Genomic DNA, 56,387 nt, shown 5'->3' with positions numbered 1-56,387 from the left:
TGAGGGAGGCCAACTGGCCTGCTACCGAGGGCAGCTCCAGCCAAGGGGCCAGGAAGCCGGGGGTCTGTGAGCCCTGTCCAGGGCAGACGATTGCAAGCACGTATCCAGCTTTCCAAATATTGGCAAGATAAACGGTGTTTGCATGCACCAAGCTCGCCGGGTCGGTTTGTAGGAAGTCTACAACGGATTAGTTCTGGTTCCGCGTGGGCTGCCGTTCGGCAGGGGCCCTCGGCGGGGCCGCGAGCCGTCCGACAACCAGCGCCGCCTGCAGGACAAACGCCTCCCGCGGCAGGAGCGGATCCCAGCCCGTAACGTCACAAACACGCTTCAGGCGGTAACGGACCGTGTTGGCATGGACGAACAGTTCTCGTGCTGTTGCTTCCAAAGAATGGCCCAGTTCCAGGTAGGTACCCAGTGTCTCGACCAATCCGTTCGAAGCCGCGAGCAACGGCCGGTAGATATTCTTGATCAGTGAGCGGCGGGCGGCGTCGTCGCCGGAGATAACGCGCTCGGGAAGCAGGTCGTCGGCCGCAACCGGTCGTGGTGCTGAAGGCCAGGCCTTCGCTGCGGTGAGGCCGGCGAATGCCGATTGCGCCGACGCACTGGCATCGAGCAGGGTGCCCGCTTCCGGTCCATAGACGACGGGGCCGGGGGCAAACATTTCACACAGTTTCACAAATGCTGTGTCCCGGTCGTGCACACCGCCGAGGATCAGGATGAGGCGGTCTCCCTGGATTCCTACCAGCGCGTCCTCTGCATAACGGCCGGCGGTCCGGCGCAGTTCGCTGACATAGCTGGCGCTGGGCTCGGACGGGGAGTTGCCCACCATCACGGTAAACCGTTCCTGGGCCTTCCAGCCCAGCGCGGCAATCCGGGAGCGCAGGGCATCCGTGTTCTCTCCGCGCAGGATGGCGTCGACGATCAGGGCTTCCAGGCGCGTGTCCCAGGAGCCGCGCGATTCGGCAGCACGGGCGTAAACGTCCGCGGCTGCGAAGGCAACTTCACGTGAGTACCTCAGTACGGCCTCCCGGAGCGACGGCTGGTCAGCCTCAGGTGCAATGACGGGCACCTGGTCCTCCACTACTTCAACGACGATCCGGATCAGTTGCAGTGCTTTCTGCAGGCTGATGGATCGCGTGAGCTCTGTGGGGGCCGTCCCGAAGACATCCGAGAGAATCCACGACGGCGAGCTGGGCCTTTCGTACCACGTCACGAAAGCAGCGATACCGTTCTGGGCCACCAGGCCAAGCGCCGAGCGTTCATCCGAACTGAGCCGGCTGTACCAGGGGAGGGACGTCTCCAGCTTCCGCATGGTGGTGGTGGAAAGCAGGCCGACATTGGTCCGCAGCTTCTTAAGGGTTTCCTTCTTCTCCGGGGTCAGGCCACGGGAACCCGTTGCGGGCTTTGTGGAAGGAACGGTTTGCTCTGGCATCCATTGAGCATACGGTGCGGAGCTTCGAAGCTCCATTTTGTGCAAAGGCTACAACAGCGTTTGCCTTCCGTCACAACGGGAAATGCCGACGGCGGGGTCCCCACCCGGTGGTGGGGACCCCGCCGTCGTGCTCTAATGAGCGCTGTCCGGGACTAGGACTCGCCGCCCGCGCCTCCGGTGGTACCGGCGTTGACGTCGTGCAGGCGGTACTTCTCGATGGCCTGGGCCGGGGCCTGGCCGTCAACCTCGCCACGGCGGGCCAGCATCTCCAGGGCACGGACCACAATCGAGTGGGTGTCGTTCTTGAAGAACCGGCGTGCAGCGGCGCGGGTGTCCGAGAAGCCGAAGCCGTCAGCACCGAGGGTGGCGAATTCGTTCGGAACGAACTGGCGGATCTGATCCGGCACGGCCTTCATGTAGTCGGACACCGCAACAACCGGGCCGGTGGCTCCGGCCAGCTGCTGGGCAACAAACGGAACACGGGCAGGCTGACCCGGGTTCAGGAAGGCTTCCTCCTCGGCGGCGAGGCCGTCGCGGCGGAGTTCGTTCCATGACGTCACGGACCAGACATCTGCGGACACGCCCCAGTCCTCGGCAAGGATCCGTTGCGCCTCGATGGTCCACGGAACAGAGACGCCGGACGCCAGGAGCTGGGTGCGGGGGCCGTCGATCTTGGCAGGTGCCAGCAGGTAGATGCCCTTCAGGACGCCCTCGACATCCAGTTCCTCAGGCTCCGCCGGCTGGACAATGGGCTCGTTGTACACCGTGATGTAGTACATCAGGTTCTTGTCCGTGCTGTCTTCGCCGTACATCCGCTCCAGGCCGTCGCGAACAATGTGGCCCATCTCGTAGCCATAGGCGGGATCGTAGGTGACGACTGCCGGGTTGGTTGACGCCAGCAGCGGCGAGTGTCCGTCCGCGTGCTGGAGGCCTTCACCGGTAAGGGTGGTGCGTCCGGCCGTGGCGCCGATGATGAACCCGCGGGCCATCTGGTCACCAGCGGCCCAGAAGGCGTCGCCCGTCCGCTGGAATCCGAACATGGAGTAGAAGACGTAAATCGGGACCAGCGGTACGCCGTGGGTGGCGTAGGCAGTGCCTGCGGCGGTGAAAGCTGCCACAGCACCGGCCTCGTTGATACCGGGATGGATCAGTTGGCCCTGAGCGGACTCCTTGTAGGCAAGAACCAGGTCACGGTCCACGGACAGGTAGTTCTGGCCCTTCGGGTTGTAGATCTTCGCCGTTGGGAAGAACGCATCCATACCGAAGGTGCGGGCCTCATCCGGAATGATCGGCGCAATGTGCTGGCCAAAGTTCTTGTCCCGCATCAGGTCTTTGAGGAGCCTGACGAAAGCCATGGTGGTGGCAGCCTGCTGCTTGCCCGAGCCACGCTTGGCAACCTCGTAGGATTTGGCCTCCGGAAGGCTGATGGAATCGTGCTTGGACCGGCGCTCAGGAACAAAGCCACCCAAGGCAGCGCGGCGTTCCATCATGTACTTGATTTCCGGGGCATCCTGGCCCGGGTGGTAGTACGGCGGCTGGTAGAGGTCATTTTCCAGCTGCTCGTCGGTGATCGGAATCCGGAGGTGGTCCCGGAACTTCTTCAGGTCATCGAGCGTGAGCTTCTTCATCTGGTGGGTCGCGTTGCGTCCCTCGAAGTGCGGCCCTAGGCCATAGCCCTTGACGGTTTTGGCCAAAATGACAGTGGGCTTGCCCTTGAATTCGGTGGCTGCCTTGTACGCCGCGTAGACCTTGCGGTAGTCGTGGCCACCGCGCTTAAGGTTCCAGATCTGGTCGTCCGTCAGGTCCGAAACCATGTCCTTGGTTTCGGGGGACTTGCCAAAGAAGTGCTCCCGGACGAACCCACCGGACTCGGCCTTGTAGGTCTGGTAATCGCCGTCCGGGGTTTCGTTCATGATCTTCACCAGGGCGCCATTGGTGTCCTTGGTGAGAAGATCATCCCATTCGCGACCCCAGACCACCTTGATGACGTTCCAGCCTGCACCGCGGAAGAACGCTTCGAGTTCCTGCATGATCTTGCCGTTACCGCGAACCGGGCCGTCGAGGCGCTGGAGGTTGCAGTTGATGACGAAGTTCAGGTTGTCCAGGTTCTCATTCGCAGCAAGCTGGAGCAGGCCACGTGATTCAGGCTCGTCCATTTCGCCGTCGCCCAGAAACGCCCAGACCTGCTGGTCCGAGGTGTCCTTGAGCCCGCGGTTGTGAAGGTAACGGTTGGACTGTGCCTGGTAGATCGCATTCATGGGACCGATGCCCATGGAAACCGTCGGGAACTCCCAGAACTCCGGCATCAGGCGCGGGTGCGGGTACGAGGACAGGGCATGTCCCTCGCGGGACTTCTCCTGGCGGAACCCGTCGAGGTCCTCCTCGGTGAGGCGTCCTTCCATGAACGCGCGGGCATACATGCCGGGGGAGGCGTGGCCCTGGAAGAACACCTGGTCTCCGCCGCCCGGGTGGTCCTTGCCGCGGAAGAAGTGGTTGAAGCCAACTTCATACAAGGTGGCAGCGCCCGCGTAGGTAGAGATGTGGCCACCAACGCCGATGTTGGCCCGCTGGGCGCGGTGGACCATGACTGCTGCGTTCCAGCGCATGTACGCGCGGTAGCGGCGTTCGTAGTCCTCGTTGCCGGGGAACGGTGCTTCCTGGTCAACCGGAATGGTGTTCACGTAGTCCGTGGTGGTCACCATGGGTACGCCCACGCTTTGGGCTCCGGCGCGCTGCAACAGGCTGCGCATGATGTACTGGGCACGTTCTGTGCCCTGTTCCCTGATCAGTGAATCCAGGGACTCGACCCATTCGGCGGTCTCTTCCGGATCACGATCGGGCAGCTGGTTAGTCAACCCGCTGAGGATATGGGAGGTATCTTCTCCTGCAGCCACGTCCAACCTCTCTTTGCGCGCAGTCATCGGCGCACTTAGGCCGGGCAGGGTGGCTGCCAAGCGAAAACGCGACGTGTGCGACGTATCGGTTACAACAGCCCGGTCATGTGTGCCGGGCAGGGTCCTTGGACAGCTACTCCTGCATGTCATAGCGAAAGCTCACGACTGGGCGGTTGCCCCGCAGGAATTGCTGCCTCAGCCCACTCTAGCTCTGACGCAACCGCGATGCGTAGCCGGGGAACGGCGCCGGCAGGTAATTGTTGGTCATACTCTTATGTATGACGGAAAGCAGTTGACGGGAGCGGAAGGCGCCCCGCTGTGACGCAGAATGTGGCGGATCGCAGTGCGGGCAGCTTGAAGACCTGGCTCAAAGGGTGTTGGCTTGTGGTAATGGATATCACTCTGCAGCAAGACACGCACTTAGAAATACCGTCAAATACAACGCAAGATGTACAGCAGGAACCCGCAACGGGAATAAACAAGGCATTGGAGGAACACGTGAGCGAGGCCGACGCCGCCACTTCGGTAAATGTGGCGGAAAAATTGGGTTTCAAAAATGGGGATCTGATTCAGGAGTTCGGCTACGACGACGACGTCGATTTCGACTTGCGTGACGACATCGAGGACCTCACCGGTTCAGAGCTGCTCGACGAAGATGACCATGAAGTTGTTGACGCAGTCATTTTCTGGTGGCGGGATGGCGACGGCGACCTCGTGGACAACCTCGTTGATTCGTTGACCACGCTGACCGAAGGCGGCATCGTCTGGGTCCTCACTCCGAAGCAGGGGCGCGAGGGTTACGTCTCGCCGTCGGACATCCAGGACGCTGCACCTACCGCAGGTCTGCACCTCACCTCCTCTGTTGGGGTCTCCAAGGACTGGAGCGCGACACGGTTGGTGACCAGGAAGAACAAGTGAGCACGGCGGACACTCCCGTACCGCAGGCCGGGTCTGCTGCCCCGGACTTTGAGCTTTCCAACCAGCACGGTGAGCCCATCAGGCTCTCATCGTTGCGGGGACAGAACGTCGTCATTGTGTTTTACCCCTTTGCCTTCTCAGGCACCTGCACGGGTGAACTGGGTGAGATCCGGGACAACCTCCCGGACTTCACAGCCGCAAATGCCACGGTGCTCGCCGTTTCAGTAGACAGCAAGTTCACCTTGCGGGCCTACGCGGACAAGGAAGGCTACGACTTCGACCTGCTGGCCGACTTTTGGCCGCACGGCGCGGTGGCATCCCTTTACGGTGTCTTTGATCCGGTCAGCGGGGTGGCGGTACGGGGCACCTTCATCATTAATGCAAAGGGCATCATCCGGCATGTTGTGCTCAATCCCAGGGGCCGTGCGCGGGAACTGGAAGAGTACCGGCGGGCGCTAACAGAAATAACGACGGCGGCAGCGGGCGAATCCGCTCCCGTGCCGGTCGGATCGGTGCAGGGCTGACCCCATGGCGGAGCCGGGAGCAGGAACCGGACTGACGGGTTTTGCCCGATTGCCTGCGAAGGCGCCCGGCCCTGTTGATGCTGCTGTGCTGCCGGACCTGGTCGCGATCCGCAACCTGTTGGCGGGCAGGCGCTTCACGCTCCTGACGGGTGCCGGGCTCAGTACGGATTCCGGCATCCCTGATTATCGGGGCCCCGATTCAGCGCCGCGCTCGCCCATGACGTACCAGCAGTTCATAGGCGATCCGGCCAACCGGCAGCGGTACTGGGCCCGGAACCACATTGGCTGGTCCCACTTGCGCCATGCAGATCCCAACGAAGGACACCGGGCTGTGGCCACGATGGAGGAACGAGGGCTCCTGACCGGGCTCATTACCCAGAATGTGGACCGCCTCCATGAGGACGCAGGCAGCGTCAATGTGGTGGACCTGCATGGCCGCTTCGACCAGGTGGTCTGCCTTGCCTGCCAACGCAGGTACTCACGGCAGATGCTTGCCAATGTCCTTGAAGAGCTGAATCCGGACTTCCTGCAGGCGGCCCTGGAGGCAGGGCTTGTCGAGGCCGCACCGGATGCCGATGCCACCGTTGAAGACGAAGATCTGATCAGCACCTTTGTGGTTGCGATGTGTCCTGCCTGTGGTGGAACGCTCAAGCCCGACTTCGTCTTTTTCGGCGAGAACGTGCCGAAGGATCGCGTGGAGCTGTGTTACGCAATGGTTGATGAGGGGAGTGCTCTGCTGGTGGCGGGATCGTCTTTGACAGTGATGAGCGGGCTTCGGTTTGTCAGGCATGCGGCCAAAGACGGCAAACCCGTCGTGATCATCAACAGGGGTGCTACCCGGGGCGACGCCCTGGCCACCATGAGGCTTGCAGCCGGCGTGTCCGAAGCCCTGGCCTGGCTTGCAGGGGAATTGCCGGCGCCCTGAACTGCGCCGATTGGCGTTTGTCCAGCTACATCGGGTAGAGTAACTGTTCGTTGGTTGACGCGGCACGCCGCTCAAATCCACACATTTGGGTCTTTAGCTCAGCTGGTAGAGCGCCACGTTTACACCGTGGATGTCATCGGTTCGATCCCGGTAGGACCCACCACAGAAACAGCCCCCGAGCGCGGAAACACGCGCCGGGGGCTGTTTTGTTTCTTCGCTCGGTCCCTTGGGCTAACAAGCAGTGCTGTCTCACCAGACGCCGGCTCAACGTCCTCTTGGCCATGCTGCGCGACGGCACTTCCTACCAGCAACGCATCACTTCGACCGAATTGGTTTGCGATACTGGCAACCATCAGGAACTGGCACTGATCGCCAGTTTGCTTGGCTTGGACACATAGGATGCCTAAAACAGAAACGGAGCACCTATGCCACTCTCTTCGAGCTACGGCGTTCCCTACGAGGGCTACTCGCTCGAACCGACAACTGAAGGGTTGCGCCTTTTCGTTACCGGCCCCTGGAACGCCGAGATGGAATCGCTGCTTCAAGGTGGCCGTGTCCATGAGCTGGTGCTGAATAGTGCGCAAGGTTCTCTGAACCAAACTTGGATTTCTTGCGGCCCTGGCCCGTATCCCGATTGCTTATCCTTGCGCGATGGATCACAGACCTCTCAGCCATCAATCGTTTGGGAAACCACCTGACAAGCTTGAGCCTGCCGGCTGTACATCCCTCGGCTACCGGAACAATGGATCTCACCGAGCTTGCTTGCCTGACATCAGTCTCCGCTTCCTGGGCTCTTGTCCGGGACCAGAAGGAAGCCTTGGCGCCCATCACCGATCTCTATCTCGAGAGTTACAGCGAGAAGGACCTCGAGCCGTTGGCATCCGCGACGTCATTGGTTCGGCTTCGAATGAAGCAGTACCCGCAAATCCGGTCTCTGGACGGGCTGGCGACCTTCAACGGGCTTAGAAATCTCGGGATTTTCCTCGCATCCAAACTGGAAGATGTTTCGGCACTTCGTGAGGCACCTGCCGCACAGACGATTAGCGAACTGCATCTTGATAACTGCAAAAGGGTTGCAAGTTTCGAAGACGTGTCCCGTGTCAGAAATGTCCAGCGCCTCAGCCTGGCCAATAGCGGGGATTTCCCCTCACTAGCACCCTTGACCGGTATGCCCGAACTGCAAGAACTGTACCTCCACGAGTCGACGAGGATCATCGATGGTGATCTCACCCCGATCCTGACACTTCCGCAACTGCAGAAATTCACTATCGCCAATAGACGCCATTACACACCACAGCTGAGTGAGCTCAGAAGTCAACTCCGCCAATAAAGAGGGCAGGATGCGGGGGCTCACCTCGTCGGCACTAGAGCTTCCCTTCGCCGCCATGCCCAGTGGCCACCGTCGGTTCCGCTGTCCACAGCTGCAACAATCACGGGTAACCAAGGCATTGTCAGGGCCTTCCCCTACCCTGACGGCATGGAAAACGTGGTACTCAAAACTTCCCCTGACGGTACACCCCTGGCGGTCGTGCGCGGCGGGCAGGAATGGCTCGTCGACGCTGAGCCGGTCCGGTGGTACGAGCGGGTCAACTGGTGGGAGTCCGAGCGGCGAATGCCCCGGGGAGCCGGCCGGGTTGACATTGAAATCCTTCAAGTACAGGTGCGGCTGGGCCGGACCAGCGGTTCCGGGTTGGTCACCATGGAACTGGTCCGGAACGGTCAGGAGGGCGGCTGGCGCGTGCGGGGGGTGCCTGCGGCCGCTGCCTGACCGGGGCGACAGGGACGCCAGGTTAAAGTGGAGGGCCTTCCACCGCGACTATTGGGGGATGCCGCGGTGGAAGGCTTGAAATGAATATACAGTGAACAATCCGCAAACAAAAAATCCAATCGATGGCGGAGTTTTTATCCCCGGAAACCAGTAGCTCACCGGCTGCTGGGCCGCACGGGGATGAAGATTCTGGGCTGGTCAACCCACGTCTCTGACATCCGGGACATGGTGCGGCCCATGATCCTGGCCGAGGCTCCCCGGGCCGCAGCAGCGTCAGCGGCGCTGACGGCCTCGGCCAGGTCCACGTGCCACTGCAGGGCGGCTTCGTGCGGATGGTCCGGCATGAGGCCATGCATGGTGCGGCCGGTCAGAGTCTCCGCCACCTGGCCCATCAGGTTGGCGAACATTTCGTTCCCCGAACCGGAGAGCAACAGGGAGTGGAAGGCTATATCCAGCTCCAGGAACCGGGGCACGTCACCGGCGTGGCCGGCGTCGCGCATTGCATAGGCGACGTCCACCAGCTCCCTTCGGAGGGCAGCCGGTGCGTTGAGGGCGGCCAGTTCCGCGGCGGCTGGTTCGACAGCGGAACGCAATTCGGCCAACGAGCGCAACTGGGCGCCGCGGCCTTCACTGGCGAGCCGCCAGCGGATGACCTGCTGGTCAAAAGGGTTCCAGCTGCTGACCGGAAGCACCCTGATGCCCACGCGCTTGATGGTCTCCACCAGGCCCAGGGACTGCAACACCCGGACAGCCTCCCTGATGACAGACCGGGAAACCTGCAGTTCCTCTTCGAGCTGTTCGGCCAGCATCACGTGGCCGGCGGACAATTCCCCGTTGATGATGCGGGTGCCCAGGTTCTCAATGGCACGGTGGTGCAGGCTGGTTGACATGATCACAAGCCTAATGCGCAGCAAGCCCCCTCAGGGGTCTGCATCCCGGACTTTGAGGACCACCGGCATCCCACAGGATGGGCAGCGGTTTTCGGAGGTCCACTGAATATATATGCTTTATTACGAGCACACCACGTATTCACACCACGTACCCGCCTCACAGAAACTGAATTGGAGTTTAGATGTCTGCACACATCGGTGTCACCGGCCTCGCGGTAATGGGCGCCAACTTGGCCCGCAACCTGGCCCGGAACGGCTTTACCGTTGCCCTGCACAACCGCTCGGTCGAAAAGACCGACGTCCTGCTGGAAAAGTACGGCACTGAAGGCGACTTCATCCGCACCGAAACACTCCAGGAACTGGTGGACTCTCTGGAGAAGCCCCGCCGCGTCCTGATCATGGTCAAGGCCGGCAAGCCGGTTGACTCCGTCATCGAACAGCTTGAGCCCCTCCTGGAAGCGGGCGACATCATCATCGACGCCGGTAACTCCCACTATGAGGACACCCGCCGCCGGGAAGCCGCGCTGGCCAAGAAGGACCTGCACTTCGTGGGCATCGGTGTTTCCGGTGGCGAAGAAGGCGCCCTGAACGGCCCCTCCATCATGCCGGGCGGCTCCAAGGAGTCCTACGACGCCCTTGGCCCCTTGCTGGAAAAGATTGCGGCCCACGTCGACGGCCAGCCCTGCTGCGCCTGGATCGGCACCGACGGCGCCGGGCACTTCGTCAAGATGGTGCACAACGGCATCGAATACGCCGACATGCAGGTCATTGGTGAAGCCTTCGACCTGTTGCGCTCCGGTGCCGGGATCGAACCTGCAGAGCAGTCCAAAATCTTCGCTGAATGGAACAAGGGCGATCTCGCCTCCTTCCTGATCGAAATCTCCGCCGAAGTCCTCGGTCACGTCGACGCCCGCACCGGAAAGCCGTTCGTAGACGTCGTCGTCGATGCCGCGGGCCAGAAAGGCACCGGACGCTGGACCGTTATCTCCGCGCTGGAACTCGGCTCGCCGACGTCGGGCATCGCTGAATCCGTGTTCGCCCGCGCATTGTCCTCACAGACCGGGCAGCGCAAGCTGGCGCAGGAACTGCTGGCCGGCGAAGAAATCCCCGTCGAAATCCCGGACACCTTCGTCGAAGACGTCCGGCAGGCGCTGTACGCCTCCAAGCTGGTCTCCTACGCCCAGGGCCTGGACATGTTGACTTCCGCCGCCAAGGAATACGGCTGGGACCTCAAGCTGGATGAAATCGCCTCGCTGTGGCGCGGCGGCTGCATCATCCGCGCCGAGCTGCTCAAGGAAATCACCAAGGCCTACGCTGCAGAGGACAAGCCGGCCAACCTGCTGTTCGCCCCGGCGTTCACCAAGGCGATCGCCGAGGTCCTGCCCGCATGGCGCCGTGTGGTCTCCACGGCCGTCCAGCTGGGCATCCCGGTTCCGGTCTTCTCGTCTTCACTGGCCTACTACGATGGCCTGCGCCGTAAGCGACTGCCCGCCGCCGTGATCCAGGGCCAGCGCGACCTTTTCGGCGCCCACACCTACGGCCGGGTCGACGTCGAAGGCACCTTCCACACCCTTTGGGGTGAGGACAAGTCCGAGATTGAAGCTGTGGACACACACTGATTCCACTTCTGCCGGCACCAGGCCGGTGAAACAGGAGTGGCCGGCAACCTTAGGGCTGCCGGCCACTTCTGTAAGCAGGGTTTGTCTAATGTTCCATGTTTCAGGAATTTTCTGATGCCTGGATGACTTCTGATGCCTAAATGACGTAGTACTCTGCCGGATCGACGGCAGGCTTGGTCTCGCTGCGGGCATCGCGGTGCCGCCAGACGGCAGGAACGCCGGTAAGGATGGATTCCGGCGGAGCATCCTTTACGACGACGGCGTTGGCGCCCACCGCGCTGTCGGCGCCGATGGTGATGGGTCCCAGGACTTTGGCCCCGGCTCCGATGGTGACTCTGTCCCCGATGGTGGGATGCCGCTTCACGCGAGCCAGCGAACGACCGCCGAGCGTGACGCCGTGGTACATCATGACGTCCTCGCCGATTTCGGCTGTTTCACCGATCACCACGCCCATGCCGTGGTCGATGAAAAACCGGCGGCCGATCGTGGCGCCGGGATGGATCTCTATGCCGGTCAGGAAACGCCCGTACTGCGATAGCAGCCGGGCAGGAAAACGCAGGGCAGGATTCTGCCACAGCTTATGCGTCAGCCGGTGGATCCAGATTGCATGCAAGCCGGAGTACGCAAAAATGTTCTCAAAAGAACCCCGAGCCGCCGGGTCATGCGACCGGGCGGCCTCGAGGTCTTCCTTTAGTCGTGCAAAAAAGCCCAAGGGGTTCTTTCTGCCGGAGGAAACGCTCCGGGCTGGTTAGCCGCGAATGTCGTCGTACAGAACGGTGGAGATGTACCGCTCTCCAAAGTCACAGACAACTGCAACAATCAGCTTGCCGGCGTTTTCCGGGCGCTTGGCCAATTCGAGGGCGGCCCAGACAATCGCACCTGAGGAGATACCGCCCAGGATGCCTTCCTTGACGCCGAGCTCGCGGGCAACAGCAACAGAGTCTTCCAGAGTGGCATCCAGGACTTCGTCGTAGACATTGGTGTCCAGCAGTTCCGGGATGAAGTTCGCGCCAATGCCCTGGATCTTGTGGGGACCAGGAGCCCCTCCGTTGAGGATGGGGGAGTCCTTGGGTTCCACGGCCACAATCTGCACGCCGGGCTTGCGCTCCTTCAGGAACTGGCCGACGCCGGTGACGGTACCACCGGTGCCCACGCCCGCGACAAAGATGTCCACCTCGCCGTCGGTGTCGGCCCAGATTTCCTCGGCCGTGGTGGCGCGGTGGATGGCCGGGTTTGCCTCGTTGGCGAACTGCTGGGCCCAGACGGAGTTCTCCGTGTTGGCGACGATCTCCTGGGCCTTCTCCACGGCACCGCGCATGCCCTCGGAACCGGGGGTCAGGACGATCTCGGCACCGTAGGCGCGCAGCATAACGCGGCGCTCGGTGGACATGGTCTCCGGCATGGTCAGGATGACCTTGTAACCGCGGGCCGCACCCACCATGGCCAGGGCGATGCCAGTGTTGCCCGAGGTGCCTTCCACGATGGTTCCACCCGGCTTCAGTGCGCCGGACTTCTCCGCAGCATCAATGATGGCTACGCCGATGCGGTCTTTTACGCTGTTGGCAGGGTTGTAAAACTCCAGTTTGACGGCCACTGTGGCGTCAAGGCCTTCAGCGATCCGGTTGAGGCGGACCAGCGGGGTACCGCCGATCAGCTGCGTTACATCGTCGTAGATCCGTGCCATGTGCATACGCCTATCTCTATGGAGTGAATACTGGGGTCAGCCTAACCAGCCACGTGACGGCGTTGCTAAGCATTAAGCCATGCAGAGTAATATTTCCTTGCCTTAGCCAGCTTGGGGTTGATGATGACCTGGCAGTATCCCTGTTCCGGATACTTGGCGTAGTAGTTCTGGTGGATTTCCTCAGCCACATGGAAGCGCGGCAGCCTGACCAATTCAGTGACAATCGGATCCTGCCACAGCGACTGGTTGCGTTCGATTGCTTCCTCAAAGAGGATCTTCTGTTCGGTGGTCTCATAGAACATCACCGAACGGTACTGGGTGCCAACGTCGTAGCCCTGCCGGTTGAGCGTGGTGGGATCGTGGAGGGCGAAGAACATGTCCAGAATCACTTCCTCCGGAATCACCGATTCGTCGAAGGTGACGGCCACCACCTCAGCGTGGCCGGTCGTTCCGTCGCACACGGAATAGTAATCAGGATTTGGGTCATGGCCACCGGTGTAGCCGGACACAACAGATTCCACGCCGCGGGTTCGCTGGTAGACCGCATCGAGGCACCAGAAGCAGCCACCGCCAAGAACAAAAGTTTTCATGCCCTCTTCAATGCTTGACGGCGCCGAACAATTCCCGCCGGCTTCCAGCCCAGGGGATCGGGCATGGTTCGAAGTCGCCGCAAGGTTCGCGGCGGGCTGTGCGCATAGGGTAAAACGGTGGGATGGAAGCTGTAGAACCTGACTCTCCCGATGGCGCCGAGGTCGCCGGCAATAACGGCGAGGGAGGCGACGGGGGGACCTCGTCGGAGGCGCCTACGCTCGCTGAAGTGCTCCTCGCCGTTGAGGAGCTTTGGCCGGAGTCCCTTGCCGAGAGCTGGGATGAAGTGGGCCTGGTTGCCGGCCGTCCGGCACGAAAGGTCAAGCGGATCATGTTGGCTGTGGATCCCACCCTGGAAGTCATCGAGGAAGCCGTTGAATGGGGCGCGGAACTGCTGCTCACCCACCATCCTTTGCTGCTCCGCGGAGTCACCTCCGTTGCGGCCACCACCGCCAAGGGCGAGGCCGTGCATCGCCTGATCGAGTCCGGAACAGCTCTGCTGACCGTTCACACCAACGGTGATTCCGCCATCGGAGGTGTTTCCGATGTCCTGGCCGATGCATTGGGGATCCAGGACGCGCACCCGCTCACGCCATCGGCCCAGGGATTGCCGGAGGAAGGTATCGGCCGGGTGGGCGAGCTGTCCGAAGCAGTAACGCTGGGTGACTTTGCCGCGCGCGTCTTCGGCATCCTGCCTTCGGTGGCCGGGGGAGTCCGAGTGGCAGGCGACCGATCCGCGGTAGTGCGTCGCGTGGCTGTCTGCGGTGGCGCGGGAGATTCCCTGTTCGACGAGGTACGGGCCAGCGGGGCGGACGTCTACGTGACCGCTGACCTCCGGCACCATCCAGCTTCGGAAGCCCGGGAGTCCGCCGTCGACGGCCGGCCTTACCTGATCGACGTCTCACACTTTGCCAGCGAATGGCTGTGGCTTCCGGCCGCCGCCGCGGCACTGGGCAACGTGCTCTCCGACCAGGGCCACGATGTCCAGATCCAGGTGAGCGGAACCAACAGTGACCCCTGGGACTTCATACTCACTCCGGGCTAAGCCCGGTGTTCGAGGGCCCCGGGTGAGCACAGCGGGGCTGGGGGAGCAGGCCAGGCGCTAGAGTCTATACAGCGCCGCGAGGCGCGCCGGCGGGTGCCGGCGTAAACTTATGGAGGTAAATAGTGGCCAAGGCAGCACCGGCGGAACAGTTGAAGTTGCTTGAATTGCAGGCGTTGGATGCCAAATTGACTTCGCTTGCCAGCCGCCGCCGCGTCCTGGAATCAGATCCGCGCATCACCGACTTGCAGGCGGCGCTGTCCGTGGCCAACGGCCAGCTCGGAGCGGCGAAGGTGGCCGTCCACGATGCCGAGTCCGAGCTCAAGAAGGCGGAGGCCGACGTCGAACAGGTTGCCTCACGCATCGAGCGCGACGAAGCACGGCTGAACAGCGGCACCGGACTCTCGAAGGACCTCGTCGCCCTGCAAAAGGACATTGTCTCCCTGAACAAGCGCCGCTCGGACCTCGAAGACGTTGAACTTGAGGTCCTGGAGCGCCTGGACACACTACGCGCCACACAGGTTCGGCAACAGGAGATCGTTGACGGCATTCAGGGCTCCTTTGCGGGAATACGGGCCGAACTGGACGAGGCCTTGGCTGAGGTTGAAGCAGAAGCCACCGTGGTCCGCGGCCAGCGCGCCGAATTTGCCGCAGGACTGGATGCCGGAATGCTGGCCATTTACGAGAAGACGCTGGCCAGGCGCGGGGTAGGCGCGGCACGCCTGTTTCACGGCAAGTCCGAGGGCTCCGGGATGCAGCTGAGCCCGGGCGACCTCGCGGAGATCAAGTCCGCTGCAGAGGACGACATCGTCTTCTGCCCCGACTCAGGCTGCATCCTGGTGCGCTCACCTGAGTGGGCCTAGGCACTCCTGGGCCTACGCGCCAGGGTTCCCTGGCCGAGCTTGCGAGGCGAGGGAGGCGGTGGGGACTAGTTGCTGAGGATGATGTTCAGGGCGTGCGGCTTGCGTGCCGAACCTGCAACTAACTCTGCCTCCCACTTTTCCCGCGTGGCCCTCAGCAGTTCCGACGGCGTTGCGGCCGGTTTGCCGCGCCGGCTCAGCAGATGCCGGGCCAGCTCGCCCCGGGTGTGCTTGGCGAAGTGGCTCACGACTTTCCGGACGCCGTTAACCTCGGTGAAGACGTTCACGGCCACCGTCCGCTCGACCGGCGGCGCCCAGGCCGCGGCATAAGTGCTGGAGCGGCAGTCCACCAGGAGATGTCCTTCGCTGTGCTCGGCCAGTGCCGCCGCAAGCTGCGGCTTCCAGAATGAGGCGAGCCGCCCAACGCCGGGCAGCGCGGTCCCCATGGACAGCCGGTAAGCGGGCACGCTGTCGCCAAAACGGATGGCACCCCACAGCGCTGACACAATCAGGACGTTGTGGTCGGCTTTGCGCCGTTGGGCAGGGGTAAGCGTCCGGTATCCCAGGGCGTCGTACAGCACGCCGGAATAAATGCTGTGCGCGGGCGCGGCGGGTTCTGCGTGGAGCCGGGTGTTACGTTCGACGTCGCCACTCAGGGATGCGCCCACGCCCAGTAGCGCGAGGGCATCCTGGTGCGCGCTGACTGTACCAAGCGTTTCCAGCACCTTCGCCCTGGAGTTGTTGAGTACAGGGAAACTCAACTCGGCCCAGTCCATCGCTGTGCCTTTGACTGCCGGGGTTTTGCCTTCGGACGGGGGGAGGAGAATCAGCACCCGTAGATCCTACCGGGAAGGAACTGCCAGGCGTGCCCGGTAGACTGGTGGACGGATGGGTTGACCAGGCGGCCGCGCGTCACGCAAGTGGCTCGAGGAACGTCCGGGCTCCATAGAGCAGGGTGGTGGGTAACGCCCACTCGGGGTAACCCGCAGGACAGTGCCACAGAGAACAGACCGCCTGCTGTCCCGTCCTTGACGGGGAAGACAGGTAAGGGTGAAACGGTGGTGTAAGAGACCACCAGCTCCCCGGGTGACCGGGGAGGCTAGGTAAACCCCACCCGGAGCAAGGCCAGACAGGGCATGACTGAGGGCTGCTCGCCCGAGTGCCCGGGTAGGCCGCTGGAGGACGTCGGCAACGGCGTTCGTAGATGGATGGCCGCCACCCCCTGACGGCAACGGCAGGGGAGGACAGAACCCGGCGTATCGGTCAACCCATCCCTTCAGACTGGTTTCCCGCACCCGTATTACCTGTGACGGTTAGGGAGCAAAACCCGCGTGCCATAGAATTTCCGAAGGTCTCAACCGTGAGGGAATCCATGTCTACAATCACTCGTTTCAGTGCGCCCTTTTCGAGCTCTGAGAAACAGCCTGCCAAACCGAAAGCAGGTTTGCGCCCCGACATCCAGGGCCTTCGGGCTGTTGCAGTTCTTGCTGTCATATTCGACCACCTGTTCCACTGGCCCTCCGGCGGATTTGTCGGCGTAGATGTTTTCTTCGTTATCAGCGGTTTCCTGATTACCGGTCTGCTTATCCGCGAACACGACCGCACCGGGCAGATTTCCTTTACCGACTTTTATCGGCGGCGCATTAAGCGCATTATGCCGGCCGCCCTGGTGGTGATCGCTGCTACCTCTGCTGCTGCATACCTGCTTTTCAGCGCAGCCCGCAGTAAAGACGTCTTTGTTGACGCCGTCTGGGCCACGTTCTTTTCAGCCAACTGGCGATTTGTCACAGCAGGCACGGATTACTTTGACGCTGCGGGAGCAGTTTCCCCGCTTCAGCACTTCTGGTCCCTGGCTGTAGAAGAACAATTTTACTTCGTGTGGCCATGGCTGATGCTTCTCATCTTCTTCATGACCTCAGGCAGGAGGGGCCGCTCAACCAAGGCCGCCCACATCGCTATCGGTGTAACGATGGCTTTGATTGTCGCGGTGTCCTTTGCGTGGGCACTTACCGAAACCAGGACCCAGCCCACCTGGGCGTACTTTTCTACGTTTTCCCGCGCATGGGAGCTCGGTGTGGGTGCACTTTTGGCTGTGGGCGCAGCGCAACTGGCCCGTATTCCCGGCGCTCTCCGGCCTGTTCTTGCCTGGTTGGGGCTGTTGGGCATCGGCGTCAGTCTGTTCGTGGTGACCGCGGATTCCTTGTTCCCCGCTCCATGGGCAGCTCTTCCGGTTCTGTCGTCCGCTCTGGTCATCGCTGCGGGAACGGGCGGCGGACAGAAGCACCTGTGGCCGCTGACCAACCGGGTGATGGGCTACATCGGTAACATCTCGTATTCGCTGTACCTGTGGCATTTTCCGCTGATTGTCTTCCTGTCCATGGTGTTGCCGGAAGGTGTCATCTTCTTTGTCGCTGTGCTGTTCGCTGCTTTTGCACTTGCGTCAGTTACTTACCATGCGATTGAGAATCCGGTCAGGAACTCGCGGTGGCTCGAACCCAGGGACACTTGGAAACGGAAGAAAAAGGGCTTGGACGCCAGGACCGCGAATATCCTTGTGATAGCCGGAGTCTCCTCCCTGGCAGCCCTCACACTTGTCGTCTCAGTAGTTGCGCTGACACGGACTGCGCCGGACGAGCAGGCGGTAATGGTGCGTCAGGCATCGCCGGTTGCGGAGCCCGGCTCTGCGGCAGCATCAAACACCGCCGCGTCATCTCATTCGGCTGCCATTCTTACTGCACTGCAGACTCCCAGCTGGCCTGAACTTTCCCCCGCAATTGACCAATTGGGCCGCGGGCAGCTCGTTCCGGAATGGGCGGCAGACGGCTGCCTGGGTAATGAGATGAATTCCGAGGGTGACCCCGCCGCTAACTCCGAGCGCTGCATTTTTGGCGATCCTGCGGCGCCCAAAACGGCCGTTGTGCTCGGGGATTCCATGTCCATCAGTTATGTTTCCGGTATCCGGGCTGCGTTGGAACCGCAGGGCTACAAGGTTCGCGTGATCACTTTGATGCAATGCCCGGCGTTCTCCCTGACGGTGATCAAAGCGGACCGCTCTGAGCACCCGGACTGTGACCCGTTCCGGCAGTGGACGTTCGGTAAAGTTGCCGAACTCCGGCCTGACATGGTCCTGATGTCCAATACGGCCACGGCACTTTTGGCCAGTGGCGCCCAGGAGAAGGCAATGCTGGATGAATGGACCAGCGGTGCCCGAAAGACCTTTGAGTCCCTCACGGGATCCACCGAACGCATCGTCGTGATGGACTCGCCGCCGATCGGCAAGAACCTCGCTGACTGCGCAACCAGGATCAGCAAACCCGGGGATTGCACGACCTCGGTGGACAGCCGTCACCGTGCCATCGCAGAAGCAGGGAGAGCCGGGGCAACGGGTATTCCAAACGTCCAGTTCATCGACACGCGGCCGTGGTTCTGCTCTTCCAACAACACCTGCCCGGCATTCGTGGGCAGTACCACTGTCTACGCGGACGGCGTCCACCTTACGGCAGCTTTTTCGAAGTCCCTTGGACCTGTCATGGCGGAGGCGCTGGCGGGCTAGCACTGCAGGAGAGGGAGCCCGGTCACCATGGGCTCCCTCTTCCGCCCGTCCCCATGTGAGTCAATTCACGGCTGATAGCGCTTTGGACACTCGTCCCGGACTCTAGAATAGAGACCGGACGTAGAAGTTCCTCCGCCGGATATGCGTTCACAGCCGGCGGTTTTTCTTTGCGCTGATTCCAGATACCAGGGCTGGACCGAAGCCCCGGAACTGCGCCATCGGATAACCTCCGGCGGCGGACTTCCGCACACAGGGACGTGGGCGGTTGAACCGAGGAAGGTAGTTGAGTGAGCCAGACTTCAGACTCTTGTCTTGATACGTGGATGGGCCGGGAGGCTCTTGCCGAGGCCATGATCCCCGTGATTGGCCGGTTGTACCGCGACAACAACGTGGTCACCAGCATTCATGGACGAAGCTTGATCAACAAGTCCACCATGAACATCCTCAAGGCACACCGATTTGCCCGCCGGATGAGCAAGGACGAACTGCGCCTGGAGGAGACCGCCCCGCTGCTGGACACCCTCGCCGGGCTGGACCTGGGTGCGGCAGCCATCGACATCGCCCGCCTGAACCAGAAATTCAAGGCCGAGGGCAATGGCGCCACCCTGGAAGAGTTCCTTCGCGCCGAACTGGCCGAGGTTGTGGGTAAGCGCGGTGCGGACGACCGCACCAGCACCGACGTCGTACTCTACGGTTTTGGCCGCATCGGCCGCCTGCTGGCCCGCCTCCTGATCGAAAAGGCCGGCGGCGGCCACGGCCTCCGCCTTCGCGCCATCGTGGTCCGCCGGGGCTCCGACAAGGACCTCTCCAAGCGCGCCAGCCTGCTGCGCCGCGACTCGGTGCACGGTTCCTTCGAAGGCACCATCCGCATTGACGAGGAAGCCAACACCATCACCGCCAACGGCGTACAGGTCCAGGTCATCTACTCGGACAACCCGGCCACCATTGACTACACCGTCTACGGGATCAAAGATGCCCTGGTGGTGGACAACACCGGCCGGTGGCGAGATGCTGAGGGCCTGTCCCAGCACCTGCAGAGCAAGGGCGTGGCCCGGGTCCTGCTGACTGCGCCCGGCAAGGGGGCGCTTAAGAACATCGTGCACGGCATCAACCACGGCAGCATCGAGGACACGGACCAGATTGTGTCCGCGGCGTCCTGTACCACCAACGCCATCACGCCGGTGTTGAAGGCGATCAACGACAAATTCGGTGTAATCCATGGCCACGTGGAAACGGTGCACTCGTTCACCAACGACCAGAACCTGATCGACAACTTCCACAAGGGCGACCGCCGCGGGCGTTCGGCCGCGCTGAACATGGTTATCACCGAGACGGGTGCGGCCACCGCCGTAGCGAAGGCGCTCCCCGAACTCCAGGGCAAACTTTCCGGCAGCTCCATCCGCGTTCCCACGCCGGACGTTTCACTGGCCATCCTTAACCTGAGCCTGGAAAACGGCACCACCAAGGATGAAGTTAACGAGCACCTGCGCCAGATGTCCCTGCATTCGGACCTGCGCAAGCAGATCGACTACATCGATTCCCCCGAGGTAGTGTCTACCGACTTCGTGGGTTCACGCCGTGCCGGCATCGTGGATGGTCTGGCAACCATTTCCAACGGCAAGAACGTTATTCTTTACGTCTGGTACGACAATGAATTTGGCTACAGCTGCCAGGTTGTCCGGGTGATGGAGGAGATGGCGGGCGTGAACCCGCCCTCGTTCCCGGCCAAGGAACCGGCTGCGGCGCTTGAGGCAATCGCCACCGCGTAGCACGGCAGCAGAAGTGTCTGAGAATCCCGGCTGTTCCTCTGGAATCAGCCGGGATTCCGGCTCACACTGGTGGCATGGACACTGAATCAGCCGTGGAGCACGACACCGCCCTGGAACACGCCCTCGACGTGGCCAAGGCAAACCTCAAACAGGCAACCAAGTTGCTGAGCAACGCCAGGGCAGGCCATGCTGCCGGTGACGTCACAGCTGAGCGGGTCCGCCAGCTTGAAGACCTCTTTGAGCTGGCGGAAGAGGATTTGCGCAGGGTCATGCGGGAACAGTAGGGGAATCTTGCGCCCCACTGTTCCTCCACATTGTGGACAGTGGCGAGACCGTCTGCCGTGTGCCCTAAGCTCTGTGGGTGCATGATTTAACCTGCTTATCGAACCAACCCGCGGAAGCCACCGCCTTACCAGTGACAGGCCTGCCGGCATGAGCCTGAACTGGAAGGCCTACCGGCGCGCCCGGAGGCGTTCCCGCCAGGCATGGCTGGTGCTTGCTGTTGCAGTCACCGGGGCGATTCTTGGCACCGGCTGGTTCTTCGCCGAAGGACAGTTCGCCCTGGCTGAACCCTCCGTGGCCGGGCCCAGTGAAGTCCGGGTCTACGATGCCGAGTGGATGAAGCCCGTCATTGCCGTCCACGTTGTCCCGGACATCAGGGCCGCCGAGGCCCTGGACCTGCTGGAAGTCAAAGGACGGGCGCCCAAGAACCAGTACTCCCGTGAACAGTTCGGCCAGGCCTGGTCCGACGTCGACCGCAACGGATGCGACACACGCAACGACATCCTCCGGCGTGACCTCAGCGGGATCGAATTCTCCGAAAACTCCCAATGTGCAGTGGCGGCCGGAACACTGGCCGAACCGTATACCGGCAAAGTGGTGGCCTTCCAGCGTGGAGCCCAGACCAGCCGGGAAGTCCAAATCGACCACGTGGTGGCGCTGGCCGATGCCTGGCAAAAGGGAGCCCAGGGTCTGACGCCTGCGCAACGCCAAAGCCTGGCCAACGACCCCCTGAACCTGATTGCGGCGGACGGCGACGCTAATCAACAGAAGGGGGCGGGCGATACCGCTACCTGGCTGCCAAAGAACAAATCCGTCCGCTGCCACTACGTCGCCCGGCAGATTTCGGTCAAAGCGTCCTACGGTCTGTGGGTAACCCAGGCCGAAAAGGACGCGATGAAACGCGTCCTGGATTCCTGCCCGGATCAACGAACCATTCGGGCCGGCTAGGCGCCCGGGACGCTCCCGCTGTCCGGCAGCTGCAGGTGCCCATGGCCCAATTGCCAGGTGCCGCCGTCGTCAATTCTTTCCAGGACCGCCCGCTGGAGCGACGTTTCCCGAGGAAGGCGGTCAAGGTCCTGCAGGCCTCGCTTCCGGAAAGTGAAGTAGACCGCATCTTCAGGAGCATCAGTGCAATGCCCTACGACGAAGCGCCGGGCAAAGGCGGCGATATTGCCGTGGGGGAGCACCCGGCTGAGATAGGGATCAAGCATCCACGACGAGCACGTCGCCGTGCTGACCGGCTTGTCCGGAAAACGGGCAGCGAAGAAAGTCCGGGCAAGGGCCAGGCTGGCATCCACTGCGCCCGGTGTCAGTCCGGCCTCCCTGCCGGTCAGTTCCGGGATATGGATGTCCAGGACCCAGCCGCCATGGTTTGGGTTGGGTACCAGATGGTATTGAAGCCGGCCCAGCTGGAACATGCTGCCCGTCAGCTGCAGGGTCAGCCAGGACCAGGTTTCCAGGCCGAAGCTGACATGGACCCGGCGGTGGATGGCCATTTGCCGTCCGATATCGGCAAGGATCAGGGCTGAGTCCTCCGCGGAGATGCCCTGTTGCCCATGCCACCAGACCACGCGGGGCGCGAAGCGCAGGATGGCGTCGATCCAGGTCTCTTCGGAGAGTCCGCCGTCCTCTGCAGGTTCTACGGCAAAAGACCCTAACCGGCGCTCCAGCTGGTCCATGGCCTGGCGAACCCCGGATGAGGCGGCACAGGCCAGCAGCGCAGTGCAGCTTGCCTTGTCAGCCTCATCGATACCAAGAAGCTCCAGCCGCCGGGCAATGGCGTCGCTGTCCAGGGGCCCGGTGTCCGCTGGCCCGCTGTCTGTGGCTTCGGAACGCATCAGTGCCCGAACGGGTCGGGATCGACACCGGGCATCCAGGTCAGGCCCGGCACGCCCCAGCCGTTGCGCTTGGCCTGCTTCATGGCCTTCCGCGCGTACTTGTCGATCAGCCGGTTGACGTACAGCTTGCCGTCAAGGTGGTCGTATTCGTGCTGGATCACCCGCGCAAACCAGCCTGTGGCTTCAAAGTCCACGGGATTACCTTCGCCGTCGAAACCCTGCACACGGGCCCACTCGGCACGTTTGAGCGGATAGGCACCATCAGGAAAGGACAAGCAGCCTTCCTCTTCCTCATCCGGATCGGGCAGCGCTCCGGAGACCTTGGACAGCGTCAGTACCGGGTTTACCACCACTCCGGTGGGAGGGACGCCGTCCTCGTTGGCGTACTTGTAAACGAAGATCCGTTTGCCCACCCCGACTTGCGGCGCCGCGAGTCCCACACCGTTAGCGGCGTCGTTGGTTTCGAACATGTCCGCGATCAGGGTGCGGAGTTCGTCGTCGAAGACCTCCACCTCGGAAGCCCGCCGGTGGAGCACCGGTTCGCCCCAGATGGTGATTGGCAGAACGGTCATATCAAGGTCCTTCTCGCGAAGCCGGATAAAACAACAAAGGCTGCACCGGATAACCGGTGCAGCCTTTGTGGAGAACGGATCTGTACCGTTCGGAGCGGGTGAGCTACGGGGGTTGAACCCGCGACCTCCTGGACCACAACCAGGCGCTCTGCCAACTGAGCTAAGCCCACCATGTGCCACGCCAAGACCGCCGAAGATCAACTGTCCGGAAAGGCAACGTCAAATAGTTTACCTGCTGTTTGAGGGAACTTTGACCACTTTGGTGCTTTTGCGGCAAATTTCCCCGCGAACGTGGCGCAGATTACTCTCCGGCGCAACCGGCAAAACCTGCTGTCCTGCTGGCTTAATCCTGCGCGGAAGCGGAAATCCGGCGGGAGATGGCCTGTGCTGTGGCAGAGTCAGGGCCCGGTGCCGGCACGAAGACCGCCTCGCGGTAATAGCGCAGTTCATTGATGGAGTCCCGGATGTCTCCCAGCGCGCGGTGGCCGCCATGCTTGGGCGGCGACTGGAAGTACGCGCGGGCGAACCAGCGGCGGGACAGTTCCTTGATGGTGCTGACGTCAATCACCCGGTAGTGGAGATGCTCGACGACGGCAGGCATGTCCCGTGCCAGGAACACCCGGTCAGTGCCGACGGAGTTACCGCCCAGCGGAGCACGCCGGGGATCCGGTACCCACTTCTCGATGTATTCGAGCACCGCGGCTTCGGCTTCCGCCATGGTCTTGCCATGCGGAAGTTCCTCCAGCAGGCCGGACGTGGTGTGCATCTCCCGCACAAAGTCGCTCATCTGGGCCAGGGCGGCATCAGTGGGCTTGATGACGACGTCCACACCGTCCCCCAAAATGTTCAGTTCAGAGTCCGTCACCAGGGCGGCCACTTCAATCAGGGCGTCATTGCGGGCATCAAGCCCGGTCATTTCGCAGTCAATCCAGACGATGCGTTCATTAGTTATAGGCACCCCGTCAGCCTACCGGCATCGGCTGTCGCGATGCCTCCGAAAGGTGTGCCACCAGCGGCCGGAATTGCACCGGCTGATATAATCACCAAGTCCGTTGAACCACTCCTCGAGTCTGTTCCGGCGCCGCTTCGACTACGTACCAGAAGGACTCGACCCATCATGAAGGCACGCGGTTCAAGCTCCGACGAGTCTGCCGTCGTGCCTTCCAAAGCCCATGTAGCCATCGTCCAGGGCTTCATCGGGTCCCTGATGATGCTGGTCGGCTCCATCGGCGCGGGCTGGATTGCCAACGGCTCCCCGATGATCCGGCACTGGCTTGTGATTGCGCTGCGCACGGAGGGGTGGGGCGTCACCGTGTCTACTGTCCTGCTGACCGTGGGTGCGATGCTCCTGACCCGCTCATGGCTGCGGCTCGGCCAGCGCCTGAAGGACTGGGGTGAAGGTTCCCTGCGCTCCGTGGTGGCAGCTGTAGCTGCCTGGTCCGCGCCCATGATGTTCGCGGTTCCCATCTACTCCCGCGATGTCTACGCGTATACAGGCCAGGGGCGGCTGGTGCTTGAGGGCCAGGACCCCTACAACACCGGGATCAGCACGCTCAGCAACTGGTTCTCGCTCGGTGCTGATCCGGCGTGGGCGGAAGCCAAAACCCCATACGGCCCCTACTTCCTCTGGCTCGCGCGCCTGGTTGTCCAGGTGACAGGGGCGCAGCCGGATTTTTCGGTGCTGCTGTTCCGCGTGCTGGCGGGGATCGGCGTCGTACTTTGCGTTGTTTATGTTCCCAAGCTTGCTGAACTCCATGGCGTGAGCGGCGCCCGGGCGCTGTGGATCGCTGTAGCGAACCCGCTGTTCCTGATCAGCTTCGTGGCCAGCGCCCACAACGATGGATTGATGGTGGGCCTCGCTGTTGCCGGTGTTTACGCGGCGGCCACCGGCAGGCACGTGCTGGGCATCCTGCTGGTGACGGCCTCGATCGGGATCAAGCCCATCACCATCCTGCTGCTGCCGTTCCTCGGACTGATGTGGGCAGGTCCCGGTGCCTCACTGCTGCGCCGGTTCCTCTTCTGGGGCGCCACCGCCGGAATCAGCTTGGTGGTGCTGGTGCTGAGCGGCATTCCATACGGCCTGGGGCTGGGCTGGACGTGGGCCATCCTGGATCCCACGCCCGGCTACACGGGGTATTCCCCCTCCGGGCTGATCGGGCAGCAGGTTGAATGGCTGGCCAACGGTTTGGGACTGCCGGGACGTGATATGGCCAGCGTGCTTCGCAGCGGCCTGAAGTTGCTGAGCATCGCTCTGGTGCTGGTTCTCATGTTCCGTGGCTCGTACCCGCTGCTGGTCCGGCGCCTGGCACTGGCGTTCGGCGCCATAGTCATGCTCGCGCCGATTATTCAGCCCTGGTATGTGCTCTGGTTCATCCCGTTCCTGGCCGTCACCGGCATCCGCAATGACTGGCAGATCAAGTCGCTGTACATCGTCATCACGTTCTTTGTGGTGTTTGGCGCCCAGGACCAGTTGTCCGTCTGGTCCTTCGTGGAACTGAACGTATCGGCGTCGTCCCTTGCCTCGGTGATCACACTGGCATTCACCGTCTACCTTTTGGTCTTTGACCCGCACACCCGGAAGCTGCTGGTGGAAGGCAAGCCCCAAACGTGGCTCCAGGCGCGGAACAAGGTAACCCTTCCCTAGCCCCTGCCTCGACCGTGCATCCGGTGGACCTGTACAGCGGGCATCAGGTGTGACCCGGTGCGGTCAGGCCGTTGCCAGGCGCCCGGCGCGTGCCCTTCTGCCCAGTTCCAGGGTGCGCTGGACGGACCACCAGAGCAGCACCACCAGAAGCACGTTCCGCGCGGTCAGGACGGCTGCCATCAGCGGATTGGCGTGGATCAGAGGCGTGTAGAACAACGGATAGATGATGAACGTGGCCATCGCTATGCCCATCAGCAAAGCCGCAGGGACTTTCCATCGGTGCCAGTCATGGGTGAGCCCGGCAATAACCACAGGCGCCAGCCAGATGATGAACTGGGGCGAGCCAACCTTGTTGAAGACCACGAAGGCAGTGGTCATCAGCAGCGCTCCTTCGAGGAACAGTTCCTCGCGTTCGGCGCCGTTCCGGAGCGCCCAGGCCAGCAGGACAGCTCCACCAATGGCTGCGAGGATCAGCAGCGGCTGCATCAGCGTCGCAGCTACCGTGGCACCCGGGCCATAGACCTCCGTGGAATTGATGGCGACGTTGTCAGCGATGCGGGAATCTGCAATGCCCAGGACGCTGAGCCATACCCAGGGGGTGGAGAATGTGGCCTCCAGTTGCATGCCGCGCTCGCCCTGGTTGGTCAGGAAGTCCAAAAGATGCGCGGCGCCACCGGAAAGCCAGGTGCCGGCCGCAACCACTGCCGTCACAGCGACGCCGGACAGGAAGATCTGCACCCGCCTGCGGCTGGCGATCATGACAGGTACAAGGACCGCCGCGGGCCACACCTTGATCCAGGTGGCGATACTCAGGAGTACACCGGCCACCACCGGCCTGTGCGCCGCCACCAGCAGTGCCACCAGGACGATGGGTCCGGTGATTCCCTCAACTCGCGCAAAGCTCAGGTAGCCCATAAATATCGTGAAGAACAGCCACCACCATGCCGGAGCTATACCGGCCACCCGGCGTGTTCCGGACGTAAGGAACGCAAGGGCCGCAGCATTCAGTGCTGTGATGATCAGCGTCCAGACCAGCAGGTAAGCGTCCGGGCCGGCAATGTTGGCCAGGAAGATGGGCAGTTGGGCAAGGACGGGATAGACCCAGGGGCTGATCTTGCCGTCAAGGTCTTCAGGGTTGTATCCGGCGGTAGCCCACTGGCGGTACTGCTCCGTATCAGAGAAAGTCCCGCCGTTGAGGAAGAAGCTGGCCATCCAGGCAAGGAAGTACACGTGGACGACGGCGAATCCCCACCAGACGCTGGAGCGCCGGGTGAACCATCGGACTGCTGCCGGCGGCAGAACAGCGTCACGGGCGCGAACCAGCCGTTCGAAAAATGAGACAGGAATTTCAGGACTCCTTGAGTGCGGGGTGTGCTGTTTCTGCGGCGGGTTGCTTGCGGCCCAGCAGGTACAACCGCCGCAGTGACCAGCCGAACAGCACAACCAGCAGGACGTTGCGCAAGGTAAGGACCAGTGCCATGGCCGGGTTGTTGTGGCTCAGGGCATCGTAGAACAACGGGTAGATGCAGAACGTCGCCAGCCCGATGACGATCAGCATGGCCGCCGGTACCCGCCATTCCCTGAAGGAGTGAGCCAGCCCGACAGCAACGGCAGGAGCAAGCCACACCATGAACTGTGGCGACCCTACTTTGTTGAAGACCACGAAAGCTGTGGCCATGGTCAGCGAGCCGGCGAGCAGGAGTTCGGTCCGGTCCACGCCGCCGGACCGGTTGCCGTTGTGCAGTGCCCAAAAGGTCAGGCCCGCTACCAGCAGGGCCGCGACGATCAGCAGCGGCTGCATCAGCGCGGCCATCAGGGTGGTGCCCGGGCCGTCAACCTGCATCGAATTGATGTCCGTGTTCATGTACATACGGGAATCGCCAATGCGAAGGACGGAAAGCCACAGCCAGGGCGTGGTGAAAGTTGCCTCCAGCTGCATCCCGCGTTCACCCTGCTGCGTGAGGAAGTTCAGCAGTTTGGGCAGTGAACCGATCGACGCCGCCAGACCCACTACCAGGGTTGAAACCACCACTCCGGCGAGCACGATCTGCAGCCGGTTTTTCACCACGGTAAACAGCGAAAGCATGACGGCGGCGGGCCAGACTTTTATCCACGTTCCGATAGCCAGGAGCACACCGGCCACGAACGGGCGCTTAACGCCGTAAGCCAAGGCGATCAGCACCAGGGGAGCAGTCAGTCCGTCCACGCGTGCGAAGCCCAACCAGCCCAGGAGGAGGACGAAGGACAACCACCACCAGCCGGCAGCAAGGGCGGCGGCATTTCGTCCCCAGTCAGTGAGCTTGCCCAGCGCGATCCCGTTCAGGACGGTAGTCATCAGGACCCACAGGAGAAAGTAGGGCCCCGAACCTGCGACGCCGGCGAGGTACAGCGGGATCAGCGCCAGGATCGGATAGACCCAGGGGCTGGGGCCGCCGGACAACCGGTCGTCGTCGAATCCGGCTGCTGCCCACTCCCGGTAGATGAAAGTATCGCTGAACGCCTCGCCCCTGAGGGAGAGAATCAGTGCGAAGGTGAGGAACCCGGCGTGGATGAGGATAAATCCCCAGAGAAGGCCCCGCGGGGTCAGCAGGGCGCGTTCCCAGCTGTCCGGGAGGACCCTCCGCCGGAACCGGGTGAGTGCACTGAAGAAAGAATCGGCAGAGATGGGAGGCGTCCTTCTCGGTTGGCGACGGCAGCCCGCAGGCCCAGTCTGTTGTGTGACAGCAAAGATGGCGGCCGGCTGCCGGAAGGCGCCGGGACGTGTCCATGGTATCCCGGCAGCGTGCAGTGCCCCGGTGCTAGAGTGGCATTATTCCCCAGCAGGCGGCGGATCCACAGGTGTTTCCCGGCCACGGACAAAACTCGGACAGGGCAAATCATTCATGGTGTCGTCGGATGTGCGCAATCCGGGAGCAGGAGGTTCGGTGATTTCGACTGAACGCAAAAGCACCCGGGACCCCTTCACTCAATCGCTGATGGCGGAATCCCGCTCCACCATCCTCCAGGGCCTTCTCGGCTCGGTGCTGATGGCCCTGGCCTCGGTAGGACTGGGATGGTTGGCAGGCAGCAGCGGGCTGATCCGGACTCCGTTGTTCATCTTCGCCCGCACATCTCCCTTCGCCGTCATCGTTTCCACCATCATGCTGTGCGTAGGCGCCCTCCTCCTTTTGCGCGCCTGGCTTCGACTGGCCCAGCGGGTGGGGGACTGGGACCCGCGCTGCAGTCCCGTGCTGATGCGTGCATTCTGGATGTGGACGCTGCCCCTGATGGTGTGCCTGCCCTTGTTCAGCCGTGACGTGTACGCCTACATAGGCCAGGGACGGCTGATGACTCATGGCCTGAACCCTTACACCGATGGCATCTCGGCCCTTCCCAACTACTACAACCTGGGCCCTGACACCCTGTGGACCGAGGCGCCCACCCCTTACGGTCCGCTGTGGCTCTGGATTGAACAGGCATCAGTGGCCATCAGCTTCGAAATTCCCGAGATAGCCATCATCCCCTTCCGGCTTGCCGTGCTCGTGGGCCTGGTCCTGCTGGCGGTTTACGTGCCCAAGCTGGCGGCCCTCAACGGGTTTAACCCGCAGCGGACGCTGTGGCTGGTGGCACTGAACCCGGTTGTCCTGATCAACTTCATCGCCAGCGCCCACAACGACTCCCTCATGCTTGGCCTGTGCATGGCCGGCATCTATTTCACTGCAATCAAACGCCCCATCCTCGGCATAGTCCTGGTCACGGCATCGATCGCCATCAAGCCGATCACGCTGATCGCCCTGCCCTTCGTTGGCCTGCTCTGGGCGGGCCATAAGGCAGGCTGGTCCCGGCGCTTCCTGTGCTGGACGGGGACTTTGGCGATTTCGATGGGCCTCCTGGCTGTGGCAGGCCTGGTGAACGGCCTCGGTTTCGGCTGGATCGGAGCCCTCCAGACTTCCAGTTCCGTGTGGATCTGGTATGCCCCCGTGGGGCTTCTGTCCCATCTCCTGGGTTTGATCACCGGTTTCCTCGGCCTACCGGGGGAGGGCGTCATCGACGCTGTGCAGATGGTGGGGACCGTTGCGTCCATCCTGATCGTCATCTGGCTGACCCTTCGCCCGGCGAATACTGGCCCGCTGGGAATCCGGCAGTGGCCCTCCGGGTTCTTCCCGAAGCTTTCCGGCCGACTCCCCGGCGTCCTTGCCGGCGGCACTCCCGGCGGTTCTGCCGGCTTGCTTTCAGAGACTGACTACCGCCTCGTCATGGTGCGCCGGACCGCCTGGGCGTTCACCGGCGTCGTGTTCCTGGCGCCCATGATCCAGCCCTGGTACATGGTCTGGCTGTTGGCGTTGTTCGCGGTGGGCGGCATCAAGGACGGCTGGCAGTTGCGGGTTGTTTTCTATCTGACCACTTTCTTCGTGCTGATCGCGCTGACCGACCAGCTCAGTGTTTTCCGATGGATTCCGATCGGGTTGGTACGCGCCGTAGCGATCGCGGTCGGCGTGTCCATGGCCGCCTACCTGATGTTCTTTGATGCAAAAACACACGTGCTGTTCCGGCAGCAGCGGAAGGCTTGAGGGATTCGATCCATGAATGTACCGGCAGGGCTGTCCGAGTGGAACCGCGCCCACCTTGTCCCTGGACTCTGCTCGGTCACGCTGCGCGGGTCATCGGTGCGTGAGGTCGCCGCAATCACCGCCGACGCCGGGCTGGCAGGCATCGAATGGGGAACAGACGTGCATGTGGTTGATGAAGCCACTGCCGAGGAAGCAGCCCAGGCGTCAGCGGATGCCGGGCTGGCGGTGTTGTCCCTGGGGTCTTACTACCGGCTGGGCTCCGGGGAGGACTTTTCAGCGCTCGCCGGATTGGCTGTCCGTGCGGCGGCGCCACGGATCCGGGTGTGGGCAGGAACACTGGCCAGTGCTGACTCCGATGAAGCGCACCGGCGCAACGTCGTAGCGGACGGGAAGCGGATTGCGGGAATGGCAGGGGAGCACGGGCTGTCCATTGCTTTGGAGTATCACGGCGGCACCCTGACGGACACTCCGGAAGGAACAGTCAGTCTCCTGGAGGCCATCGGCAAGGAAAACGTGGGAACTTACTGGCAGCCCGCCGTCGGACTTTCCGACCAGGATGCGCTGGCCTCGCTGCGCCAGGTACTGCCATTCCTGCTGGGCGTCCACTGCTTTTCCTGGTGGCCGGGGACTGAGCGGCTGCCGCTGGAAGCGCGCGAAGAACTGTGGGAGTCCGTGGCAGCGGTACTTCACGAGGACAGCATGCAACTGGACCTGATGCTGGAGTTTGTCCGGGATGACCTGCCCGCGAACCTGTTGCGCGATGCGGATTTCCTGAACCAGGTGGTGCTGCGGGAGGACTAGGCGGTCCAGGCCATCCGTCGAAGCCAGTCAGCGCAGAGGCCTGTCCACTGTTCTGTGCCGGCTTCGGCCTTTGCGAGTCCGAGGCCGTGCCTGCCCTGCGGAAAGACGTGAAGTTCCACAGGAACTCCGGCCGCGGCCAGTGCCGCCGCATAACCCAGGCTGTTGGATACCGGTACTGCTGCGTCCTCCGCGGTGTGCCAGAGGAAGGCAGGTGGCGTGCCGGGGTTGACGTTGCGCTCCGCGGACAACGCCGCTGCCAGTTCGCTCCGGGCAGGTGAAGTCGACCCGGTTTCCGGCCCCAGCAGATTGTCGATGGATCCCTGGTGGCTGTTGTCCAGGAAAGAAATAACCGGGTAGCACAGGATGCTCAGATTCGGTGCCGTGGCGGGAACATCCAGCATGGCGTCGCCGGTCTCGACCCCGGTGGACAACGTGGCAGCCAGATGGCCGCCGGCTGAGAAACCCAGGACGCCCACCCTGGCAGGGTCCACGGCCAGCCCATGGGAGCCCTGCCGGATCCAGAGCATGGCCGATTTGGCATCTTCCAGCGGAGCGGGGTGCCGCTCCGGGGCAACCCGGTACCGCAGCACAAAAGCATGAATTCCGAGCGAGGCCAGCCAGTGGCCCACCGGCTCCGCTTCGTGGTCCGCCTGGTGGCCGTAGCCTCCGCCGGGCAGGATCAGTATGGCCGGCGCGGGTGTTGGCGCAGTGGCGGTGCCCGGGGCGCTGATGCCTGCAAGGGGTCCTGCTGCCGGGATGACAGTCAGCCCGCTGGGCTGTGCTCGTGTCCGGGATGTGGCGTCAATGGTCATGAAGGGTCCTTACAGAATGGGAGGTTCGGTGCTGTGGCGCAAGATGACTTCGCCCTGAACAGAGAGGGTTGCCTGCCCATTGAGCGTCGAACCGGCACCCCTGGTTGCAGCCCTGCCGATTTCTTCGAGCGGCAGGTGCACCGTGGATAGTTCCGGGCGGAAATCACGCAGCGTTTCAATGTCGTCGAAGCCGGCGATTGCTGCGTCCTGGGGGATCCGCAGGCCTGCCGAGCGTAGGGCGCCGGCCATCCCGATGGCCATCACATCGTTGACGGCGAAAATGCAGAGCCGGGCGGCCGCAGCAGCTGAGGATGCCTGCTCCCTCTCCCTGCTCTCCCTGATACGGCGGGCAACAGCTACTCCAGCGTCATAACCACCGGAGCGGTTGAAGTCCCGGCGCAGGACCTCTGCGGCCGGCCGTCCGGCAGCGGCCAGGCCACGCTGGAAACCCCGGATGCGGTCATCGGAGGTGAACAGCCCTTCAGGGCCGCCGATAATCAGGAATTCACCCTTGTGTTTGCTGGCCAGTTCTGACGCCAGGGCCGCGGCCAGGTCCTCATTCGGAACGCTGACCACGTGGTAACCCTGGGCCGTCGATGCTCCCACCACGGGGTGACCGACGACGGCGACCTGTCCGCCGTTGCGGCAGTAACGGTCCAGTTCCGCGGCAAGTTCGTTGTTTGCTTCTTCATCGCCGGCCCTGGCCGAGCGGGAACCGGCGATCACTATCGAGTCAGCCCTGCGCGCTGCAAAGGCCGCCACGGCCTCTTTTTCCTCGTGGGGACCGCCGGCCGTGGTGGCAAGGAGCACCATTCGGTCCTGTAGCCGGGCTTCTTCCTGTACGCCGCGGGCGATAGCAGCGAAGTAGGGATCGGCAATGTCATGGACAATCAGGCCGATCAGGCCCGAGCTGGACTTGGCCAGTCCCTGGGCCTGGGCATTGGGGATATAGCCGAGGGAGTCAGCGGCTTTGCGCACGCGTTCGGCAATGTCGGGTCCGGGCTTTCGCGCGGACCCGTTGAGGACGCGGGAGGCGGTGGCTGGCGAAACCCCGGCCAGTCGCGCGACCTCTGTGAGGGTGCTTGCTGCCACCGGAGTCTCCTTTGCCCACTGGATTGGTTCGAGCACCAGTATGGCAGTGAGGGAATGCTTTCGGAAAGCGCTTGCCAAACTCCGGGCCGACAAGGCATGATGAAAACCATTGGGAATGCGCTTTCCCATCAGACCTAGCCTTATAGCTTGAGTAACACTGCTCAACTCACCGTGGAGGACCCATGAGCCTGGAAACAAAGACCATCCGTATCGCCATGAACGGCATCACCGGACGAATGGGTTACCGCCAGCACCTGCTGCGTTCAATCCTGCCCATCCGCGACGCAGGGGGTTTCACCCTCGCGGACGGCACGCGGGTACAGGTTGAGCCGATCCTGGTAGGCCGCAACGAGGCGAAGATCCGTGAGCTTGCGGAACTCCACAAGGTTTCCGAATGGACCACGGACCTTGATTCAGTCATCAACGATCCGTCCGTGGACGTCATCTTCGATGCCTCGATGACCAGCCTCCGCGCCGCCACGCTCAAGAAGGCCATGCTGGCGGGCAAGCACATTTTCACCGAGAAGCCCACGGCCGAAACCCTCGAAGAGGCTATCGAACTGGCCCGTATCGGCAAGGAAGCCGGCGTAACGGCAGGCGTTGTGCACGACAAGCTGTACCTGCCGGGCCTGGTCAAGCTCCGCCGCCTGGTTGATGAAGGCTTCTTCGGCCGCATCCTTTCCATCCGCGGTGAGTTCGGCTACTGGGTCTTCGAAGGCGATGTCCAGGCCGCGCAGCGTCCGTCCTGGAACTACCGCAAGGAAGACGGCGGTGGGATGACCACCGACATGTTCTGCCACTGGAACTACGTCCTCGAAGGCATCATCGGCAAGGTCAAGAGCGTCAGCGCCAAAACCGCCACCCACATCCCCACCCGCTGGGACGAGGCAGGCAAGGAATACAAGGCCACGGCCGACGACGCCTCCTACGGCATCTTCGAGCTGGAGACCCCCGGCGGCGATCAGGTTGTTGGCCAGATCAACTCCTCCTGGGCCGTTCGTGTCTACCGCGATGAACTGGTGGAGTTCCAGATCGACGGCACCCACGGTTCCGCTGTTGCCGGCCTGAACAAGTGCGTCGCGCAGCAGCGCGCCCACACCCCCAAGCCGGTGTGGAACCCGGACCTTCCCGTCACGGAATCCTTCCGCGACCAGTGGCAGGAAGTCCCGGCGAATGCCGAACTGGACAACGGCTTCAAGCTGCAGTGGGAAGAATTCCTGCGCGACGTCGTGGCCGGCCGCGAACACCGCTTCGGCCTGCTCTCCGCAGCCCGTGGTGTGCAGCTTGCCGAGCTGGGCCTGCAGTCCAACGACGAACGCCGCACCATCGACATCCCGGAGATCGCGCTCTGATGACTTCCCTGATCCTTCCTTCAAACGACGGCGGCACCCGCGAGTACCGTCTGCAGGGCGGCGTCTCGTGGGCCCGTCCCACTGCTCCGTTGACTGCCCGCCGCGCCTACGCCGCAGCACACGTCATCCCCGAGGTCCTGGCGGACAACACCCCCGGCGCTCCTGCCCGGCTCGATTGGGATGCCACCATGGCTTACCGGCACGAACTCTGGTCCTATGGCCTGGGCGTTGCTGATGCCATGGACACGGCCCAACGCGGCATGGGCCTGGACTGGGCTGCCACCCAGCAGCTCATCAAGCGGACCGGCGTGGAAGCCGCCTCGGTAGTGGCTTCCGGCAACGCTGCCACGGCCGGAAAGAGCGTCCGGGACCTGGTTTCCTGCGGTGCCGGTACGGACCAGCTGGATATCGAGGCTCTGCCTGCTGGCGATGCCGGCATCAGCGCAGTCATCGAGGCCTACCGCGAGCAGATCGCGGTGGTCAGCGAGGCCGGCCCCAAGGTCATCCTCATGGCGTCCCGCGCCCTGGCCAAGGTGGCCAGGGGCCCGGAGGACTACCTGCTGGTCTACTCCACCCTGCTCCAGGAAGTCGACCAGCCGGTGATCCTGCACTGGCTGGGCACCATGTTCGATCCTGCTCTCGCCGGCTACTGGGGCTCCGACGATGTTGCAACCGCCACCGATACCTTCCTTGGCCTGATCCGGGACAATGCAGACAAGGTGGATGGTGTTAAGGTTTCGTTGCTCGATGCCAGCCACGAGGTTGCGCTGCGCGCGGTGCTCCCGGAGAACGTCCGCCTCTACACCGGGGACGACTTCAACTACCCGGAACTGATCGACGGCGACGGCAACCACCACTCGGATGCCTTGCTGGGTATCTTCGCGGCCATCTACCCGGCGGCTTCGGTCGCTTTGCAGAACTACGATAACGGCGACGCTGCCAAGGCCCGGGAGATCCTGGATTCCACCCGGGAGCTGGGCAAGCACATCTTCAGCGCGCCAACGTTCTACTACAAGACCGGGATCGCCTTCATGTCCTGGTTGAACGGCCAGCAGCCGGGCTTCCAGATGGTGGGCGGCCTGCACTCCGGCCGCTCCGTCTGCCATCTGGCCACCACGTTCGAACTCGCGGACCGGGCAGGCCTGCTGAAGGACCCGGCCCTGGCAGCGTTCCGGATGTCTGACTACCTGCGCATCAACGGGGTGGGCGTATGACGCCCAAGTCAGAATCCGCAGACTTCTCCCGGCTGGCGATCAACAGCGCCACCACCAAGAAATGGACCCTCGCGCAGGTCGTTGACGGTTGCGTCAGGGCCGGCATTCCTTCGATCGGACCCTGGCGGGACCGCGTTGAGGAAGCCGGCCTGGACAAGGCAGCCCGCCTGATCAAGGATGCAGGCCTGCGCGTCTCGTCCCTGTGCCGTGGTGGGTTCCTTACCGCGGTTGACGCCGAAGGGCAGGCCGCAGCACTCGCGGACAACCGGGCTGCGATCCTGGAAGCCGTGGCACTGGACACCAGGGAGCTTTTCCTGGTGGTCGGCGGCCTGGCACCGGGGGAGAAGGACGTCGTGGCGGCGCGCCAGCGCGTCGCGGACCGCCTCGCCGATTTGGTTCCTTTCGCCGAAGAGAACGGCGTCCGACTGGTGCTGGAGCCGCTGCACCCGATGTACGCGGCGGACAGGGCCTTGATCTCCACTTTGGGCCAGGCACTGGACCTTGCAGCCCCGTTCGATGCTGCTACCGTCGGCGTCGCAGTGGATACCTTCCACGTCTGGTGGGATCCGGAACTGAAGGCACAGATCGAACGGGCAGGCCGCGAGCAGCGGATTGCTTCGTACCAGGTCTGTGACTTCAACATGCCCATCGCGGCAGATCCGCTGCTGTCGCGCGGTTACATGGGTGACGGCGTCGTGGACTTCGCCACGATCGGGTCCTGGGTACGCGATGCCGGTTACACCGGTGACATCGAGGTGGAAATCTTCAACCAGGACATCTGGGATACAGACGGCGATACTGTGCTGGCCACGGTGAAGGAACGCTACGCGGAGCTGGTTCTACCGTACGCCTGAGCCGCCGCGGGCTCTCCTGCGCAGTACGTAAATGGCCCGCACCGCCCTTGTTTTTCCAAGGGGGTGCGGGCCATTTCCGCGTTCGGAATCCGGAGTCCGGCCTACGCTGTGTGGATGGCTGCCCATCTGCGGTAGCGTGCCAGGACCTCAGGGGCGGGGTTCGACGGCGGCAAAGTCACCGCGTCCAGCTGCCAGTCCGCGAACTTCCCGTTCAGGATTCCGGCTGCCTGCCGGGCTGCACCATCCGCTACGTATTCACCGGGCGAGGGCACCACCATTGGGAGTCCCAGCAGTTCGGACGCCGACTGCTGGACGGCTGCGGACTGTGCCCCGCCGCCCACCAGGATGATCCTTTCCGCCTCGACGCCCTGGTCCTGCAGGGCGCGGAGGCCGTCCGCCAGGGAACAAACAACACCTTCGACGGCGGCCCGCGCCAGGTTTTCCGGCGTGTAGTTTTCCCGGGTCATGCCATGCAACGAACCCGTGGCGTTGGGCAGGTTGGGGGTGCGTTCGCCGTCGAAGTACGGCACCAGCGTCAGACCGCCCGCCCCGGTGCCGGCAGCGAGTGCCAGTTCGGTGAAACCCGCCAGGCTGACTCCCAACAGCGCCGCCGTTGCATCGAACACCCGGGTGGCGTTCAAAGTGCAGGCCAAGGGCAAGTAGTGCCCTGTCGCGTCGGCGAAACCTGCCACCAGTCCCGAGGCGTCGGCGGCCGGATGCTCAGATACGGCAAAAACCGTGCCCGAGGTGCCCAGCGACATGACGACATCTCCCACCCTGGCGCCGACACCCAGGGCGGCCGCTGCATTGTCACCGGCGCCGGCAGCGATCAGGCTCCCGCCGGGAGTTTCACCCGCGATTGCCAGCGGATCAAGGACCTGCGGCAATTGCGGCACATGGCCCAGTGATGCTTCCAAGAGTTCCGGCAGATAGTGTCCGGCCGCCGTCGAATAGTAGCCGGTACCGGAGGCATCCGAACGGTCCGTGGCCAGGGCCGCGAATCCTTCAGGACCGCTGCCCGGACCATAACCGGCCAGTCGCCAGGACAACCAGTCATGGGGCAGGCATACGGCAGCGACCCGTGCGGCATGCTCCGGTTCATTGTCCGCCAGCCACTGCAGTTTGGTCAGGGTCAGTGAGGCCACCGGAACCGTTCCCGTGGTGTCAGCCCAGTAGCGGGCCCCCCGGGCCGGATCCCCCTCACCGGCTGCGCGCACAAGGTCTGCCGCCGCCTGGGCACTCCTGGTGTCATTCCACAAAAGCGCTGGCCGGATGACCTCACCTGAGCTGTCCAGCACCACCATGCCGTGCTGCTGGCCTCCGACCGAAATGGCCGCAACGTCATCCAGCCCGCCTGCCTGGCGGACTGCTTCCTGGAGTGCGGTCCACCAGTGGTCCGGATGGACCTCCGTTCCTTCAGGATGCGATGCGCGTCCCTGGCGGACGAGAGCGCCCGAATCAGCGTCCCGGATGACTACCTTGCAGGACTGGGTGGAACTGTCGATACCGGCTACAAGGGGCATGGGCTTTGACCTCAGCGGGCGTTGAGCAGGTGCTCGATGGCGAGCTGGTTGAGCCGGATGAAGGCGAAGCTGCGTTCTGCAGCCGCATTGGCATCGAAGGTTTCGAATGCTGCCGCATCAGCCAGCAGGTCCGCCGCGGTTTCGCCTGTTGCCAGGGTGGACTCGCCGAGCTCGAACACACCGGAGGCGGCAAGCGCTGCCTGGACCTCGGGATCCGCGCGGAAGGCAAGGGCGCGCTCCTTCAGGAGCAGGTACATGGACATGTTCGCTTTGGCTGAGTCCCATACGCCGTCATAGCCATCGGTGCGGGACGGCTTATAGTCGAAGTGGCGGGGTCCTTCATAGCGCGGTCCGCCGTTGGGGAAGCCGTTTTCGAGGAGGTCCACGGTGAAGAACGCGCTGGTCAAATCGCCATGGCCGAACACCAGGTCCTGGTCGTATTTGATGCCCCGTTGGCCGTTGAGGTCGATGTGGAAGAGCTTGCCGGCCCACAGTGCCTGGGCGATGCCGTGGGTGAAGTTCAGGCCCGCCATCTGTTCGTGGCCGGTTTCGGGGTTGAGACCCACAATGTCGCCGTGTTCAAGCTGGGCGATGAAAGCCAGGCCATGGCCGACTGTCGGAAGGAAGATGTCGCCGCGGGGCTCGTTTGGCTTGGGCTCCAACGCGATACGCATCCCATAGCCCTTCTCCTTGATGTAGGCAGCTGCGGTGTCCACGCCTTCCTTCATCCGGTCCAGGGCTGCGGACAGGTCCTTCGAGCCGTCGTATTCGCTGCCTTCCCGGCCGCCCCACATAACGAATGTCTCAGCGCCGAACTCGGCCGCCGAGTCGATGTTGCGCAACACCTTGCTGAGGGCAAAGCGGCGGATGGAGCGGTCGTTGGACGTGAACCCGCCGTCTTTAAAGACAGGATGGCTGAAGAGGTTGGTGGTGACCATCGGTACCTTGAGGCCGGTCTCGGCGAGGGCAGCTTTGAAGTTCTTGAGGATGAGTTCACGCTCGGAGGCCGTGGCATCGAAGGGAACCAGGTCATTGTCATGGAACGTGATGCCGTAGGCGCCGAGTTCGCTCAGCTTATGCACTGCCTCCACGGGGTCCAGGGCTGCGCGGGTGGCTACGCCGAACGGATCGGCTCCGGTCCAGCCGACGGTCCACAGTCCGAAGGTAAAGCGGTCCTGGGGGGTAGGCGTCGTTGTCATGTGTCCTCCATGGGTTGGTTTAGTTGTTTCATACAACTTATTGTTTCAGCTCGGCGCCTGTCAAGGATTTTCACTCCGCTCCGCTGTTCATGTGCTGGTATCGCGTAGGGTCGGTGCTGGAGGTCTGGGTGCAGCCGTGATTGAGTTGGGCGGCCGTGGCTAGTAAGTTGGATTCACCAACAAAAATTTCTTCGTCGAAAGGCAGGCTGTGACGGCTTCCCCGGTCATCCGCTCCGCCGCGAAGGTGTTGCAGGGCGCAGAGGCGGTCAGGCGCAATAACCTGTCATTGATCCTTGGCATGCTCCACCGGAGGGGCCCGCTCTCCCGCGCGCAGCTGACCAGGGAGACGCGCCTGAACCGCTCCACCGTCAGCGCCCTTGTTGGTGAGCTCGGCGATCTTGGACTTGCCTACGAAACGGAACCACCCGCCGTCGGACGTGCGGGCCGGCCCAGCCCGCTGGTCCACCCCAATGAGAAAGTCGCCGCCCTGGCGATTAACCCGGACGTCGACGCCGTGACCGTCGGGTTGGTGGGCCTCGGTGGGCACGTGCACCGCAGGATCCGGTATGAGGCAGCGAGCAGGCCATCGGTGACAGATACAGTGAACATCAGCCGCGCCATTCTGGACGGGATGAAGGCCGATCTGGACGACATGGACCGGATCACCGGAATCGGAGTAGCGGTCCCTGGGCTGGTGCGCTCATCGGATGGGCAGATACTGCTGGCACCGCACCTGCAGTGGGCGGACGAACCGCTGGCTGTTTCGCTCGAGCAGGCGCTTGACCGTCCGGTCCGGGCAGGAAATGACGCCGCACTGGGCTCGCTGGCGGAAAGCATCTACGGTGCCGCCGTCGGCGTTTCCGATGTGATCTACCTGAACGGCAGCGCCAGCGGCATCGGCGGCGGGGTCATTTCGGGGGCCAGGCCGCTGCGTGGCGCTGCCGGGTTTGCCGGCGAGCTGGGGCACACCCTCGTGAAGTCCGACGGCGGAGCCTGCCACTGCGGCAGGCTCGGCTGCCTGGACGCTGAAGTCCGCCTGGAGCGGCTCCTCGAACCGCTCGGCCTTCACCGCGCAGACCAGGACGAGCTGGAACTCGCCATGGGGGAGCGGCCGTCCCGGGAACTCCAACAGGAGGTGGAACGCCAGATCGATCTCCTGGCGGTGGCGCTGACGAATTTCATCAACATCTTCAACCCGGAGATAATCGTGCTCGGCGGATTCCTGGGAACCATCTTTTCCCAGGACCCGGACCGTCTGGTCTCTGCCGTTTCCGGTGCAACCCTTGGCCGGCTGGGGGCGGAAGTCCGGATCAGGCGCGCAGTCCTGGGGTCCGAATTGCTGCTCGTGGGGGCTGCTGAACTGGCGTTTGCCCGGCTCCTGGCCGACCCGGCCGGGGCCTAACAGCACCCCAGGTGCGGGCAGGGTAAACTTCTTGAGGCGTTGGGCATCGTCCGGCGTTCCTGCCCCAGTAGCTCAGGGGATAGAGCAGCGGCCTTCTAATCCGCCGGTCGGGGGTTCGATTCCCTCCTGGGGCACCACGCAGACCAAGGCCTGTTCCTTGGCCTTCGATGTTGAATTCATCTAAGGCCAAGGGCAGGCCTTGCTCAACCCAGCAGTTGAGCTACTCCCTGACCTTCGAGTCCGACATCCAATACAGGGCGGCCGGACGCTGCGATGAGCAGGGCGCTTGCGGTGCCTTTGACTTCAGGGCGGGAGCCTACGCTGAATTTCACATCGGTGGCTACGAGCCGCAAGCCTTGTGCCTTTTCCCTGGCACCGCCCATCTTCACGGTGGTGCCCAGCTGATAGCGGAGGGCCGTGATAGCTGCGTCCGGTGGGTAGCCATGTGCCAGGCCGAGGGGCCGGCGGATGTCCTCACCGTGCACCAGGATCTCAATCAGACGCGAAGCCAGCGGAGCAGGCGCGGAGCTGGTCCGGCGGGACGCGGCAGTGAAAGCGTCCAGGGTGGCGCGGGGATCCGGGCGGCGCTCACGGGCAACACCCTGTTCATTGCTGCGATCGAAGTTAAACCCTGCGCCGGCAAAGCGCTGGAGAAACCCAAATGCGGTGGTCTTTGCATCGTCGACCAGATGTGCCAGCACGTCGTGGACAGTCCATCCCGGACACAGTGACTGGACGTCCCAATCGGCACTCGCAAGAGACTCAAGGTCTTCTAAGAGCGCTGTCCGTTCCGCGTGCACCACAGACCACGTCGCTTTCGCGAATTCCGCCGAACCGTTGGTTTTCCACATAGCGCGATTGACCCCTGTCCCGGTTTTCGGCGTGCCGCCAAGCTGGAGAAACCAGCCGTTACCACTCATAGTAAGGAAACGATCATGACGGACATCATCACTATCAGGGGCTTCGTCGCAACTGACCCCAAGCCTTCGATCACCAAAACAGGGGTGCAGGCGGTCAGCTTCCGCATCGGGTCACCCCTGCAACGCTGGGACACGAGCAGGAACGCCATGGGTATGGACCACATGAACTGGTTCACTGTCCAGGCTTACCGTCAGTTGGCAGGGAATCTGGCGTGCAGCCTCAAGAAGGGCCAGAAGATCATCATCGTGGGCAAAATCAAGAACAGGACCTGGGAGAGGGACGGCCAGAGCCACCTGGAAGCGGAGATTGAAGCGGTCACTGTGGGACACGACCTCAAGCACGGCTCCGCCAGCTACATCAGGACGTCAGATACTCAACCGGGCCACGCCGGTGGCGGTCAGCATGGCAGCAGCCAGGGGTTCGGCGGCTCAGCCCTTCCGGACGGCTATGACGGTCCCGAATTCGCGGACGACGATCCTTACGGCAGTGGTCCCGGGGACGATGCCCAGACCAGTGGCAGCCTTCTCATGCAGGACGAGGAAGGCAACGATATGGCTGTGGACAGGACCACAGGGGAGGTGTCCGCACCGGCGTGATGCCGGCCCACGGGATGGCAGAATGGGCCCATGAATCATTGGGGCGGACGAACAGCACGGCGATTCGCTGGGGCCCTGCCAGCGATGCTGGCAGCATCGGTGCTTATGATGGCGGGCTGCACGGCGGTCGGGACCATCTCGGCGGAACCGCCTTCGCGGACATTGGGTCCCGTCCCGTCAGTGGCGCCGAACGCGGTGGACCAACCAGCCAGCTCCGTTCCGGTACCGCAGGCGGCCGCTGAAACGGCGGCCGCCGTACAGGCTGCCCTTGACGCGCTCGCAGGACAATCCGGGAAACCCGGCACCGAACAGGTACTTAATGCGCTTGCTGCTGCCGGCTTCTCGGGTCCGGGTGTAGAGGTCACCGCCACCCGGACGCCCACCGGTCTGGAGGCCGATGCCGTCGAAGCGGCAGTGCTGGATGGCGGTGACTGCGTCATGGGTCACATCCGCGAGGGCAGCGTCACGGTCACCGTGCTTCCGGTCCTCGCCTCCGGCAGGTGTTTTGTGGGGTCCGTGGTCCAGTGACCGAATGTGAGATATAACCGCTGACCCACTAGATTTGGAAGCATGGCGGAATTTATCTACACAATGACCAATGCCCGTAAGGCTGTTGGCGAAAAACTCATTCTCGATGACGTAAGCATGTCCTTTTACCCGGGCGCCAAAATCGGCGTTGTGGGCCCCAATGGTGCCGGTAAGTCCACCATCCTCAAGATCATGGCCGGCCTGGACCAGCCCTCCAATGGCGAGGCCCGGCTCAGTCCCGGCTACTCAGTGGGCATCCTGCTCCAGGAACCGCCGCTGAATGAGGAGAAAACCGTCCTGGGCAACGTCCAGGAGGGCGTCGGCGAGATCTACGGCAAGATCCAGCGCTTCAATGAGATCTCAGAAGAAATGGCGAACCCTGACGCCGACTACGACTCCCTCCTTGAAGAGATGGGCCAGCTGCAGGAGGCAATTGACGCCGCCGACGCCTGGGACCTCGACTCACAGCTGGAGCAGGCCATGGATGCACTCCGCTGCCCGCCGGCCGATGCCGATGTCACCAACCTTTCCGGTGGTGAGCGCCGCCGCGTCGCTCTCTGCAAGCTCCTGCTCCAGAAGCCGGACCTCCTGCTCCTTGACGAGCCCACTAACCACCTCGACGCCGAAAGCGTCCTGTGGCTCGAGCAGCATCTTTCCAACTACGCCGGCGCCGTCCTGGCGGTCACTCACGATCGCTACTTCCTGGACCACGTGGCCCAGTGGATCGCCGAAGTCGACCGCGGCCACCTCTACCCGTACGAAGGCAACTACTCCACCTACCTGGAGAAGAAGCGCGCCCGCCTTGAAGTCCAGGGCAAAAAGGACGCCAAGCAGGCCAAACGCCTGACCGAGGAACTCGAGTGGGTCCGCTCCAACGCGAAGGGCCGGCAGACCAAGTCCAAGGCGCGTCTGGCACGCTACGAGGAAATGGCAGCCGAGGCAGATCGCACCAGGAAACTGGACTTCGAGGAAATCCAGATCCCGCCGGGCCCCCGCCTGGGCGGCGTGGTGCTCGAGGCCAGGAACCTGCAGAAGGGCTACGACGGCCGTACGCTGATCGACGGGCTGACCTTCACCCTTCCGCGGAACGGCATCGTCGGTGTCATCGGCCCTAACGGCGTTGGTAAGACCACCCTCTTCAAGACCATCGTGGGCCTCGAGCCGCTGGACGGCGGCGAACTGAAGATCGGCGAATCCGTCAAGATTTCCTACGCTGACCAGAGCCGTGGCGGCATCGACCCCAACAAGACCCTGTGGGAAGTCGTGTCCGATGGCAATGACTTCATTCAGGTTGGCCAGGTCGAAATGCCGTCCCGCGCCTACGTGGCCGCCTTTGGTTTCAAGGGACCGGATCAGCAGAAGAAGGCCGGCGTGCTCTCCGGTGGTGAGCGCAACCGGCTGAACCTGGCACTGACCCTGAAGCAGGGTGGCAACCTCCTGCTGCTCGATGAGCCCACCAACGACCTCGACGTCGAGACCCTCTCCAGCTTGGAGAACGCGCTGCTGGAATTCCCCGGCTGTGCTGTGGTGGTATCGCACGACCGCTGGTTCCTGGACCGGGTGGCAACCCACATCCTGGCTTATGAAGGTGATGATGCCAACCCCTCCAAGTGGTACTGGTTCGAAGGGAACTTCGAATCCTACGAGGAGAACAAGGTGGAGCGCCTTGGCCCGGATGCAGCGAAGCCGCACCGTGTCACCCACCGCCGCCTGACCCGCGACTGACAGGGCAGCGAAGACCAGAAACAACGGCAACGGCCGGCATCCTCAGAACGAGGGTGCCGGCCGCTGCCGTACGAGGACCAGGTTCAGCGCGGAACGCGGACCATGCCCTCCTGCGCCACGGACGCTACGTGCTGGCCCGCCTGGTTGAAGATCCGGCCGGTGGCAAGGCCGCGGGCACCCTGGGCGGTGGGGGATTCCTGGACGTACAGCAGCCATTCATCGGCCCGGGCGTCGCGGTGCCACCACATGGCATGGTCCAGGCTGGCCACGCTCATGCCCGGCGTCACCCAGCTCAGGGAGTGGCGGCGAAGGATGGATTCAAGGATCGTGTAGTCGCTGGCATAGGCCAGGGCGGCCCGGTGGAGGTTGGCGTCGTCGGGCAGGGGGCCGAAGGTCTTCATCCATACCGCGTTCTGCGCCGACCTTTGTCCGTTGGCGCTCATGTAGAGGGCAGGATCCACGTGCCGGATGTCAAAGGGCCGCTCGTAGGCCCAGTGCTTGGCAACCGGGTGATCGATCGAGCCCAGCAGTTCGGCTGTGGTGGGCAGCGACTCAGGATCCGGGATCCCCTTCGGGATGTCCGACTGGTGGTCAACGCCTTCGTCTTCCGTCTGGAAGGAGGCGATCATCGATAGGATCGGGGAGCCGTCCTGGTAGGCGTGGACCCGCCGGGCGGAAAAGGAGCGGCCGTCGCGGAGCCGCTCAACACCAAAGGTGATGGGCTTGTTCGCGTCCCCGGGTCGGAGGAAATAGCCGTGCATTGAATGCACCGCCCGGTCCGGGTCGACAGTCCGGGTAGAAGCGACCAGTGACTGCGCCAGTACCTGTCCGCCAAATACACGCTGAAGCGGTTGGCGCTGTGACGGACCAAGGAAGATGTCTTCATTGGTCCGTGCCCCCTCGAGCTCTCCGAGCGTCAGCAGCTCAATCAGGGCCAGAGTGGGATCGCTGCCGGGAACCGGAGGCAGTGGGGCGTTTACTTCAGTCATGGTTTGACTCTAGACGGCGGCCGGGGGCTGCTCAAACGCGCACTGCCGGTAGGGTTCATAGTGTGCCTGACCTCCTGACTCCCTCCCTGACGTTCCCGGATCCGAGCGATCTCACTGACCTGCGCACTTTTGCCACGCGCGCCAAATCGATAGACGACGGCGCCATCCGGCTCCAGGCCTCGGGGTCGGTTCTTGCCGCTTATGTCTGCGTGCTGCGGCCGCGGATCCTGGGCGAAGCGACACCCACTGTCCTGGGGCTGCGGACCATCGCTTTGGCCCGCCCTTCGGACACCGACGTCACAGTGCCTATCGGCGCAGTCCTGGACCGCCTGGCCCGCGCAGGAATGGGCGACGTCGATCTGCCGGTACCGCCGTCGACGGTTACGGAACCGTGGACCGGGGTGAGCGCTCCGCGATCGGGGTGGGCCCGGGTGGGCACACTCCCTGACCCGGTGCTGCGGGCCGCTGCGGAAGCCGGGATAGCCGAAGTCGCCTCGATGGTTCCGGACAACCCGGGAGCACTGATTGTCAACAACGTCCGTGCCACGGTCTGGGGCAGGCCGCTTGCCCTTCCCGGGAACGCGCCTGAAGGTACGGACATTGAGGAAGCCTCCGGGGGACTCCCGGCCGGGGCCGCCTTCGCCGCGCTCACACTGGGCTTCCTGGCAGACGGCGAACAGACGGTTTACCGCGCCGGCCGGTGGTTCAGGCTGAGCGGCGACCGCGGCCATGTACTGGTGCGGACCGGCGCCGGTCTCTAGGAACCGCCGTTTCCCAGCCGGGCTAGGGGCCCGACGGCCTGTTGACCATGGACAGCGCGGCGCGCTCCATGTAGTCCCACAGCGTCCCCTCATAGAGCGGCGGCAGCTCCAGGGCGTCGACGGCCGCGCGCATATGAAAGAGCCAACGGTCCTTTGCTTCCGGCGTCACCGTGAACGGCATATGCCGCATCCGGAGACGGGGATGCCCGCGTTCCTCACCGTAGGTAGTGGGGCCGCCCCAGTACTGCTCCAGGAACATCAGGAAGCGCCGCTTGGCCGGTCCCAGGTCCTCTTCCGGATACATGGGACGCAGCAGCGGATCTTTTGCCACGCCGTCGTAAAACACGTCGATGAGCTTGACGAAGGTCTCATGGCCGCCCACGGCGTCGTAGAAATTGTCCGTGTATCCCGGCTTGCTGAAGGGATCGTTCTGCAGCAACTGCCGGGGCTGCTCAGGCTGGGCGGGTGTGCTCATGGTGCTATTCTCCGGCCTTCTGGTCAGTCTTTTTGTCGTCCATGCCGTGGTTAAGATTGTAGGCGGCCGCCTGATCGGGGCCAGGGCCTGCAGGCTCCGTGACGGGCACGTAGTCGCCCTGCGAACGGTTGCCCACCCGCAGGATTTCGCCATTGCGCAGGTACCAGATGGCGCCGTCCTCCGCGCGGACGCGGGTGATACGCAGGCCCATGGACTCCACAACACCTACCACTTCACTGGTCTCGATGACGTCGCCGATTCCATACTGGTCTTCAATGGTAATAAAAATACCGGCCAGAAAGTCGCGGATCAGCTGCTGGGCGCCAAAACCTATGGCGATACCCAAGATGCCGACGCTGGTCAGCAGCGGGGCTATGTTGACGTCCAGGTTCTGCAGCACATACATGATGGTGATTACCGCGACCAGGACGCCGACGATGCTGTTGAGCAGCGCGCCAATGGTTTCCGCCCTCTGGACCCGGCGCTCGTGGTCCAGTGCCCGCAACGCGGGGGCAACCCATCTGAAATGGGGTTTCTTGAAGAAATTGCTGCCTGAGGCCGCCCGCTTGGTGATCCGGGAAATCACGAACGTTGCCACCAGCCAGACAACTATGCCAACACCAACGCTGATCAAAACTCCGGGGATGCTGACGCCGTCGGGGTCGGCGGCGAGTGGGGTGATCGACAACATGCTCAACATCTGTGGGGCTGCTCCTTGGTGTTCACCGGCGGCCGCCGGGTAACTGGTGCCTCACGCGGGCTAAGCCCAGCGCATAAGGCTCTGTCCTCCTTCAACCCTAGCGCCGTAGCGTTGAGTCATGCGCATCCTGATCCTTGGCGGAACGGCTTTCCTGTCGGCAGAATTAGCCAGGCAAGCTGTGGCAGCAGGCCACCAGGTAACCTGCCTGGCCCGTGGTTCCGCGGCAGAGCCCCCTCCGGGCGCCAGGTGGCTGAAGGAAGACCGTTCACTGGGCGCGAACGGCTATTCCCGGGCATCGGGTGAATGGAACTCGGTGATCGAAGTTGCCCGCGACCCAGCGCTGGCAAGGGATGCCCTCAGCAGTCTTGCCGGCCGCGCACGCCACTGGACCTTCGTTTCCAGCTGCTCGGTCTACGCCGACCACTCGATGCCCCATGCCAAGGAGGAAGCTGACCTCCTGCCGCCGCTTCCCACCGGAATGCCGTCCACCCCGGAGAACTACGGGGAGTCGAAGTCGGCAATTGAGCAGGCCACCCTTGAAGCGGCCGCAGGCAAAGCCCTCCTCTGCCGGGCAGGGCTGATCAGCGGTCCGGGGGACAGCTCAGACAGGTACGGGTACTGGCCTGCCCGGTTTGCCCGGGACAGCAGGCCCGTGGTCGTCCCTGACATTGCCGGCAGCGCAACCCAGGTGATCGACGTCCGGGATCTTGCAGCCTGGATCCTGGACGCGGCAGAGCGCGCCGTCACCGGGCCCTTGAACGCAGTAGGCCGGCAGGTGCCGTTCGGGGAATACATTGAAGCAGCGGAAAACGCTGCGGGCTTCCTGGGAACCATTCTGCCGGCCGGCGTGCACTGGCTGGTGGGAAACGGCATCGGGTACTGGTCTGGCAGGGATTCCCTGCCGCTGTGGCTCCCGCCCGGGAACGATGGATTCTGCCGTCGCAGCAACGAAGCTGCGAAGGCGGGGGGACTTGTCCTGCGGCCTTGGCAGGACACACTTCAGGACACGCTCGACGACGAACGCCGCCGCGGTCTCTCCCGCGAACGGAAGGCCGGACTCAGCCCGGATACTGAGGCCCGCCTCGCCCGAGAGCTGCTGTCCGCGAAGTAAGCGAAGTGGGCGCCGAATGCGCCGGAAGGCGTTATGGGCCAACCACCGTGAGCGGTAAATGCTGCACCGGGAAGTTGACGCTCCGGGCAATAAAGCACAGCCGGTTCGCTTCATGGTGCAGCTCGGGGACCAGATCAACGTGCGCAGCGTCCGCCACCGTCACCCGGGGGTTCAGCGTCACCGTTTCGAACTGCCCGCTGCCGTCCCTGTTCATCCTCATGATCCCCGTGGCAGCATCCTCGTAGTCCGTGACCACCACGCCGTGGCGTACGGCCACATGGAGGAAGGACAGCATGTGGCACTGCGCCAGGGCCGCCAGGAGCAGCTGCTCAGGGTTGTAGCGTTCCTTGTCCCCGTGGAATGCAGGGTCCGCGGAACCCGGAAGGACCGGCAGGCCCGGGATCGCCACATCATGGTCCCGGGAGTAGCCGCGGTAGCTGGACGTTCCCTCGCCGAGGTTTCCAGTCCAGCGGACGGTCAGTGAATACGTGTGCTCACCCAGCGTCATAACGGCCTAGACGTCCGCAGCCCGGGCACGCAGGGCGCGCGCCACGCCGTCGCGGTTTTCCAGCATCATCCGCCGCAGGGCGGCGTTCTCTTCGCCCAGGCCGGCCAGCAACTGGTCAGTCCGGTCGATCGTCGACTGTCGGGTCAGCTGGGCGGGGTACAGTCCGACGACGATCTGCTGGGCCAGCGCGTGGGTGCGGTTTGCGACAATCCCGGGAACGGCGTCGAAATACTTCTCCGCATAAGGTTCCAGCAGCGACCGGTCCAGCACGCGGGTGAAACCGGCTACGGCCGATCCCTGGATGGCGTTGGAAAGTTCGCCCTTCACCACGATTGACTCCCAGGCCGCGGCCTTGGCTTCGGCCGTGGGAATAGCGGCTCCCGCCAGAGCTGCCGCATTCTGTCCGCTGGCGGTGGTGTCCCGGGCGAGCTCAGCGTCAATCTCGGGCTGGCCGGCGCGCCCGCCCACCACAAGGGAGATCAGCAGTTCCCAGCGCAGGTCCTGGTCCACGGCCAGGCCGTCGAGGGCCAGGGAGCCGTCCAGCAGGCCGCCAATGGTGTCCAGCTGGCCGCCGGACCGGGCATGCAACGCAAACGCCTTCACAAACTGCAGCTGTACATCGGAGCCGGCCGGAACGGAGCGGGCCAGTTTCCAGAGGGTGTCTGCAGCGGCGGCTGCCGTGGTTTCACGGTGTTCTTCGGCCACGTAGAAGTTCAGGGTGGTGGCCAGCTGGCGCAGCTGCACCAGGATGACGGACGAATCGCTCTCAGCGGCAACGTTCGCCAGGAGCAGCTGAACGTAACGCCGGGCGGGCGTCTCCCCATCGCGGGCGGCATCCCAGGCAGAGCTCCACACCAGGGTACGGGGCAGGCTGAGGCTGATGTCCTTCAGGTGCGCTGTGGCGGTGGCCAGCGATTCCTCGTCCAGCCGCACCTTAGCGTAGGCGAGGTCGTCGTCGTTGACCAGGATCAGGGCAGGCCGGGGCCGGCCTGCCAGGGCCGGCACCTCTGTGCGGGCACCGTCGACGTCCAGTTCCTCGCGGTGCACCCGTTCCAGCTTGCCGGCATCGTCGAAGTCGTAAAAGCCGACCGCCAGCCGGTGCGGGCGGAGGGTAGGCCATTCCGGCACAGCGGACTGCAGGATGGCGAACGACTCGATAATGCCATCGGGGCTGACGCTGAGCTGGGGCCTGAGCGTGTTGACTCCTGCCGTCTCCAGCCACAGGGTGGCCCACTGGTCCAGTTGCCGTCCGCTGGCCTTTTCCAGCTCCACCAACAGGTCTGACAGTTCGGTGTTCTGCCAGGAATGCTTGGCGAAGTATTCGCGCACGCCGGCCATAAACTGCTCAGGCCCAACCCAGGCCACCAGCTGCCGCAGCACGGACGCCCCCTTGGCGTAGGTGATGCCATCGAAGTTCACCTCAACGTCCTGGAGGTCGTTGATTTCGGCGAAGACCGGGTGGGTGGTGGGCAGCTGGTCCTGCCGGTAGGCCCAGGACTTTTCCACGGAAGCGAAAGTGGTCCAGGCACTGGTGAAGGCCGTGTTTTCGACGGCGGCCAGGTGGGACATGTACTCGGCGAAGGATTCGTTGAGCCAAAGATCGTTCCACCAGCGCATGGTGACGAGGTCGCCGAACCACATGTGCGCCAGCTCGTGGAGCACTGTGATGGCCCGGCGCTCAACCTGCGCGTCGGTGACCTTGCTGCGGAAAATGTAGCCTTCCAGGATGGTCACGGCCCCGGCGTTCTCCATGGCCCCGGCGTTGAACTCCGGAACGAACAGCTGATCGTACTTCTCAAACGGGTAGGGGCAGCCAAACTGTGCCTCATAAAACTCGAATCCCTGCCGGGTGAGTTCGAAGATGTTGTCTGCGTCGAGGTACTGCATCAGGGATTTTCTAGCGAACACTCCCAGCGGCACAACGCGTCCGTCCGAACTGGTCACCTCGCTGCGCACTGCCTCATACGGGCCGGCGATGAGCGCGGTGATGTACGAGGAAATCCGGGGGGTGGGGGAGAAGGTCCAGGTTGCGGCCGCATCCGAAACGGCAACCGGGTCAGGCGTAGGGGAATTGGAAATAACGTCCCAATAGGCCGGCGCGGTCACTGTGAAGGCGAAGGTGGCCTTCAGGTCAGGCTGCTCGAACACCGCAAACATCCGCCGGGAGTCCGGAACCTCGAATTGTGTGTACAGGTACACCTCGTTATCCACAGGGTCCACAAACCGGTGCAGGCCCTCGCCGGTGTTCATATACGGAGCATCCGCGACGACGGTCAGCACGTTGTCCGCGGCAAGGTCAGGCAACTGGATCCGGATGCCATCGGCAACTTCTGCCGGATCCAGGTCCCTGCCGTTGAGGTTGACGCTATGTACCTTGGCCGTGACGGCGTCGATGAACGAGGAGGAACCAGGCACGGCGCTGAACTTCACGGTGGTGGTGGAGCCGAAGACCTTTTCGCCCCGTGTGAGGTCAAGGGCGACTTCGTAGGATTCCACGGTGATCAGGTCGGCACGTTCGCGGGCTTCCGCGCGCGTGAGGTTCATACCAGGCAAAGTGAGGCCTCCAGAGAGTTTTTGGTTGCCGTCGGGCCCAACGCCAGAGCCGGCACTGTCAGTTCTTACACTGTTCGGTCATTCTTCCACTTGCGCCCCCGATGGCAAGCTGCGGAGCGTCCGGGCGTGGCTCCCACAGGGGTAGCTTTAAGGCATGCGTAGGTTCGGTGATGCTGTGGATGGCAAGGCGCTGCGGTTTGCGGCGGGATTCCCGGTGGTCCTGGCGGCGGCATTCGTGGCTTGTGCACTCCTGTTGCGGCCGGACCTTCCGGATCCGCTGGCCATAGCGTGGACTCACGACGGCGGCACCTCCTTTGCGCCCTTCGGCGCATACGTGGGCGTGGGCTCTGCCGTGATGGTGCTGGTGGGCTGGCTGGTGATGTTCCAGGGCAGCTGGCTCCCGCGCCCGGCCATGATCCGGCGTGTCATGATGGGCGGCGGGCTGTTCCTCTGCCTGTTCCTGACCAGCGTCCTGGCCGCCGGACTGGTGGGCCAGGCGGGCCTGGCGGACGCCCGGGAATCGCACGTGGACCTCACCGTACTGGCCCTCGGCAGCGGTGCCGCACTGGCATCGGGCCTGGTAATGATCTTTGTGTTCAAGGCCGACCGGCAGTGGTCTCCGGAAGACGATAAGGCGTTCGAAGAGGCCCTGACAGACATCCTGGATCCGGACCTGAAGCGGGAGACTCTTCGCTTTTGGGTCCACGCACGGAGCTCGGTGTTCATCATGATCGCCCTCGCCACGCTGTTGCCCGCCGCGCTGATCTCCATCGCTGTCCCGTGGCTGGGCCTGGTCCTGGTGGCCCTGGCGATCGTGGGTGCCTCCCTGCTGGTGGCCCGGGTTAAGGCGGACAGGCATGGCCTGCGGGTGCTTATCGGCGGGTTCGTGCCGGTGGTTGACCTCCCGGCCGCTGATATTTCCGCTGTTAGTGCGTCGGAAGTCAAAGCCGCAGACTATGGCGGGTGGGGCTACCGGCACCACAGCGGAACCGCAGCGGTGCTCGTCAGCAGCGGCCCCGCCGTCGTCGTCCGGAAATCCGATGGCGGCAGGCTGGCCGTGAGCGGCGGCAGCGCTACCCGAGCCGCCCGGCTGGCAGATGTCCTTACCCGCGTGGCCGCACGCGCACGTGCCGAACCGCCTCCGGGGCCGGACGCCACCGGCGCCTAGTATTCTGGTCCGTGATGATCTGACCCCTGACCGTCTCCACCCCAGCCCGGCGATGCTCCGGTGCTCTTTCAACTGAACGGACACTGCCGTGACCCAGAACCCCACGTTTCCCCGCGTGCACATCGCCACCGACCACGCCGGCATGGAACTGAGCGCGCACCTGGTCAACCACCTCACCGCCAAGGGCTACGAAGTGGTTGACCACGGGCCCAAGGAATATGACGCACTGGATGACTACCCGTCGTTCTGCATCAACGCCGCCAAGGCAGTGGTCGCGGACCAGCAGGCCGGTGTTTTTGCGCTGGGAATCGTCCTGGGCGGCTCCGGCAACGGCGAGCAGATTGCCGCCAACAAGGTCAGGGGCGTCCGCGCGGCGCTGGCCTGGAACCACTCCACAGCCACTCTGGCCCGTGAGCACAACGATGCCAACGTCGTGGCGGTCGGCGGCCGCCAGCACACGGTGGAAGAAGCCACCGCTATCATCGAGGCGTTCCTGACCGAAGCGTTCAGCAACGACGAACGGCACGTCCGCAGGATCAGCAAGATCGCTGCCTACGAAAACACCGGAGAGGTCATCGAATAGTGCCTGAAGGGCATTCCATCCACCGGCTGGCCCGGCAGTTCGCCGAAGTTTTCGTCGGTGAACAACTGGCGGTGAGCAGCCCGCAGGGAAGGTTTGCAGCTGGTGCTGCCCTGTTGGATGGACACGAGCTGGAGGCCTCCGCCGCGCACGGCAAACACTTGTTCCTTGCGTTTCACCACGGACTGGTGCTGCACGTACACCTTGGTCTCTACGGGGCCTGGAGTTTCGGCGGGGACAGTACGTTCGTGGGTTCTTCCAGCATCGGTGCGCCCCGGCGGGTGGGGGAGCGGGAAACGTTTGACGACGGCCCGGTACCGGAGTACGAAGGCCCGCCGCCGCCCGTAGGCGCTGTCAGGGTACGCCTGGTGTCGCACCACGGCTGGGCCGACCTTCGGGGCGCAACCACCTGTGAGGTGCTGGATGTGGCGCAGGTGCAGGCGGTCCTGGACCGGTTGGGCCCGGATCCGCTGCATGACCAGCCGGGTAACCGCGAAGAGTTTGTGGAACGGCTGCTCAGCCGCCGCACGCCTGTTGCGCAACTGCTCATGGACCAGACTGTCCTTGCGGGCGTGGGCAATGTCTACCGAGCTGAAGTGTTGTTCCGTCAGCGCGTTGACCCATGGCTGCCCGGGAGCAGTATCTCCCCTGAGCTTGCTGCCGCGTTGTGGGACGACACTGTGCTGTTAATGAACGACGGCGTGCGGCAGGGGCGGATCATCACCACGCCGGCGGAGTTCTGGGACCTGGCCGCGGAAACAGGCAGCCTTCTACCGGAAGACGGCAATGCGCACTATGTCTACAAGCGGCATGGCCAGCCGTGCCGGGTTTGTGGAACCAGCGTCGGTGTTGCCGACATGGCGGGGCGGAAACTTTACTGGTGCCCGGTCTGCCAGTCCTCCAGCTAACAGGAGTTCTCTCCGCCTACAAGAACAGCAGGGCCCTCAAGGAGGAGCCCTGCTGTCAGATGGAGGGGACGACGGGAATCGAACCCGCGTAATCAGTTTGGAAGACTGAGGCTTTACCATTAAGCTACGTCCCCGGGAACCGCTGGCATCCATTGTACTTGCCTGATATCAAGTACTTGATTCCGGCTGCCTGGTGTTTTCCGGTCGGCTGTTCAAGCCGGGTACAACTAAACCTAATTCATCCCCCACGTGTCAAATGTGCAAAGTGGACCCGAATGACCGTAGACTTGCCTGTGCACTTACGGGGTGTAGCTCAGCTTGGCTAGAGCACCTGCTTTGGGAGCAGGAAGTCGCAGGTTCAAATCCTGTCACCCCGACTCTGCGGCCCGGTCCACACGGCCTGGCCAGGACGTTTCAGTACAGGGCGTTTGCAGAACCCACCACCACAAAACCAGGAGTACTTAGACTGTGAAGAGCGCTGTCGAGAACCTCACCCCCACGCGGGTTAAGCTCAATGTTGAGGTCCCCTTTGAGGAATTGAAGCCCAGCATCGACGAGGCATACAAGACTGTTGCTTCGCAGATCCAGGTCCCCGGTTTCCGCAAGGGCAAGGTCCCGTCCAAGCTGATCGACCAGCGGGTTGGCCGCGGTTACGTGCTGGAGACGGCCATCAACGAGGGCCTCAACGGCTGGTACCAGGCCGCCGTCCAGGAATCCGGCATCCGCCCCCTGAGCCGTCCCGAGGTCGAAATCACCGAGGTTCCGGACCCGTCCTCCACCGATGGTGAGCTGAAGTTCCACGCCGAGGTTGATGTCCGTCCCGAGGTTGAACTTCCGGACTACGCCGGCATCAAGGTCGAGGTCGCAGCCGCTGAGTCCTCCGAGGCCGACGTCGACAAGGCCCTTGATGAACTTCGTGGCCGCTTCGGCACGCTGAAGTCCGTTGACCGTCCTGCTGCCAACGATGACTTCCTGACTATCGACATCACCGCCACCATTGACGGTGAAGAGGTTGATTCCGCTTCCGGCCTGTCCTACCAGGTAGGCGCAGCCACCATGCTTGAAGGCATGGACGAGGCCGTTACCGGCCTGTCCGCCGACGAAGAAGCCATCTTCGACACCACCTTGGTGGGCGGCGAGCACGCCGGCGAAGCCGCCCAGGTGAAGGTCGTCGTCAAGTCCGTGAAGATCCGCGAACTCCCTGAAGCCAACGATGACTTCGCCCAGCTGGCTTCCGAGTTCGACACCCTCGAAGAGCTGCGCGCGGACCTCGCCAAGCAGGCTGCCGAGTCCAAGGTTGTCGAGCAGGGCGTAGAAGCCCGCGACAAGGTCCTGGACAAGCTTGTTGAAATGATCGAGGTTCCGGTTCCGGACTCGGTCGTTGAAGAGCAGCTCGAAGCTCACTTCAAGGAAGGCAATGGCCACGGCGACGGCGAGCACGACACTGAGGAACACCGCGAAGAGGTCAAGGCCAACACTGCCCGGGCCTTCCAGAACGAGATCATCCTGGACGCCATTGCTGAAAAAGAAGAAGTCAATGTCAGCCAGAACGAGCTGATCGACTACATCGTCAGCACGGCCAGCCAGTACGGCATGGACCCGAACCAGTTCGCCCAGATCATCGATCAGAGCGGCCAGGTTCCGATGATGGTTTCCGAGGTTCGCCGCCGCAAGGCCCTTGCAGTAGTGCTGGGCCAGGCAACGGTGACCGATTCCGAGGGCAACGCTGTTGACCTGAGCGAATTCGTGCGTCCCGGGGGCGAAGAGGCTCCCGCCGTCGAGGCTGAAGACGTAAACGCTGAGGCCTCCGAAGAGGCAGCTGCAGCCGATGAGACCGTCTCCAGCGACGACCCGGCAGCAGCCAAGTTCTAACAGCCCGGCAGCTTTGCAGCTGACATTTCCGGCAATCGCACGGCCCCTGGATCCCGGATCCGGGGGCCGTGCTTTTTTGCGCCATTATGCCCGCGGCGCAATCGTGCGCCGTCAGCGAACAGCCCAACGTGTGCGAACAAAACCGCCCTGAAACCGGTTAGTGTCCAAGTAGTGAAGTTACGTGATGTCACCGTCACCAGCGAGAGGTAAGAACACATGTCAGAGCACGCACAGTCACCCCGGATGGCTACGGTTGATCCAGCCAGCCAGGACAACTACATCTACAACCGCCTGTTGAAAGAGCGCATTATCTGGCTCGGCTCCGAAGTGCGCGATGACAACGCCAACGCCATCTGCTCACAGCTGCTGCTCCTCTCGGCCGAAAACCCGG

The 56,387-nt window shown here is 63.2% G+C and carries 52 protein-coding genes, 5 tRNA genes and 1 other RNA gene (2 of these 58 only partly in view); 33 read left to right on the top strand and 25 right to left on the bottom strand.

Annotated elements, in window-relative coordinates:
- The 3 genes from AC50X5_RS01340 to aceE all read right to left on the bottom strand — a co-directional run.
- Positions 1-100, bottom strand: partial view of an ACP S-malonyltransferase gene (locus AC50X5_RS01340; protein ID WP_494974391.1) — the 5' portion only. 830 nt of this gene lie to the left of the window's left edge; 100 of the gene's 930 nt are visible here — the first part of the coding sequence; its start codon is at positions 98-100; its stop codon lies beyond the left edge, outside the window.
- An 87-nt stretch (positions 101-187) separates the two neighbouring features.
- A complete protein-coding gene (locus tag AC50X5_RS01335; RefSeq protein ID WP_494974390.1) occupies positions 188-1,432 on the bottom strand; it encodes a PucR family transcriptional regulator in 1,245 nt (414 codons plus the stop codon).
- Between the two features lie 152 nt (positions 1,433-1,584).
- Positions 1,585-4,353 (bottom strand): pyruvate dehydrogenase (acetyl-transferring), homodimeric type, encoded by a 2,769-nt coding sequence (gene aceE, locus AC50X5_RS01330; RefSeq protein WP_494974389.1) that lies wholly within the window; start codon positions 4,351-4,353, stop codon positions 1,585-1,587.
- Positions 4,354-4,824: 471 nt separating this feature from the next.
- Between aceE and AC50X5_RS01325 the strand changes: the two genes are divergently transcribed.
- The 6 genes from AC50X5_RS01325 to AC50X5_RS01300 all read left to right on the top strand — a co-directional run bounded on the left by AC50X5_RS01325 (position 4,825) and on the right by AC50X5_RS01300 (position 8,461).
- Positions 4,825-5,244 (top strand): DUF3052 domain-containing protein, encoded by a 420-nt coding sequence (locus AC50X5_RS01325; RefSeq protein WP_463933914.1) that lies wholly within the window; start codon positions 4,825-4,827, stop codon positions 5,242-5,244.
- Positions 5,241-5,768 (top strand): peroxiredoxin, encoded by a 528-nt coding sequence (locus tag AC50X5_RS01320; RefSeq protein ID WP_494974388.1) that lies wholly within the window; start codon positions 5,241-5,243, stop codon positions 5,766-5,768. Before AC50X5_RS01325 ends, AC50X5_RS01320 begins: the two co-directional genes overlap by 4 nt.
- A 4-nt stretch (positions 5,769-5,772) precedes the next feature.
- Positions 5,773-6,693: an NAD-dependent protein deacetylase gene (locus AC50X5_RS01315; RefSeq protein WP_494974387.1), complete on the top strand. Its 921-nt coding sequence runs from the start codon at positions 5,773-5,775 to the stop codon at positions 6,691-6,693.
- A gap of 87 nt (positions 6,694-6,780) precedes the next feature.
- Positions 6,781-6,856: transfer RNA gene (locus tag AC50X5_RS01310), tRNA-Val, on the top strand.
- 579 nt (positions 6,857-7,435) lie between these two features.
- Positions 7,436-8,023 carry a hypothetical protein gene (locus AC50X5_RS01305; RefSeq protein ID WP_494974386.1) on the top strand — a complete coding sequence of 196 codons (588 nt, stop codon included), beginning with the start codon at positions 7,436-7,438 and terminating at the stop codon, positions 8,021-8,023.
- 147 nt (positions 8,024-8,170) lie between these two features.
- On the top strand, positions 8,171-8,461 hold the full coding sequence (locus AC50X5_RS01300) for a hypothetical protein (RefSeq protein WP_494974385.1): 291 nt from the start codon (positions 8,171-8,173) through the stop codon (positions 8,459-8,461).
- Positions 8,462-8,616: 155 nt separating this feature from the next.
- Here the strand turns inward: AC50X5_RS01300 and AC50X5_RS01295 are convergent, their stop codons facing one another.
- Entirely contained in the window at positions 8,617-9,351 is a 735-nt protein-coding gene (locus AC50X5_RS01295) for a FadR/GntR family transcriptional regulator (RefSeq protein ID WP_494974384.1), read from the bottom strand.
- Positions 9,352-9,533: 182 nt separating this feature from the next.
- Between AC50X5_RS01295 and gnd the strand changes: the two genes are divergently transcribed.
- Entirely contained in the window at positions 9,534-10,970 is a 1,437-nt protein-coding gene (gene gnd, locus AC50X5_RS01290; RefSeq protein WP_494974383.1) for an NADP-dependent phosphogluconate dehydrogenase, read from the top strand.
- Positions 10,971-11,106: 136 nt separating this feature from the next.
- Here the strand turns inward: gnd and epsC are convergent, their stop codons facing one another.
- From epsC to msrA, 3 genes are all read right to left on the bottom strand, one after another.
- Positions 11,107-11,682: a serine O-acetyltransferase EpsC gene (gene epsC, locus AC50X5_RS01285; protein ID WP_494974382.1), complete on the bottom strand. Its 576-nt coding sequence runs from the start codon at positions 11,680-11,682 to the stop codon at positions 11,107-11,109.
- Positions 11,683-11,718: 36 nt separating this feature from the next.
- Complete coding sequence (gene cysK, locus AC50X5_RS01280) at positions 11,719-12,654, bottom strand: cysteine synthase A (RefSeq protein ID WP_494974381.1); 936 nt, start codon at positions 12,652-12,654, stop codon at positions 11,719-11,721.
- A 65-nt stretch (positions 12,655-12,719) separates the two neighbouring features.
- Positions 12,720-13,244 carry a peptide-methionine (S)-S-oxide reductase MsrA gene (gene msrA / locus AC50X5_RS01275; protein ID WP_494974380.1) on the bottom strand — a complete coding sequence of 175 codons (525 nt, stop codon included), beginning with the start codon at positions 13,242-13,244 and terminating at the stop codon, positions 12,720-12,722.
- A gap of 122 nt (positions 13,245-13,366) precedes the next feature.
- Here msrA and AC50X5_RS01270 point away from each other — a divergent pair, with 122 nt between their 5' ends.
- On the top strand, positions 13,367-14,287 hold the full coding sequence (locus AC50X5_RS01270; protein WP_494974379.1) for a Nif3-like dinuclear metal center hexameric protein: 921 nt from the start codon (positions 13,367-13,369) through the stop codon (positions 14,285-14,287).
- Positions 14,288-14,409: 122 nt separating this feature from the next.
- A complete protein-coding gene (locus AC50X5_RS01265; protein ID WP_494974378.1) occupies positions 14,410-15,147 on the top strand; it encodes a zinc ribbon domain-containing protein in 738 nt (245 codons plus the stop codon).
- Between the two features lie 65 nt (positions 15,148-15,212).
- Here AC50X5_RS01265 and AC50X5_RS01260 read toward each other — a convergent pair whose 3' ends face one another.
- A complete protein-coding gene (locus AC50X5_RS01260) occupies positions 15,213-15,977 on the bottom strand; it encodes a YaaA family protein (RefSeq protein ID WP_494974377.1) in 765 nt (254 codons plus the stop codon).
- Between the two features lie 56 nt (positions 15,978-16,033).
- On the opposite strand from AC50X5_RS01260, the gene rnpB reads away from it, so the two are divergent.
- The 5 genes from rnpB to AC50X5_RS01235 all read left to right on the top strand — a co-directional run bounded on the left by rnpB (position 16,034) and on the right by AC50X5_RS01235 (position 21,696).
- Positions 16,034-16,419, top strand: an RNA gene (gene rnpB, locus AC50X5_RS01255) — RNase P RNA component class A.
- Between the two features lie 97 nt (positions 16,420-16,516).
- Positions 16,517-18,697: an acyltransferase family protein gene (locus tag AC50X5_RS01250; RefSeq protein ID WP_494974376.1), complete on the top strand. Its 2,181-nt coding sequence runs from the start codon at positions 16,517-16,519 to the stop codon at positions 18,695-18,697.
- Between the two features lie 287 nt (positions 18,698-18,984).
- A complete protein-coding gene (locus AC50X5_RS01245) occupies positions 18,985-20,466 on the top strand; it encodes a glyceraldehyde-3-phosphate dehydrogenase (RefSeq protein ID WP_494974375.1) in 1,482 nt (493 codons plus the stop codon).
- A 74-nt stretch (positions 20,467-20,540) separates the two neighbouring features.
- On the top strand, positions 20,541-20,750 hold the full coding sequence (locus AC50X5_RS01240; protein WP_494974374.1) for a hypothetical protein: 210 nt from the start codon (positions 20,541-20,543) through the stop codon (positions 20,748-20,750).
- 148 nt (positions 20,751-20,898) lie between these two features.
- The gene (locus tag AC50X5_RS01235; protein ID WP_494974373.1) at positions 20,899-21,696 is read left to right on the top strand and encodes an HNH endonuclease family protein; all 798 of its coding nucleotides are present in this window, start codon (positions 20,899-20,901) and stop codon (positions 21,694-21,696) included.
- Here the strand turns inward: AC50X5_RS01235 and AC50X5_RS01230 are convergent.
- The 4 genes from AC50X5_RS01230 to orn form a co-directional block, all read right to left on the bottom strand.
- Positions 21,693-22,586: an acyltransferase domain-containing protein gene (locus AC50X5_RS01230; RefSeq protein WP_494974372.1), complete on the bottom strand. Its 894-nt coding sequence runs from the start codon at positions 22,584-22,586 to the stop codon at positions 21,693-21,695. The genes AC50X5_RS01235 and AC50X5_RS01230 overlap by 4 nt on opposite strands.
- Positions 22,586-23,158, bottom strand: coding sequence for a peptide deformylase (gene def, locus AC50X5_RS01225; protein ID WP_494974371.1), 573 nt, complete (start codon positions 23,156-23,158; stop codon positions 22,586-22,588). The genes AC50X5_RS01230 and def overlap by 1 nt, the downstream gene beginning before the upstream one ends.
- Positions 23,159-23,255: 97 nt before the next feature.
- Positions 23,256-23,328, bottom strand: a tRNA-His gene (locus AC50X5_RS01220).
- Between the two features lie 173 nt (positions 23,329-23,501).
- Positions 23,502-24,116, bottom strand: coding sequence for an oligoribonuclease (gene orn, locus AC50X5_RS01215; protein ID WP_494974370.1), 615 nt, complete (start codon positions 24,114-24,116; stop codon positions 23,502-23,504).
- Between the two features lie 159 nt (positions 24,117-24,275).
- Here orn and mptB (AC50X5_RS01210) point away from each other — a divergent pair, with 159 nt between their 5' ends.
- Positions 24,276-25,802, top strand: a complete 1,527-nt coding sequence (gene mptB / locus AC50X5_RS01210; protein ID WP_494974369.1) for a polyprenol phosphomannose-dependent alpha 1,6 mannosyltransferase MptB — start codon at positions 24,276-24,278, stop codon at positions 25,800-25,802.
- Positions 25,803-25,865: 63 nt separating this feature from the next.
- Here mptB (AC50X5_RS01210) and AC50X5_RS01205 read toward each other — a convergent pair whose 3' ends face one another.
- Together AC50X5_RS01205 and AC50X5_RS01200 are read right to left on the bottom strand one after the other, a co-directional pair.
- Positions 25,866-27,014 carry a glycosyltransferase 87 family protein gene (locus AC50X5_RS01205; RefSeq protein ID WP_494974368.1) on the bottom strand — a complete coding sequence of 383 codons (1,149 nt, stop codon included), beginning with the start codon at positions 27,012-27,014 and terminating at the stop codon, positions 25,866-25,868.
- Between the two features lie 136 nt (positions 27,015-27,150).
- Positions 27,151-28,467, bottom strand: a complete 1,317-nt coding sequence (locus AC50X5_RS01200) for a glycosyltransferase 87 family protein (protein ID WP_494975195.1) — start codon at positions 28,465-28,467, stop codon at positions 27,151-27,153.
- 259 nt (positions 28,468-28,726) lie between these two features.
- On the opposite strand from AC50X5_RS01200, the gene mptB (AC50X5_RS01195) reads away from it, so the two are divergent.
- Positions 28,727-30,352, top strand: coding sequence for a polyprenol phosphomannose-dependent alpha 1,6 mannosyltransferase MptB (gene mptB, locus AC50X5_RS01195; RefSeq protein ID WP_494974367.1), 1,626 nt, complete (start codon positions 28,727-28,729; stop codon positions 30,350-30,352).
- A gap of 12 nt (positions 30,353-30,364) precedes the next feature.
- Positions 30,365-31,153, top strand: a complete 789-nt coding sequence (locus tag AC50X5_RS01190; protein WP_494974366.1) for a sugar phosphate isomerase/epimerase family protein — start codon at positions 30,365-30,367, stop codon at positions 31,151-31,153.
- Here the strand turns inward: AC50X5_RS01190 and AC50X5_RS01185 are convergent.
- The gene (locus AC50X5_RS01185; protein WP_494974365.1) at positions 31,150-31,965 is read right to left on the bottom strand and encodes an alpha/beta hydrolase; all 816 of its coding nucleotides are present in this window, start codon (positions 31,963-31,965) and stop codon (positions 31,150-31,152) included. The two genes, AC50X5_RS01190 and AC50X5_RS01185, sit on opposite strands and share 4 nt — an antisense overlap.
- Positions 31,966-31,974: 9 nt before the next feature.
- Positions 31,975-33,057 carry a LacI family DNA-binding transcriptional regulator gene (locus tag AC50X5_RS01180; RefSeq protein ID WP_494974364.1) on the bottom strand — a complete coding sequence of 361 codons (1,083 nt, stop codon included), beginning with the start codon at positions 33,055-33,057 and terminating at the stop codon, positions 31,975-31,977.
- A 182-nt stretch (positions 33,058-33,239) separates the two neighbouring features.
- Between AC50X5_RS01180 and AC50X5_RS01175 the strand changes: the two genes are divergently transcribed.
- From AC50X5_RS01175 to AC50X5_RS01165, 3 genes are read left to right on the top strand one after another with little or no spacing between them, the layout of a single operon-like run.
- The gene (locus tag AC50X5_RS01175) at positions 33,240-34,409 is read left to right on the top strand and encodes a Gfo/Idh/MocA family protein (protein WP_494974363.1); all 1,170 of its coding nucleotides are present in this window, start codon (positions 33,240-33,242) and stop codon (positions 34,407-34,409) included.
- Positions 34,409-35,623 (top strand): dihydrodipicolinate synthase family protein, encoded by a 1,215-nt coding sequence (locus AC50X5_RS01170; protein ID WP_494974362.1) that lies wholly within the window; start codon positions 34,409-34,411, stop codon positions 35,621-35,623. Before AC50X5_RS01175 ends, AC50X5_RS01170 begins: the two co-directional genes overlap by 1 nt.
- Complete coding sequence (locus AC50X5_RS01165; protein ID WP_494974361.1) at positions 35,620-36,477, top strand: sugar phosphate isomerase/epimerase family protein; 858 nt, start codon at positions 35,620-35,622, stop codon at positions 36,475-36,477. The genes AC50X5_RS01170 and AC50X5_RS01165 overlap by 4 nt, the downstream gene beginning before the upstream one ends.
- A gap of 101 nt (positions 36,478-36,578) precedes the next feature.
- On the opposite strand, the gene xylB is transcribed toward AC50X5_RS01165, so the two are convergent.
- Both xylB and xylA read right to left on the bottom strand, forming a co-directional pair.
- On the bottom strand, positions 36,579-38,000 hold the full coding sequence (gene xylB, locus AC50X5_RS01160; RefSeq protein WP_494974360.1) for a xylulokinase: 1,422 nt from the start codon (positions 37,998-38,000) through the stop codon (positions 36,579-36,581).
- An 11-nt stretch (positions 38,001-38,011) separates the two neighbouring features.
- Positions 38,012-39,199 carry a xylose isomerase gene (gene xylA / locus AC50X5_RS01155; protein WP_494974359.1) on the bottom strand — a complete coding sequence of 396 codons (1,188 nt, stop codon included), beginning with the start codon at positions 39,197-39,199 and terminating at the stop codon, positions 38,012-38,014.
- Positions 39,200-39,407: 208 nt separating this feature from the next.
- Between xylA and AC50X5_RS01150 the strand changes: the two genes are divergently transcribed.
- Both AC50X5_RS01150 and AC50X5_RS01145 read left to right on the top strand, forming a co-directional pair.
- Positions 39,408-40,601, top strand: a complete 1,194-nt coding sequence (locus AC50X5_RS01150; RefSeq protein ID WP_494974358.1) for an ROK family transcriptional regulator — start codon at positions 39,408-39,410, stop codon at positions 40,599-40,601.
- Positions 40,602-40,662: 61 nt separating this feature from the next.
- Positions 40,663-40,738 (top strand) — tRNA-Arg (locus AC50X5_RS01145).
- A 66-nt stretch (positions 40,739-40,804) separates the two neighbouring features.
- Here AC50X5_RS01145 and AC50X5_RS01140 read toward each other — a convergent pair.
- Complete coding sequence (locus AC50X5_RS01140; protein ID WP_494974357.1) at positions 40,805-41,452, bottom strand: maleylpyruvate isomerase family mycothiol-dependent enzyme; 648 nt, start codon at positions 41,450-41,452, stop codon at positions 40,805-40,807.
- A gap of 84 nt (positions 41,453-41,536) precedes the next feature.
- Between AC50X5_RS01140 and AC50X5_RS01135 the strand changes: the two genes are divergently transcribed.
- The 3 genes from AC50X5_RS01135 to ettA are packed head-to-tail and all read left to right on the top strand — an operon-like array spanning position 41,537 to position 44,371.
- Entirely contained in the window at positions 41,537-42,118 is a 582-nt protein-coding gene (locus tag AC50X5_RS01135) for a single-stranded DNA-binding protein (RefSeq protein ID WP_494974356.1), read from the top strand.
- 30 nt (positions 42,119-42,148) lie between these two features.
- The gene (locus tag AC50X5_RS01130) at positions 42,149-42,646 is read left to right on the top strand and encodes a DUF6993 domain-containing protein (protein ID WP_494974355.1); all 498 of its coding nucleotides are present in this window, start codon (positions 42,149-42,151) and stop codon (positions 42,644-42,646) included.
- A 42-nt stretch (positions 42,647-42,688) separates the two neighbouring features.
- The gene (gene ettA / locus AC50X5_RS01125; protein ID WP_463933810.1) at positions 42,689-44,371 is read left to right on the top strand and encodes an energy-dependent translational throttle protein EttA; all 1,683 of its coding nucleotides are present in this window, start codon (positions 42,689-42,691) and stop codon (positions 44,369-44,371) included.
- 83 nt (positions 44,372-44,454) lie between these two features.
- On the opposite strand, the gene AC50X5_RS01120 is transcribed toward ettA, so the two are convergent.
- The gene (locus AC50X5_RS01120) at positions 44,455-45,360 is read right to left on the bottom strand and encodes an acyl-CoA thioesterase (protein ID WP_494974354.1); all 906 of its coding nucleotides are present in this window, start codon (positions 45,358-45,360) and stop codon (positions 44,455-44,457) included.
- A 62-nt stretch (positions 45,361-45,422) separates the two neighbouring features.
- On the opposite strand from AC50X5_RS01120, the gene AC50X5_RS01115 reads away from it, so the two are divergent.
- A complete protein-coding gene (locus AC50X5_RS01115; protein WP_494974353.1) occupies positions 45,423-46,121 on the top strand; it encodes a DUF8185 domain-containing protein in 699 nt (232 codons plus the stop codon).
- Between the two features lie 22 nt (positions 46,122-46,143).
- Here the strand turns inward: AC50X5_RS01115 and AC50X5_RS01110 are convergent, their stop codons facing one another.
- Positions 46,144-46,596, bottom strand: a complete 453-nt coding sequence (locus tag AC50X5_RS01110; protein WP_494974352.1) for a globin — start codon at positions 46,594-46,596, stop codon at positions 46,144-46,146.
- 4 nt (positions 46,597-46,600) lie between these two features.
- The gene (locus AC50X5_RS01105; protein WP_494974351.1) at positions 46,601-47,296 is read right to left on the bottom strand and encodes a mechanosensitive ion channel family protein; all 696 of its coding nucleotides are present in this window, start codon (positions 47,294-47,296) and stop codon (positions 46,601-46,603) included.
- A 118-nt stretch (positions 47,297-47,414) separates the two neighbouring features.
- Between AC50X5_RS01105 and AC50X5_RS01100 the strand changes: the two genes are divergently transcribed.
- Positions 47,415-48,407, top strand: a complete 993-nt coding sequence (locus tag AC50X5_RS01100) for an NAD-dependent epimerase/dehydratase family protein (RefSeq protein ID WP_494974350.1) — start codon at positions 47,415-47,417, stop codon at positions 48,405-48,407.
- Positions 48,408-48,438: 31 nt separating this feature from the next.
- Here AC50X5_RS01100 and AC50X5_RS01095 read toward each other — a convergent pair whose 3' ends face one another.
- Positions 48,439-48,915 (bottom strand): OsmC family protein, encoded by a 477-nt coding sequence (locus AC50X5_RS01095; protein WP_494974349.1) that lies wholly within the window; start codon positions 48,913-48,915, stop codon positions 48,439-48,441.
- A 6-nt stretch (positions 48,916-48,921) separates the two neighbouring features.
- Positions 48,922-51,459 carry an aminopeptidase N gene (gene pepN, locus AC50X5_RS01090; RefSeq protein ID WP_494974348.1) on the bottom strand — a complete coding sequence of 846 codons (2,538 nt, stop codon included), beginning with the start codon at positions 51,457-51,459 and terminating at the stop codon, positions 48,922-48,924.
- 163 nt (positions 51,460-51,622) lie between these two features.
- Between pepN and AC50X5_RS01085 the strand changes: the two genes are divergently transcribed.
- The 3 genes from AC50X5_RS01085 (at position 51,623) to AC50X5_RS01075 (ending at position 54,124) form a co-directional block, all read left to right on the top strand.
- Entirely contained in the window at positions 51,623-52,636 is a 1,014-nt protein-coding gene (locus AC50X5_RS01085) for a hypothetical protein (protein WP_494974347.1), read from the top strand.
- Between the two features lie 88 nt (positions 52,637-52,724).
- Positions 52,725-53,219 carry a ribose-5-phosphate isomerase gene (locus tag AC50X5_RS01080; RefSeq protein WP_494974346.1) on the top strand — a complete coding sequence of 165 codons (495 nt, stop codon included), beginning with the start codon at positions 52,725-52,727 and terminating at the stop codon, positions 53,217-53,219.
- The gene (locus AC50X5_RS01075; RefSeq protein ID WP_494974345.1) at positions 53,219-54,124 is read left to right on the top strand and encodes an Fpg/Nei family DNA glycosylase; all 906 of its coding nucleotides are present in this window, start codon (positions 53,219-53,221) and stop codon (positions 54,122-54,124) included. Before AC50X5_RS01080 ends, AC50X5_RS01075 begins: the two co-directional genes overlap by 1 nt.
- 60 nt (positions 54,125-54,184) lie before the next feature.
- Here AC50X5_RS01075 and AC50X5_RS01070 read toward each other — a convergent pair.
- Positions 54,185-54,258: transfer RNA gene (locus AC50X5_RS01070), tRNA-Gly, on the bottom strand.
- Positions 54,259-54,426: 168 nt separating this feature from the next.
- Between AC50X5_RS01070 and AC50X5_RS01065 the strand changes: the two genes are divergently transcribed.
- From AC50X5_RS01065 to AC50X5_RS01055, 3 genes are all read left to right on the top strand, one after another.
- A tRNA-Pro gene (locus tag AC50X5_RS01065) sits at positions 54,427-54,501 on the top strand.
- A gap of 91 nt (positions 54,502-54,592) precedes the next feature.
- Positions 54,593-55,996, top strand: coding sequence for a trigger factor (gene tig / locus AC50X5_RS01060; RefSeq protein WP_494974344.1), 1,404 nt, complete (start codon positions 54,593-54,595; stop codon positions 55,994-55,996).
- Positions 55,997-56,239: 243 nt separating this feature from the next.
- On the top strand, positions 56,240-56,387 hold the 5' portion of the coding sequence (locus tag AC50X5_RS01055) for an ATP-dependent Clp protease proteolytic subunit (RefSeq protein WP_493984814.1). Its footprint extends 488 nt past the window's final position; the window shows 148 of its 636 coding nt (coding positions 1-148); it begins with the start codon at positions 56,240-56,242; the stop codon falls past the right edge of the window.

The organism is Pseudarthrobacter sp. MDT1-40-2, from assembly GCF_059383595.1.
Note: the sequence above shows the minus strand (reverse complement) of the source record. Positions and strands in the feature narration are given on the sequence as shown.

Coding starts and splice junctions, on each gene's coding strand:
- AC50X5_RS01295 (WP_494974384.1), bottom strand. CDS start 9,351: ATGTCAACCAGCCTGCACCACCGTGCCATTGAGAACCTGGGCACCCGC.
- AC50X5_RS01095 (WP_494974349.1), bottom strand. CDS start 48,915: ATGACGCTGGGTGAGCACACGTATTCACTGACCGTCCGCTGGACTGGA.
- AC50X5_RS01230 (WP_494974372.1), bottom strand. CDS start 22,586: ATGCGTTCCGAAGCCACAGACAGCGGGCCAGCGGACACCGGGCCCCTG.
- gnd (WP_494974383.1), top strand. CDS start 9,534: ATGTCTGCACACATCGGTGTCACCGGCCTCGCGGTAATGGGCGCCAAC.
- AC50X5_RS01305 (WP_494974386.1), top strand. CDS start 7,436: ATGGATCTCACCGAGCTTGCTTGCCTGACATCAGTCTCCGCTTCCTGG.
- xylA (WP_494974359.1), bottom strand. CDS start 39,199: ATGACAACGACGCCTACCCCCCAGGACCGCTTTACCTTCGGACTGTGG.
- AC50X5_RS01110 (WP_494974352.1), bottom strand. CDS start 46,596: ATGAGCACACCCGCCCAGCCTGAGCAGCCCCGGCAGTTGCTGCAGAAC.
- AC50X5_RS01190 (WP_494974366.1), top strand. CDS start 30,365: ATGAATGTACCGGCAGGGCTGTCCGAGTGGAACCGCGCCCACCTTGTC.
- AC50X5_RS01135 (WP_494974356.1), top strand. CDS start 41,537: ATGACGGACATCATCACTATCAGGGGCTTCGTCGCAACTGACCCCAAG.
- ettA (WP_463933810.1), top strand. CDS start 42,689: ATGGCGGAATTTATCTACACAATGACCAATGCCCGTAAGGCTGTTGGC.
- AC50X5_RS01105 (WP_494974351.1), bottom strand. CDS start 47,296: ATGTTGAGCATGTTGTCGATCACCCCACTCGCCGCCGACCCCGACGGC.
- AC50X5_RS01175 (WP_494974363.1), top strand. CDS start 33,240: ATGAGCCTGGAAACAAAGACCATCCGTATCGCCATGAACGGCATCACC.
- AC50X5_RS01205 (WP_494974368.1), bottom strand. CDS start 27,014: ATGGCCAGCTTCTTCCTCAACGGCGGGACTTTCTCTGATACGGAGCAG.
- AC50X5_RS01270 (WP_494974379.1), top strand. CDS start 13,367: ATGGAAGCTGTAGAACCTGACTCTCCCGATGGCGCCGAGGTCGCCGGC.
- def (WP_494974371.1), bottom strand. CDS start 23,158: ATGACCGTTCTGCCAATCACCATCTGGGGCGAACCGGTGCTCCACCGG.
- aceE (WP_494974389.1), bottom strand. CDS start 4,353: ATGACTGCGCGCAAAGAGAGGTTGGACGTGGCTGCAGGAGAAGATACC.
- AC50X5_RS01130 (WP_494974355.1), top strand. CDS start 42,149: ATGAATCATTGGGGCGGACGAACAGCACGGCGATTCGCTGGGGCCCTG.
- AC50X5_RS01085 (WP_494974347.1), top strand. CDS start 51,623: ATGCGTAGGTTCGGTGATGCTGTGGATGGCAAGGCGCTGCGGTTTGCG.
- msrA (WP_494974380.1), bottom strand. CDS start 13,244: ATGAAAACTTTTGTTCTTGGCGGTGGCTGCTTCTGGTGCCTCGATGCG.
- AC50X5_RS01240 (WP_494974374.1), top strand. CDS start 20,541: ATGGACACTGAATCAGCCGTGGAGCACGACACCGCCCTGGAACACGCC.
- xylB (WP_494974360.1), bottom strand. CDS start 38,000: ATGCCCCTTGTAGCCGGTATCGACAGTTCCACCCAGTCCTGCAAGGTA.
- AC50X5_RS01100 (WP_494974350.1), top strand. CDS start 47,415: ATGCGCATCCTGATCCTTGGCGGAACGGCTTTCCTGTCGGCAGAATTA.
- AC50X5_RS01140 (WP_494974357.1), bottom strand. CDS start 41,452: ATGTGGAAAACCAACGGTTCGGCGGAATTCGCGAAAGCGACGTGGTCT.
- cysK (WP_494974381.1), bottom strand. CDS start 12,654: ATGGCACGGATCTACGACGATGTAACGCAGCTGATCGGCGGTACCCCG.
- mptB (WP_494974369.1), top strand. CDS start 24,276: ATGAAGGCACGCGGTTCAAGCTCCGACGAGTCTGCCGTCGTGCCTTCC.
- AC50X5_RS01250 (WP_494974376.1), top strand. CDS start 16,517: ATGTCTACAATCACTCGTTTCAGTGCGCCCTTTTCGAGCTCTGAGAAA.
- pepN (WP_494974348.1), bottom strand. CDS start 51,459: ATGAACCTCACGCGCGCGGAAGCCCGCGAACGTGCCGACCTGATCACC.
- AC50X5_RS01165 (WP_494974361.1), top strand. CDS start 35,620: ATGACGCCCAAGTCAGAATCCGCAGACTTCTCCCGGCTGGCGATCAAC.
- AC50X5_RS01235 (WP_494974373.1), top strand. CDS start 20,899: ATGAGCCTGAACTGGAAGGCCTACCGGCGCGCCCGGAGGCGTTCCCGC.
- AC50X5_RS01120 (WP_494974354.1), bottom strand. CDS start 45,360: ATGACTGAAGTAAACGCCCCACTGCCTCCGGTTCCCGGCAGCGATCCC.
- AC50X5_RS01335 (WP_494974390.1), bottom strand. CDS start 1,432: ATGCCAGAGCAAACCGTTCCTTCCACAAAGCCCGCAACGGGTTCCCGT.
- AC50X5_RS01315 (WP_494974387.1), top strand. CDS start 5,773: ATGGCGGAGCCGGGAGCAGGAACCGGACTGACGGGTTTTGCCCGATTG.
- AC50X5_RS01170 (WP_494974362.1), top strand. CDS start 34,409: ATGACTTCCCTGATCCTTCCTTCAAACGACGGCGGCACCCGCGAGTAC.
- AC50X5_RS01185 (WP_494974365.1), bottom strand. CDS start 31,965: ATGACCATTGACGCCACATCCCGGACACGAGCACAGCCCAGCGGGCTG.
- AC50X5_RS01300 (WP_494974385.1), top strand. CDS start 8,171: ATGGAAAACGTGGTACTCAAAACTTCCCCTGACGGTACACCCCTGGCG.